The organism is Paenibacillus sp. FSL H7-0716 (assembly GCF_038002705.1).
Lineage (GTDB): Bacteria > Bacillota > Bacilli > Paenibacillales > Paenibacillaceae > Paenibacillus_AQ > Paenibacillus_AQ odorifer.
Genome location: NZ_JBBODA010000028.1, coordinates 1 through 57,671 on the forward strand (window position 1 = coordinate 1; position 57,671 = coordinate 57,671).

Annotated in this window: 48 protein-coding genes, 1 tRNA gene, 1 other RNA gene and 2 pseudogenes (1 of these 52 running past the window's edge); 37 read left to right on the forward strand and 15 right to left on the reverse strand. The window is 44.3% G+C overall.

Features of this window, described 5'->3' with window-relative positions:
• The 9 genes and pseudogenes from MHH60_RS25585 to MHH60_RS25625 form a co-directional block, all read left to right on the forward strand.
• Window positions 1-325, forward strand: a pseudogene (locus tag MHH60_RS25585) (hypothetical protein); the annotation flags it as partial.
• Window positions 326-1,083: 758 nt separating this feature from the next.
• Window positions 1,084-1,563 carry an SsrA-binding protein SmpB gene (gene smpB / locus MHH60_RS25590; RefSeq protein ID WP_036687155.1) on the forward strand — a complete coding sequence of 160 codons (480 nt, stop codon included), beginning with the start codon at window positions 1,084-1,086 and terminating at the stop codon, window positions 1,561-1,563.
• A 201-nt stretch (window positions 1,564-1,764) separates the two neighbouring features.
• Window positions 1,765-2,129: a transfer-messenger RNA gene (ssrA, locus tag MHH60_RS25595) on the forward strand.
• Window positions 2,130-2,705: 576 nt separating this feature from the next.
• A complete protein-coding gene (locus tag MHH60_RS25600) occupies window positions 2,706-3,107 on the forward strand; it encodes a hypothetical protein (protein WP_076135288.1) in 402 nt (133 codons plus the stop codon).
• 56 nt (window positions 3,108-3,163) lie between these two features.
• Complete coding sequence (locus tag MHH60_RS25605; RefSeq protein ID WP_076135290.1) at window positions 3,164-3,421, forward strand: hypothetical protein; 258 nt, start codon at window positions 3,164-3,166, stop codon at window positions 3,419-3,421.
• On the forward strand, window positions 3,418-3,804 hold the full coding sequence (locus MHH60_RS25610; RefSeq protein WP_076135292.1) for a retropepsin-like aspartic protease: 387 nt from the start codon (window positions 3,418-3,420) through the stop codon (window positions 3,802-3,804). The genes MHH60_RS25605 and MHH60_RS25610 overlap by 4 nt, the downstream gene beginning before the upstream one ends.
• Before the next feature lie 199 nt (window positions 3,805-4,003).
• Window positions 4,004-4,489 carry a hypothetical protein gene (locus MHH60_RS25615; protein WP_341161174.1) on the forward strand — a complete coding sequence of 162 codons (486 nt, stop codon included), beginning with the start codon at window positions 4,004-4,006 and terminating at the stop codon, window positions 4,487-4,489.
• A gap of 544 nt (window positions 4,490-5,033) precedes the next feature.
• The gene (locus tag MHH60_RS25620) at window positions 5,034-6,341 is read left to right on the forward strand and encodes an aminoacetone oxidase family FAD-binding enzyme (protein ID WP_081388988.1); all 1,308 of its coding nucleotides are present in this window, start codon (window positions 5,034-5,036) and stop codon (window positions 6,339-6,341) included.
• A 31-nt stretch (window positions 6,342-6,372) separates the two neighbouring features.
• A complete protein-coding gene (locus MHH60_RS25625) occupies window positions 6,373-7,689 on the forward strand; it encodes a BaiN/RdsA family NAD(P)/FAD-dependent oxidoreductase (protein WP_036687159.1) in 1,317 nt (438 codons plus the stop codon).
• A gap of 235 nt (window positions 7,690-7,924) precedes the next feature.
• Here the strand turns inward: MHH60_RS25625 and MHH60_RS25630 are convergent, their stop codons facing one another.
• A complete protein-coding gene (locus MHH60_RS25630; protein WP_076135294.1) occupies window positions 7,925-8,371 on the reverse strand; it encodes a YdeI/OmpD-associated family protein in 447 nt (148 codons plus the stop codon).
• Between the two features lie 51 nt (window positions 8,372-8,422).
• Entirely contained in the window at window positions 8,423-8,893 is a 471-nt protein-coding gene (locus MHH60_RS25635) for a DinB family protein (RefSeq protein WP_162164288.1), read from the reverse strand.
• A 172-nt stretch (window positions 8,894-9,065) separates the two neighbouring features.
• Between MHH60_RS25635 and MHH60_RS25640 the strand changes: the two genes are divergently transcribed.
• Complete coding sequence (locus MHH60_RS25640) at window positions 9,066-9,233, forward strand: helix-turn-helix domain-containing protein (protein WP_081388989.1); 168 nt, start codon at window positions 9,066-9,068, stop codon at window positions 9,231-9,233.
• An 82-nt stretch (window positions 9,234-9,315) separates the two neighbouring features.
• On the opposite strand, the gene MHH60_RS25645 is transcribed toward MHH60_RS25640, so the two are convergent.
• Window positions 9,316-9,492 (reverse strand): hypothetical protein, encoded by a 177-nt coding sequence (locus MHH60_RS25645; RefSeq protein ID WP_169744731.1) that lies wholly within the window; start codon window positions 9,490-9,492, stop codon window positions 9,316-9,318.
• Window positions 9,493-9,835: 343 nt separating this feature from the next.
• On the opposite strand from MHH60_RS25645, the gene MHH60_RS25650 reads away from it, so the two are divergent.
• On the forward strand, window positions 9,836-11,971 hold the full coding sequence (locus tag MHH60_RS25650) for a pectate lyase family protein (protein ID WP_076135295.1): 2,136 nt from the start codon (window positions 9,836-9,838) through the stop codon (window positions 11,969-11,971).
• A gap of 141 nt (window positions 11,972-12,112) precedes the next feature.
• On the opposite strand, the gene MHH60_RS25655 is transcribed toward MHH60_RS25650, so the two are convergent.
• From MHH60_RS25655 to MHH60_RS25665, 3 genes are all read right to left on the reverse strand, one after another.
• Complete coding sequence (locus tag MHH60_RS25655; protein ID WP_076135297.1) at window positions 12,113-12,334, reverse strand: helix-turn-helix domain-containing protein; 222 nt, start codon at window positions 12,332-12,334, stop codon at window positions 12,113-12,115.
• Window positions 12,335-12,534: 200 nt separating this feature from the next.
• The gene (locus MHH60_RS25660) at window positions 12,535-13,332 is read right to left on the reverse strand and encodes a WYL domain-containing protein (RefSeq protein WP_076135298.1); all 798 of its coding nucleotides are present in this window, start codon (window positions 13,330-13,332) and stop codon (window positions 12,535-12,537) included.
• Window positions 13,319-14,632 carry a helix-turn-helix transcriptional regulator gene (locus tag MHH60_RS25665; protein WP_076135299.1) on the reverse strand — a complete coding sequence of 438 codons (1,314 nt, stop codon included), beginning with the start codon at window positions 14,630-14,632 and terminating at the stop codon, window positions 13,319-13,321. Before MHH60_RS25665 ends, MHH60_RS25660 begins: the two co-directional genes overlap by 14 nt.
• 228 nt (window positions 14,633-14,860) lie before the next feature.
• Between MHH60_RS25665 and MHH60_RS25670 the strand changes: the two genes are divergently transcribed.
• The 5 genes from MHH60_RS25670 to MHH60_RS25690 all read left to right on the forward strand — a co-directional run bounded on the left by MHH60_RS25670 (window position 14,861) and on the right by MHH60_RS25690 (window position 20,592).
• Entirely contained in the window at window positions 14,861-15,652 is a 792-nt protein-coding gene (locus tag MHH60_RS25670) for a nucleotidyltransferase domain-containing protein (protein ID WP_076135300.1), read from the forward strand.
• A 25-nt stretch (window positions 15,653-15,677) separates the two neighbouring features.
• Complete coding sequence (locus tag MHH60_RS25675; RefSeq protein WP_076135302.1) at window positions 15,678-16,943, forward strand: class I SAM-dependent methyltransferase; 1,266 nt, start codon at window positions 15,678-15,680, stop codon at window positions 16,941-16,943.
• Between the two features lie 3 nt (window positions 16,944-16,946).
• Window positions 16,947-19,532 carry a metallophosphoesterase gene (locus MHH60_RS25680; protein ID WP_076135304.1) on the forward strand — a complete coding sequence of 862 codons (2,586 nt, stop codon included), beginning with the start codon at window positions 16,947-16,949 and terminating at the stop codon, window positions 19,530-19,532.
• A gap of 207 nt (window positions 19,533-19,739) precedes the next feature.
• Window positions 19,740-20,189, forward strand: coding sequence for a LytTR family DNA-binding domain-containing protein (locus MHH60_RS25685; RefSeq protein WP_076135306.1), 450 nt, complete (start codon window positions 19,740-19,742; stop codon window positions 20,187-20,189).
• Window positions 20,182-20,592, forward strand: coding sequence for a hypothetical protein (locus MHH60_RS25690; protein ID WP_036687183.1), 411 nt, complete (start codon window positions 20,182-20,184; stop codon window positions 20,590-20,592). Before MHH60_RS25685 ends, MHH60_RS25690 begins: the two co-directional genes overlap by 8 nt.
• 74 nt (window positions 20,593-20,666) lie before the next feature.
• Here the strand turns inward: MHH60_RS25690 and MHH60_RS25695 are convergent, their stop codons facing one another.
• The 3 genes from MHH60_RS25695 to MHH60_RS25705 form a co-directional block, all read right to left on the reverse strand.
• The gene (locus tag MHH60_RS25695; protein ID WP_076135307.1) at window positions 20,667-23,048 is read right to left on the reverse strand and encodes a GH36-type glycosyl hydrolase domain-containing protein; all 2,382 of its coding nucleotides are present in this window, start codon (window positions 23,046-23,048) and stop codon (window positions 20,667-20,669) included.
• 215 nt (window positions 23,049-23,263) lie between these two features.
• Window positions 23,264-23,872 carry a zf-HC2 domain-containing protein gene (locus MHH60_RS25700; RefSeq protein WP_076135309.1) on the reverse strand — a complete coding sequence of 203 codons (609 nt, stop codon included), beginning with the start codon at window positions 23,870-23,872 and terminating at the stop codon, window positions 23,264-23,266.
• Window positions 23,869-24,351: an RNA polymerase sigma factor gene (locus MHH60_RS25705; protein ID WP_036687188.1), complete on the reverse strand. Its 483-nt coding sequence runs from the start codon at window positions 24,349-24,351 to the stop codon at window positions 23,869-23,871. The genes MHH60_RS25700 and MHH60_RS25705 overlap by 4 nt, the downstream gene beginning before the upstream one ends.
• 203 nt (window positions 24,352-24,554) lie before the next feature.
• Between MHH60_RS25705 and MHH60_RS25710 the strand changes: the two genes are divergently transcribed.
• Window positions 24,555-24,896: a nitrous oxide-stimulated promoter family protein gene (locus tag MHH60_RS25710; RefSeq protein ID WP_076135311.1), complete on the forward strand. Its 342-nt coding sequence runs from the start codon at window positions 24,555-24,557 to the stop codon at window positions 24,894-24,896.
• A 48-nt stretch (window positions 24,897-24,944) separates the two neighbouring features.
• Here MHH60_RS25710 and MHH60_RS25715 read toward each other — a convergent pair.
• The 3 genes and pseudogenes from MHH60_RS25715 to guaD form a co-directional block, all read right to left on the reverse strand.
• Window positions 24,945-26,096 (reverse strand): annotated as a pseudogene (locus MHH60_RS25715) (glycosyltransferase).
• Window positions 26,097-26,300: 204 nt separating this feature from the next.
• Entirely contained in the window at window positions 26,301-27,653 is a 1,353-nt protein-coding gene (locus MHH60_RS25720) for a uracil-xanthine permease family protein (RefSeq protein ID WP_076135313.1), read from the reverse strand.
• A 38-nt stretch (window positions 27,654-27,691) separates the two neighbouring features.
• A complete protein-coding gene (gene guaD / locus MHH60_RS25725; protein ID WP_076135315.1) occupies window positions 27,692-29,056 on the reverse strand; it encodes a guanine deaminase in 1,365 nt (454 codons plus the stop codon).
• 309 nt (window positions 29,057-29,365) lie between these two features.
• Here guaD and MHH60_RS25730 point away from each other — a divergent pair, with 309 nt between their 5' ends.
• From MHH60_RS25730 to MHH60_RS25760, 7 genes are all read left to right on the forward strand, one after another.
• Window positions 29,366-29,554 carry a hypothetical protein gene (locus MHH60_RS25730; RefSeq protein ID WP_036687195.1) on the forward strand — a complete coding sequence of 63 codons (189 nt, stop codon included), beginning with the start codon at window positions 29,366-29,368 and terminating at the stop codon, window positions 29,552-29,554.
• 87 nt (window positions 29,555-29,641) lie between these two features.
• A complete protein-coding gene (locus tag MHH60_RS25735; RefSeq protein ID WP_076135317.1) occupies window positions 29,642-30,364 on the forward strand; it encodes a GntR family transcriptional regulator in 723 nt (240 codons plus the stop codon).
• Between the two features lie 293 nt (window positions 30,365-30,657).
• On the forward strand, window positions 30,658-33,039 hold the full coding sequence (locus MHH60_RS25740) for a phosphoketolase family protein (protein WP_179088900.1): 2,382 nt from the start codon (window positions 30,658-30,660) through the stop codon (window positions 33,037-33,039).
• Window positions 33,040-33,199: 160 nt separating this feature from the next.
• The gene (locus MHH60_RS25745) at window positions 33,200-35,395 is read left to right on the forward strand and encodes an ABC transporter ATP-binding protein (RefSeq protein ID WP_076135319.1); all 2,196 of its coding nucleotides are present in this window, start codon (window positions 33,200-33,202) and stop codon (window positions 35,393-35,395) included.
• Window positions 35,388-35,921: a DUF1854 domain-containing protein gene (locus tag MHH60_RS25750; protein WP_051491493.1), complete on the forward strand. Its 534-nt coding sequence runs from the start codon at window positions 35,388-35,390 to the stop codon at window positions 35,919-35,921. Before MHH60_RS25745 ends, MHH60_RS25750 begins: the two co-directional genes overlap by 8 nt.
• 153 nt (window positions 35,922-36,074) lie before the next feature.
• Window positions 36,075-37,397, forward strand: a complete 1,323-nt coding sequence (locus MHH60_RS25755) for an MFS transporter (RefSeq protein WP_076135321.1) — start codon at window positions 36,075-36,077, stop codon at window positions 37,395-37,397.
• On the forward strand, window positions 37,369-38,283 hold the full coding sequence (locus MHH60_RS25760; RefSeq protein ID WP_076135323.1) for a polysaccharide deacetylase family protein: 915 nt from the start codon (window positions 37,369-37,371) through the stop codon (window positions 38,281-38,283). The genes MHH60_RS25755 and MHH60_RS25760 overlap by 29 nt, the downstream gene beginning before the upstream one ends.
• Before the next feature lie 36 nt (window positions 38,284-38,319).
• Here the strand turns inward: MHH60_RS25760 and MHH60_RS25765 are convergent, their stop codons facing one another.
• Window positions 38,320-38,757 carry a hypothetical protein gene (locus tag MHH60_RS25765; protein WP_076126935.1) on the reverse strand — a complete coding sequence of 146 codons (438 nt, stop codon included), beginning with the start codon at window positions 38,755-38,757 and terminating at the stop codon, window positions 38,320-38,322.
• 815 nt (window positions 38,758-39,572) lie between these two features.
• Here MHH60_RS25765 and MHH60_RS25770 point away from each other — a divergent pair.
• Complete coding sequence (locus tag MHH60_RS25770; protein WP_076135325.1) at window positions 39,573-43,880, forward strand: bifunctional 2',3'-cyclic-nucleotide 2'-phosphodiesterase/3'-nucleotidase; 4,308 nt, start codon at window positions 39,573-39,575, stop codon at window positions 43,878-43,880.
• 401 nt (window positions 43,881-44,281) lie between these two features.
• Window positions 44,282-44,368, forward strand: a tRNA-Leu gene (locus tag MHH60_RS25775).
• Window positions 44,369-44,370: 2 nt separating this feature from the next.
• Here the strand turns inward: MHH60_RS25775 and MHH60_RS25780 are convergent.
• On the reverse strand, window positions 44,371-45,639 hold the full coding sequence (locus tag MHH60_RS25780) for a tyrosine-type recombinase/integrase (protein ID WP_076135327.1): 1,269 nt from the start codon (window positions 45,637-45,639) through the stop codon (window positions 44,371-44,373).
• Window positions 45,640-45,716: 77 nt separating this feature from the next.
• Window positions 45,717-45,986, reverse strand: coding sequence for a helix-turn-helix domain-containing protein (locus tag MHH60_RS25785; protein WP_076135329.1), 270 nt, complete (start codon window positions 45,984-45,986; stop codon window positions 45,717-45,719).
• Between the two features lie 974 nt (window positions 45,987-46,960).
• Between MHH60_RS25785 and MHH60_RS25790 the strand changes: the two genes are divergently transcribed.
• The 11 genes from MHH60_RS25790 to MHH60_RS25840 all read left to right on the forward strand — a co-directional run.
• Window positions 46,961-48,023 (forward strand): IS630 family transposase gene (locus MHH60_RS25790; protein ID WP_143766695.1). Its coding sequence is split into 2 segments (ribosomal slippage): window positions 46,961-47,464 and window positions 47,466-48,023, totalling 1,062 coding nucleotides; the frame shifts between segments, so codons are not numbered across the junction.
• Between the two features lie 751 nt (window positions 48,024-48,774).
• On the forward strand, window positions 48,775-49,206 hold the full coding sequence (locus tag MHH60_RS25795) for a potassium channel family protein (RefSeq protein ID WP_179088901.1): 432 nt from the start codon (window positions 48,775-48,777) through the stop codon (window positions 49,204-49,206).
• Between the two features lie 179 nt (window positions 49,207-49,385).
• On the forward strand, window positions 49,386-50,213 hold the full coding sequence (locus MHH60_RS25800; protein WP_076135336.1) for a ParA family protein: 828 nt from the start codon (window positions 49,386-49,388) through the stop codon (window positions 50,211-50,213).
• A gap of 1 nt (window position 50,214) precedes the next feature.
• Window positions 50,215-51,096 carry a ParB/RepB/Spo0J family partition protein gene (locus tag MHH60_RS25805; RefSeq protein ID WP_440941440.1) on the forward strand — a complete coding sequence of 294 codons (882 nt, stop codon included), beginning with the start codon at window positions 50,215-50,217 and terminating at the stop codon, window positions 51,094-51,096.
• Between the two features lie 80 nt (window positions 51,097-51,176).
• Window positions 51,177-51,347 carry a hypothetical protein gene (locus tag MHH60_RS25810; protein ID WP_179088902.1) on the forward strand — a complete coding sequence of 57 codons (171 nt, stop codon included), beginning with the start codon at window positions 51,177-51,179 and terminating at the stop codon, window positions 51,345-51,347.
• Between the two features lie 2 nt (window positions 51,348-51,349).
• Entirely contained in the window at window positions 51,350-51,970 is a 621-nt protein-coding gene (locus MHH60_RS25815; protein ID WP_081388992.1) for a hypothetical protein, read from the forward strand.
• A gap of 49 nt (window positions 51,971-52,019) precedes the next feature.
• Entirely contained in the window at window positions 52,020-53,132 is a 1,113-nt protein-coding gene (locus MHH60_RS25820) for an SAF domain-containing protein (RefSeq protein ID WP_076135341.1), read from the forward strand.
• A gap of 16 nt (window positions 53,133-53,148) precedes the next feature.
• On the forward strand, window positions 53,149-53,856 hold the full coding sequence (locus MHH60_RS25825; RefSeq protein ID WP_076135343.1) for a hypothetical protein: 708 nt from the start codon (window positions 53,149-53,151) through the stop codon (window positions 53,854-53,856).
• Window positions 53,857-53,870: 14 nt separating this feature from the next.
• Window positions 53,871-54,710 (forward strand): hypothetical protein, encoded by an 840-nt coding sequence (locus tag MHH60_RS25830; protein ID WP_076135345.1) that lies wholly within the window; start codon window positions 53,871-53,873, stop codon window positions 54,708-54,710.
• Complete coding sequence (locus MHH60_RS25835; RefSeq protein ID WP_076135347.1) at window positions 54,707-56,569, forward strand: Flp pilus assembly complex ATPase component TadA; 1,863 nt, start codon at window positions 54,707-54,709, stop codon at window positions 56,567-56,569. The genes MHH60_RS25830 and MHH60_RS25835 overlap by 4 nt, the downstream gene beginning before the upstream one ends.
• On the forward strand, window positions 56,566-57,671 hold the 5' portion of the coding sequence (locus MHH60_RS25840) for a hypothetical protein (protein WP_076135349.1). The gene runs 964 nt beyond the window's last position; 1,106 of the gene's 2,070 nt are visible here — the first part of the coding sequence; its start codon is at window positions 56,566-56,568; the stop codon falls past the right edge of the window. The genes MHH60_RS25835 and MHH60_RS25840 overlap by 4 nt, the downstream gene beginning before the upstream one ends.

Sequence of the window (57,671 nt, forward strand, 5' to 3'; positions counted from 1 at the left end):
CGGCATCAGCTTCGGCTTTGGCTCCGGCAAAGGCGGATACGGCGCTCCTGCGTCCGACTCCTCCGGCGGCGAAGCGCGGGGCGTGGACGGCAGCACGAAGTTCCGCAGCCGCGAGGATCGCGGGGGTAACTTTGGCGGTGGAGAAGGTCGTAACGGCGCTCCTACAGGCAAAGGCCGCCGCAAAAGGAAAACCAAAGGCGGCGTGTTCATCGGCCAGTCCGTGACACCAGGCAACGTAGAGACGTCTGAGCAAGTCACTTCTAAACGAAGTGACAATATTGGAGGCGCTCCAGAAGGAGCACCACGTAAGCGTAAAAAGAAATAAATGACGGTTACGCGTTGCGTAACTCTATAACGATACTTAGCACCGTCCCTCTTGGGGCGGTGCTTTTTAACTAATCATCAACTTGGTTAATTGCACTATGTGCAGTTAAATTTGGGTTATGTAGTAAAAGTGGTAGTTAGTTGCATTTTGTACATCTAAATCTGATGAGTTACCTCTAATTGGTCTGATTTCACTTTTTTAGCTGCAGAAACTGCAACTAATTAGTTTTTTGGCGGTGATAAGGCTTAAATAGTTGCACGAAATACATTTATATATAGAAAAACGTAGGTGATAGCAAGTGAATAGGTAGAGGATAGGATAGGTAGAGGATAGGCACAGTATAGGTAAAAGTGGCACTATTTGAATAGGCGTCGAATAGATGTATATCCAAGTAGGGGGAAGCGGATAATTGAGAACAAATAGGTAATAAGTAATTAGGGTAGATGGATATAGATATGTGGAGATTAGTGGATAACTATCTGTTAATTAAGGCGCACAAGTAAAAGGGTAACATCGCTATTTGCTGAAAAACTCCAGATCAACTCAGCTTAATGCTTTTTTGTAACAAATGCTAGATATTGGGTAATGTTACTGACAACTATATGACAAATTAGGTGAGGTATATTTGGTGGAAGGTTCCTTGCGCTCACTAGATTCCATTTGTTACAATATAGATCAGACGTTCGATGGCTGTGTCGTTTAAGATTAGACAGACATGGTTACTTTAACTTATGAATATGATTCAAGGAGTGATTCTCATGGGTAAAAAAGCAGACGGGAAAGTACTCGCCCAGAACAAGAAAGCTTCCCATGATTATTTTATCGAGGATACTTATGAAGCTGGCTTGGTGCTGACGGGTACAGAGATCAAGTCGCTGCGTAATGGCCGCGCTAATATTGGAGATGCTTTTGCTACGATCCGCAATGGTGAGATTCAGATTCACAACATGCATATCAGCCCTTTTGAACAAGGTAACCGTGCCAATCCTACTGATCCCACACGCACACGTAAATTGTTAATGCATAAGGAGCAAATTCATAAACTGCTGGGCTTGTCCAAGCGAGATGGGTTTACGATTGTGCCACTTAAGATTTATGTGCGGAATGGCTATGCGAAGCTGCTGATTGGTCTTGGTAAAGGTAAAAAAGAGTATGACAAACGTGACTCGGCTGCCAAGCGAGATGCTCAACGTGATATCCAGCGTGTACTGCGTGATAAGCAAAAGATCGCCAGATAATCTGGGAGAACTAGACGATTCAAATGAGTTCCAGTTTCAACCTTCAATTCCTTTAACCCACGTGTTAAAGTGTTGATAAATGTGCTATACTGAGTAAGTAAGTTAGTTATTGCTTCGTTACAGTTTTCTTGAATAAGAAGCTGTAGATTGGATCTCTCTTGCTTGGAAGATCCGCTTGATCCGAAGCGCCCTTTTTAATGAGGGGCCGTTCTTGGATTCGACGGGGGTAGTTCGAGCATGAGTAGCGAGTAGTGGGGACGCGTCCGCTTCATCAACGCTAAAGCCTATTAAACGGCAAACAACAAAACAACTACGCTTTCGCAGCCTAAGAAACTGTGTGCGTGCTTCTACTCTGCATCGCCCATGTGACAGGGATAGGGGCTAACAAATAGTGGGATACGCTGTCTCATCTCCGCCTGCGGTGAGCTGAAGAAGACAATCAGGCTGACCCAACGTATAGCCGGTTACGGGGCGATACTCGGGTGACATCAAAACTGTGACTACACTCGTAGAAGCTTATGTGCCGTTATCTTCGGACAGGGGTTCGACTCCCCTCGGCTCCATATGGAGTTTTAGAAAAAGCGACCTTAATTGGTCGCTTTTTTGTGTAGAGTAAAAAGGAGAATTTGCGGTTGGTTACATTTTCTATCTCTCATGAAATTGAAAAGCATACTAGCGTTGGTTAGCTTGTGTGACAATCCTTACAGCAGAAGTAGCAACCATCATAATTTAATTTGTTTGTATCTTTTTTGACTCGTTGAATAGCAGATTGACAATTATTTTCGTAACCAATTAAAATTCGATTTGTTGAGTTGGGAATATAGGAACAGTCTTCTGTATGAACCTCATGATTACCCTTGTTATCAGTATATTTGTTGTAGTAATAAAATTTGGACACTTGTAGTTCCCTCCTAATATACATAAAGGTTTTTAGGCTTAGATCGTATTAAAAGTTACCTACTTCTGATGTTATCTTGATGTATACCTCTATTTGGTAAGTTCTATTAATATATTAGCAAAATTATCAATGAAAAACAAGAACATTTGTTCTATTTTTTATAGAGGTTTCTATGTTGTTCCTGCTGTTTTAAATCTAGCAAATAGGAAAGACTAGTATTGTAGATTTGAAAGGGGGATAGGGAATGGGAGCTTGTCGTATATCAATGGTAAGAATGGACACAGTGGGAAAGCATTTTTCGAAGAAAAGAGAAACGTTGTCTGAATTTGCAGCACTAGAAAATGCCTATCTTGATGGAATGAGAGAAATACTGAGCGAGGTAGCTGCCAGAAGACATCTTGAGATATGGGGAACGCGTTCTAACAATCCGCATATCAGAAAAGCTAACGATGATTCATCTTATCCAATCGATCGCCTACACGGTAGTTTAAACGAGACTCAACGTGAATTGTACGGATTCATGGAGGAGGCTATGAGCAAAGAACAGGGTCTTGAAGAAGAGGAAGCATTTGTGGTTGGATTTCTCGAGGGATACCGCTTTATAAAAGAGCTCCAAAGATCAGGCGGAGGTATGATTCTGGTTTAGAAGATACCACCCGATATGCTATAATAATAGTAATTATTTAACCGGAGGTGTCCAAGATGCGATGGGATGAAGTTCAGGAGCGTTTTCCTAATGAATGGGTCGTTCTTGAGGCGACTAAGGCCTATTCTAAGGAAGGCCAGCGTTTTATTGAAGAGATGTCCGTGATCGACTCCTATGAGGACTCTACCAAAGCATTGAAGCGGTATAGTGAACTGCACCAGGATGACCCTCACAGAGAGTATTGTTTCTTTCACACCTCCCGTCCTGAGGTTGTAGCGCGAGAACGATATGTCGGGATTAGAGGGCCCAGATGAATATAACAGAAAGCTATGGGCTTCCCTTTGTAAGCATGACAGTTGTGTTTAGAGGGAGAGAATTAAAGTTGGAGAAGGTATTGCTTGACACAGGTTCAGCCAGCACACTTTTGAATGCGGATATTGTACAAGAAATAGGTATGGTCCCTGAAGGGAATGATATCGTTGATATTATACGGGGTGTAGGTGGTGTGGAGTATGTGTACACCAAATACCTGGACTCGATTATAGTCGATGAAGCAATACTTAAGGATTTTCAAGTTGAAATCGGGAACATGGATTATGGCATGGAAATCGACGGAATCCTCGGCTTTAACTTTTTGAAACAAGCAGGGGCTGTGATTGACACTGGAGAAATGCAGCTAAAAACTGACGTTTGCTAAACGGCTATCTCATACAACTCCAGCAGCACCCCTCGTCGAATTGTGGCTCTGTACGTCCACGCCTCGGCTCCATCGTGTAAACCCGCTGAATTGGCGGGTTTTTTGCTGTTTAGAACTTGAATTGTAGACCGAAGGCAGACAAGGAATTATGAGGAACTAATATATTCATTTTTGTAGACATGTTGTCTACATATTCACTTTGAAGTTAATAATTAGTGGCATATTTTCCGAAACTACATCTATAAGAGCTCTAACTGATATAAGATTAAATTATGGCATTAAGCATCCAAAAGCAAAAATATTCGGAGGAATTACTATTATGAGTTTTACTATTGATTATGTTAAAAACAAAAACAGAATTATTGTTACATCGGACGGTATGGAAGTTGAGGATGCCTTTGCGTACGCAGAACAATTTCCGAAAGTACTGAAGAAAACTAAGCGAGGGTTTACAGGTATGACTGTAATCACTGGTGGCCTGGTATTTAAGCAAGAGGTGATGGCGATTCTTGCTCCAACTGGTGAAGATGCTGTGAAAGCTGGAATCTCTACAAAACACAAATGGGTGTATGTTGCGCCTACAGCTTTCTACAAAACGCAAATGAATCGTATGTTTAAAGATATTGCAAACTTGTACGAATCGATAGAAGAAGCTGAAGCGTATCTTGATTCTGCAGGGAATTAGCAATTATAAAAGAACTTTAGTAAACCTTCTGGTAGTATACATAAGGTTCATCGTTCTTCATTCAACGTTGTGGTTGGTGGTCATAATTGTTGCTTGGATCCAGCCATCATCTGTAGCGCCAAAGGTACTTTCTGCATATTGAAGAAGCGCTGTTAAGAACCGATATATTCAGGATTAACTTATATAATTGCATCACTATACTAAGGAGATATTCCTATGATCAGTCTCCTTAATCAGAATGACTTATCAAATATTGGTTAGAATGCTTCTAGGGGAATTCAAAACTGTAACTACACTCGTAGAAGCTTATGTGCCGTTATCTTCGGAGAGGGGTTCGACTCTCCTAGGCTCTATTCGAAAGACCCGCTGACAAAGCGGTTTTTTTCTTGTTTATGGACTAAATTGCAGTCAAGGGATAAAAGGCTAACCTAAGATGTGATGAGTAAATAAGGAGATAAATGAAAACCAGTACACTTATGCTATAATTTAATAAAGTGCTTCTGTGCTTTTAGAAAAATTGGAATAAAGGATGCATTGATCAACCATGTATGAGAATCAGACTTCTATGCACCACAAGCTGTTTATTATCGGCGCAGGTGCTGCCGGACTAATGGCCGCTGTTACTGCGTGTGATATGGGTATCGATACTGCCATTCTGGAGAGTAACGACCGGATTGGAAAGAAGATATTAATGACAGGTGATGGCCGCTGTAACATTACAAATGAATCCACTGCAACGGGTACAGATGAAGCAATTGCTTTATCGCGCAAGTATCACAGTAATCAGGCCGGATTTCCACTTGCGGTATTGCAGCAATTTGGCATCCGTCAGACCATAGATTTTTTCTCTTTTCTCGGGCTTCCGCTTACAAGATTGAAGGAGGGCTTGATGTATCCAATGTCGCTGCAGGCAGCAGCGGTGCTGGATATTTTCCAGCTTGCGCTGGAGGATCGGAATGTTCCGGTGTACCTCAATAACAAAGTGTTGGATGTTACTGTTTCGAAGAATCATCCGCGCTTCACGATAACATGCCAAACGGAGACAGAGGAGCAGGTTGTTTATACTAGCGACTATCTACTTCTATCTGCGGGTGGCCTTGCCGGTCCAAATGCGGGAAAAGAACCTCCTGGGTATACACTTGCCGAACGTCTGGGACACACCCTGATTAAGCCTTTGCCGGCGATTGTGCAATTGAAGCTGCAATATCCGAATATGAGGGCACTGTCCACTATCAAATCTCAGGGACAAGCTCATATTATTGTGAACGGTAAAGTCATCTGCAGTGAACAGGGTGAAATTGCCTTCACGGATTATGGTATTACCGGCCCACCAATTCTTCAGCTAAGCAGGAAGGCTGCGTATCATCTTGCAAGAGGAGAACAGGTAACATTGTCGGTTGATCTGATGCCGGGCCGCACGGAGGAAGAGTTGGTTGAGTTTTTAGAAAGGCTCTGGGAGACCTTTGGACACCGGACTGTAGCGGATTGCCTTGTTGGCATCTTCAATAAGAAGCTTGTTTCTGTCCTATTAAAAGAGACTGGCTTAGATCAACAGCCCGAGCTGCTTTGCCAGGATCTATCGATGAAAACCAAGGGGAAATTTTATCGAATCTTGAAGCGTTGGGAATTTAAAGTGACGGATACCAATGGCTTTACGAATGCGCAAGTGACAGCAGGCGGCATTGATACGTCGGAACTTATCGAAGGAACGCTGGAATCCAAGCTGGTGCCTGGGCTGTATTTGGCTGGCGAAGTGATGGATGTGGACGGAGATTTCGGCGGCTATAACCTGCAATGGGCCTGGAGTTCCGGATATGTGGCCGCCATGGCGCTAGCTAAGTCAATTCAATAAATTTATTAGGAAAAGGGATGCATCAATTAACATGTATAAGGATCAGACTTCTAAGCACCACGAGCTGTTCATTATCGGTGGGGGTGCTGCAGGTCTAATGGCTGCAGTTACAGCGAGGGATCAAGGTATTGATACAGCAATTATTGAAAGCAATGACCGGCTTGGGAAGAAAATAATAACGACGGGTAACGGGCGTTGCAACATTACGAACCAATCCACCGCCACCGGTACGGATGAAGCGGCCGCTTTATCACGCAAGTATCACAGTAATCAGGAAGGATTCCCAATACATGTATTGCGGCAATTCGGTGTCCGCCAAACGATCGAATTTTTCTCCTCGCTCGGGCTTCCTTTTGTAAGCTTGGAGAATGGCCGGATGTATCCGATGTCGCTGCAGGCGGCTTCGGTGCCGGGTGTATTTAAGCTGGCGCTGGAGGATCGGAATGTTCCCGTATATTATAAACATAAAGTGTTGGATGTTACCGTTTCGGCGGGACATCCGCGGTTCGCGATAACCTGCCAGACGGAGACAGAGGAACAGGTTGTGTATACCAGCGACTATCTTTTTCTATGTGCAGGCGGCCTTACCGCTCCCAAAACGGGAACGGACGGCTCCGGTTATACGCTTGTCCAACGTCTGGGGCACACCTTGATCAACCCGGTGCCAGGCATTGTACAATTGAAGCTGGATTATCCGTATTTGAAGGAACTATCGGGCATCAAATTTGAGGGAGAGGCCCATGTTATCGTAAATAATGAAGTCATCCGCACTGAGTCTGGTGAGATTCTTTTTACGGACTATGGTATCTCGGGCCCGCCCATACTTCAGCTCAGCAGAAAGGCTGCGTATAATCTCGGAATAGGAGAATCGGTGACCTTGTCGGTTGATTTAATGCCGGAGCGCACGGAGGAAGAGTTAATTGATTTTCTGGAGATCCACTGGGGGATCTTCGGACACCGGACGGTTGCCGATTCCCTTATAGGTATCGTCAGCAAGAAACTGATTCCAGTTCTGCTGAAGGAGGCTGGAATTGATCAACAGTTGCACCTGCTTTGTCAGGATCTTTCGTGGAAAACAAAAAAAATATTTTATAAAATCTTGAAGCGTTGGGAATTTAAAGTGACCGATACCAATAGCTTTACTAATGCACAAACAACAGCCGGTGGCATCGATACGACGGAGCTAACCGAAGGAACGTTGGAATCTAAGTTAGTCCCTGGACTGTATTTGGCAGGTGAGGTGATGGATGTCGATGGAGATTGCGGCGGCTATAACCTGCAATGGGCCTGGAGCTCCGGCTATGCCGCCGCGATGGCGCTTGCTGATCGACGTGCTAGCACCACGTAAGGGGGCAGATGGTTGCTGACTCTTAAACGATCACCTATTACTATGGCAGAGGTTTGCTGTAACAAGTCTGGTTTTATTAAGTGAAAGCGATGAGGATTGTTTCTCATCGCTTTTTTGTGATTTTTTAAAGTTTGGTGCTCATTTAAAAATGATTGTTGGGGTTTAGCGAATTATCAATATTCGTTGCTTAACTCTGCTGTCTTCATTTTACCTCAACTTTATTGTAGTCCCTTTATTAATCCTTAAGTTTATCAATTAGAGCTAGTATTCGTCTATTTTTTGTATCTTCCTTTTTAGCAAGCTCAATATAATTAATCTGCTCTCGTTTAATGTAATCAGGCTGGTTTAGAAATGTATTCAGCATGTGGTACTCTTCAAGGTTTGTAGTAATGTAATCTGGCACAATCAGTTTACGATTTTCCTCGCATTTCTTAAGTATTATATGTAATGTATCACCGAGCTCTTTTTGTAATGCTCTTCGAATAAATTCGTTATAAACAAAATAATGCCCATTCTTTGACGGCAATAAAGTATGGTCAAATTCGTGCCCGTCAACAGAGATTTGAACAGGTACTTTACCATTAGTATTGAATATCTCCCTTACTGAATAGGGGAAATAGACTACTTTCCATTTCATTTTACCTTCCAGCAGCTTTATCTCACTATCAAATTCATAAACCATAATAAATAACACTCCTCGTGGTAAAGAAGCTGATTTCGGTCACTCATTTTATCATAGCCACTTTGCTGTTTCTAGGTGATTCGAATTCAATATGCTGTTGCAATAACCTATATGATGTTGAACATGCCTTATCTGCATGAGGATAACATCAGTTTTAGTTATTTCTTCGTATAGTACACATGGTTCCAATAATCTGCAGTCAGTAAGTTCATCAAAAAAATTACGAGCCACACTCAATATCTCCTCTAGGTACGTCGTCATTTCCTCCTTAGTAGGGTAGTCAGAGCACTCCTTATCTAAGTCTTCTGTTATATCTTTACCGAAGTCAGGTATTTTGAATTCTTCATCCTTCTGCTGCCTAAACCAAAATTTCATGCTGGTTGTAGCGTGGAATATATGCTTCCAGTATTTATGCTTGGCATTCTTCCAAAAATGATCAGGACATACTTCGATAAGATTCTTCAGCATTTCTACGGTTGGATCAAACTGTCTTCTTAAAACAGCCACCATCTTATCACTCATGTTCATCAACTCACTTCTTGAATTTTAGAATCTTAACTTTATTCTTGTTCTCAGCAACAAAACCTTCCATTTTACGATGGTGCATTTGGAAAAATTGTGAAATATGCTCAATCATAAACCCATAAAATGTAAAAATGTCACATCATAATTTAATGACACAGAACAGCACGGAGTGCCCTCTGATGAAGGTGTTCTAATCGATTTGAAATTAACGCATCAACACCTGGCGGATATGACAGGAACGGCGCGTGAGACCGTGACAAAATCATTGCTTGGATTACAGGATGAGCAGTTGATACGTATTGATCAGAGGAAAATACATTATGATGCGGCTCCATAGGTAGTAAAAGAAAAGACACCTTGAAAGGTGTCTTTTTACGTTATTGCGGCTTGAAAAGAAGATGCCAACATTATCCCCGACTTTAATGAAAGTTCCCGGTTTCATTTTCCGTGAATTTGCCGTCGCTGTCATGCTGAGACTGCTTGCGGCGATCATTACGGGCTTGTTGCTGCTGTTGGGCTTCCAGGCTGTTTACGGGCGTAGCTTCCAAATCTTTTACAGTGTTGATCAGATTCTTGTCTGGTTTATTTGCGCTCAATTGAAAATTCCTCCTTGTTTACCTAATGGTTGTGAATTTTATTATGTGCTGGCTACTGTGTGGCTATTCGTGTTGTATGATCACAATCCATTCGCTGTCCTATAATCATTAGCTCAGAACACGGTTAGATATGGGAGATATGAGTAAATGATTGTTTCGGAACCTTTTTTAGTTTTGATATGTTGAACGTGTTCTGGTTCCAGAATTTGTATTATTTTCGAAGGGATACAGGGGCTAGATGCAGGATCTCTTTCTAAATATTTAGGAGGTGAAAAGAGAAACTTCATTTTTTGCAAGCGGTTACAATAATATCTGCAACAAATTAAAATCGGGAGGAAATAAAATGAAAAAAAGAGTTGCAAAGGTAACCAGTATTGTTGTGTTGTTTTCTCTTGCTCTTTCTTTAATAGTAGGTGGATGGACAAATACGGTGGTGCATGCTGCTGGTCTTGCGGTAACAGGCAGTGGAGGCTGGAATGAAACGGCATATGTGGAATGGTCACCTGTAAGCAATGCGACAGGGTATAACGTTTATGTTAAATTGGCAAGTGCAGCGGATTCTGGGTATCAACAAATTAATAATGAGTTAATCCGCAAATATTCTTCCTACTGGAGAGCAGATGCTGTTGGGCTTGCAGCCGGTAATTATGTGATGAAAGTTGAAGCTACCTTGTCAGGGGGTGGGATGGTAAGTGCGGTTTCAAATCCACTATCCGTAACGTCATATGACCGCTCAGGATTTGCTTTTTCGACTAGTTCGCAATATGGTACAGGATCAGGGGCTTATAATGAGAATGGAACCCTCAAGAATGGTGCTCAAGTGCTGTATATAACCTCTCAGAATGCGCAAACCGTAACCCTTGGTGTGAAAATCAACAGCTCCGGCGCTGTACAAACAGGGGTTGGCCTGGGTGGTATTCTGACACTGAGACAAAAAGGTTATGATACAACTCCACTTGCGATCCGAATTATCGGAAAAGTTACAGCTGCTGATCTGAGTGGACAGCTTAACAGCAGTGGGTATCTTGAAGTCAAAGGTAAAAACAATTATTCGGAAATGAATATTACTATTGAAGGTATCGGAAATGATGCTTACGCATACGGTTGGGGAATGCTTCTAAGATATGTAGGTAATGTGGAAGTAAGAAACCTGGGTGTAATGTTATTCCCCGACGATGGCATTTCAATGGATTCCGGCAATATGAATGTCTGGGTGCATAATAATGATATTTTTTATGGAGCTGCTGGAGGCGATGCAGACCAAGCCAAGGGCGACGGTTCCACAGACCTTAAAAATGGATCCAACTATATTACAATCTCTTACAACCATTACTGGGATTCCGGAAAATCTTCGTTAGTTGGTTTGAGTGAGCCGGCTGAATTTTTTGTTACCTTCCACCACAACTGGTTTGACCATTCGGACTCCCGTCATCCGCGGATTAGAGTGGCATCCGTCCATATCTATAACAACTTTTTCGATGGTATCTCCAAATACGGTGTGGGTGTTACTACAGGTGCTTCAGCTTTTGTAGAATCTAATTATTTTAGACATGCTAAGTTTCCAATGATGATCTCCTTACAAGGTACAGATGCTTTAGGGGAGGGCACGTTCTCAGGCGAAAATGGAGGTTTAATTAAAGCCTATAACAATCTTATTGTAGAGGCTTCAAGTCTCATCTATGCGAATTCAAACACAGGGACAGCTCCTGCGAATGTTACCTCATTTGATGCTTACTTAGCTTCGTCAAGAAATGAAACCGTCCCAAGCTCATACAAAGCATTAAAAGGCGGAACAGCCTATAACAACTTCGACACGAGCGTAAATACAGGAGTGAACGTATCTAATATTGATAACGTAAGTAATGTTGAACAGATTGTTATGGCAAAAGCCGGACGTCTGAATGGCGGAGACTTCACATGGGAATTTAATGATTCAGTGGATGACGTTTCGTATGCGCTGAATACAGCGCTGATGTCTGCAATCAGAAGCTACACAACGGGACTTGTCTCTGTAGGGGGCAATTCAAACCCAACGAACCCGACTCCGACTCCATCAGTAACACCTACGCCAACAGTAACTCCTGTGCCAACAGCGACCCCAGCTCCAACAGCGACTCCAGCACCGACGACAACGCCAGTGCCGACAGCGGGAGCGACCGTTCACAACTTTACTACGGATGGAACAACAAGCAATTTCTTCAATATCCAAGGCAATCTCTCAACAAGTAAGGGAACTGTGGCATATCAGGGTTTATCTCTAACCCAATGTCTAAAAATCGAGAGTGCAACCAGCATTCAATTCACTGCTGCTAAAGCTTCAACGCTAACCCTAGTGTTCAACACAGAGGGAACGAAAATCAAAGTAGATGGAACAAGTTATCCTATAACCAATGGCATTGCTACTGTCTCTCTAGCCGCAGGTGCACATACCATTACAAAAGATAGTACGGCGAATCTGTATTATATGAAGCTGGAATAGGGAATTGACTGCCTCGACTATAATATGGAGTATCAGAAAAGCAGAAAAGCGACCTGTAGGGGTCGCTTTTCTGCTTTTTCTTATGATTTTATTACTTGAGTTGTTGTCGATTGAAAAACTATCAATTTTGTGTTGATTTGATTAATCTTTATCATCAACCAAATCAATAATCTCACGAATATCCTCAATATTTAAAGCTTCTGCAATTTTTCCTATATGACTAAAGTTAGTATTCTCCCTTTTTCCATTAGCTAACTCACTTAATGCGGCATGTCGGACATCGGATATTCTGGACAATTCTCGTAGGGAAATCTTATGTTTTTTGGTCAATTCTGATATTTTTACTATAACTCTCTTTCCCACTTCTAATCCCCTCACTAACTCTGAGTTTTCATCTTGACTATACGCATAAGACGGATTTTCTTTTCATGAGAATAAACCTCTCAGTTTTTAAGAAAGCTGCTGTAAGTAAAGTAAAAGACATCTTAACCGTGTCTATTACTTTACTATATAAGCAAGTTCCAGCACTTCAGGATAGTTGACCAGCCTATACTAATTCTCGGTTATTCCCCATACCGGTCAATCGCCATAGCTGCCGACTTCAGCATGCGCCGCTTAAGATGCTCACCCTCGACGATTTTTACGCGGAGGCCAAGAAAACGGATTTTGGACAATAGGAATTCGCTATCGTCTCTCATGTAGATGACTTTGATTCGATAGATGCCCGAATTTTCATCAAAGGACACGGATTTATCAAAACAGGAAAAGGCGTACAGAATTCGGGACAGCTCAGCATTAAAGGTGGGAATGACTTGAATCCATGCACATTCTTTCTGATCCTCTAATAATCGCGTTATTCTTGCTTTTAAGTCATCAATCCGTTTGGCAGGGAAGGGAGCTACTTCAACAGAAACAATGTTTTTTAGTTTAGTGGACATAAGAGAACGTTGCCGGGTGCTGTACCATTGCAAATACCACTCCCGCTTATACATGTTGTATTCCAGCTTATGAGGGAACCCGGTTCGGTCAGTTCGTTGGCCTCCATGCTTAATATGGAAAGTAATAAGGATCGCTTGATTCTGCATGATTATACGGCGGAGTGTACGAAGCATTGGATGATAGACCTGCCGCTCTTTGCTTTTAGCTTTCTCCATAATAATTCCCTGCACTTCTGTGGACGCTTCTGCCTCCAATATGGAGTTCAATTTACTTAAGGTATCCAGTGTAAAAGCTGCTTCTGAGGCCGGGTGCATTAACATGGTTTTCAGCCAGGAACGTTCCTGGGAGGTCAGCGCTAATGAACCCACTTCGTCGAGGCGTGAGATGATTTGGAAGTTAAATATTTTCTCAAATGGATTCATAATAGCTGTGAATCTCCTTCCACTCCGCGATAAATTGCTTACGCAGCCAAGGGGGTTCTAATACCTCGCAGCTCGAACCAAAGCTTCGTAACCACGGCTTAATTTCATAAATACCATTCACTGTGATCTCATAAAGGAATGTAGAATCGGACTCTTCCGTAATTACTCCCCACTGTCCCTGCGCTTCAACCCGCTCCCGAATAAAATTAACACCCGGGCGATTGGGGTTATAAAATCTCGCCACCACTTTAATCGCACGGGTGGTATCTATAACCCAGCTGTTTGTCATCTGCTCTTCCAGATTGCTGAGTTTCTGAGCAAACTCTGCTTCTTCCACAGTGTCGCCCTCCTCAATTTGAGTAAGGCCCTCCATTCGGAATTTCATGATGCCCATACTTGAATTATGTCCGATTAAATACCAGCGCCCATATTGATGGTCATAGATGACGCGGAGCGGAAGAACGGTTTCTGTGATGCCCCTTGTTTCCCGCTCAAAGAGAGGATTGGTATTCTGAGAGGCGTAGTTTTTGCCCTTTTTAGGGGATAGATATAGAAACTTGATTTTTTTTCGTTGCTGAATCGCTGCAAATATCGTATATAGGTGTGCCTCATCAAGAATACGTGAATGATAATTATATTTGTATCTATGGGTTTCCGTAGCTTCGAGGTTATAACCCCGCTTCCGCAGAACCTTTTTTAAAGTGTCGCGCAGCAGGTAACCTTGCACAGAAGGAGTCTGCGTGTTGGCGATGACATCAACATAGTCGTAAAGATCCAAGAGCTGATCGCCGGATAATTGATCAATCAGATCGTTAGCAGCCTTGTATCGATAAGGGCGGCCTTCGTTTACACGAAGAATAACGCCAACTTCCTCAAGGTATTTCAGATCTCCACGGATGGTCTTCTCATCAGGCATTGGATAATGGGTTGGCATTTGCTCACTGCAGACATCCTGTAAATCCTTAGCCGTTAGCTCCCGAGTCTGGAGCGCAGTTAATAATAGAGTAAGCCGGATGCTCTCCGTTTCCTTAAGCGACTTCGCCCGGAACAAGAACAGGAGCAGCGGGTCGGCAGATTCATAGTAATTATAGCGGAGCCACTCAGAGAGTTCTGTTCCTTGTTCTGTAGGCAGGTCCTGTTGTAAGACGGTTACCATGCCCTTCAGGTTGCGCAGCGTTTTGTCATAGGTATGTACAGAAATGCCGAGACGATCGGCGAATTGCTGTCTGCTGTAAGCTCCCCCCGCTAAAGAGAGCATGCGAAGAAATTGAATCTCCTTGTCAAAACTTTCCCGGGCCATTTGTATTCCTCCAGCCTGTAGCGAATCCATTAGAAATAGTAGTACTCATTATATTAAGCACCAGAGTTGAATAAAATGGAAGTGTTTTTGGCTGCCGCCATACTTTCGCCCTGTTCGTTACAGGGAAGATGAGCGAAGATAGATCCATGAAGCCGAAGCAATTCTGATGAGGCGTTCGAATAGTACCAAGGGTAGAGAATAGGGAGTAACCGATCTGGAGGGGTGAAGATGGATCCTATAAACAAGCTTATCCGTGAGCAGCTGGAACAGATTGAACAGGAGGAGCAAGTTACAATATTGTATGCCTGTGAATCAGGCAGCCGGGCGTGGGGATTCCCATCGCAGGACAGTGATTATGATGTGAGATTTATTTATCTGCATAAACCGGAATGGTACCTATCTATTTTTGATAAGCGGGATGTGATCGAGCGTCCTATTGACAATATGCTTGATATCAATGGCTGGGATTTGCGGAAAGCACTGAATTTATTCCGGAAGTCTAATCCACCGCTGCTGGAGTGGCTGCAATCACCCATTCAATATGCAGAAAAGTACAGTATAGCAGAGAAGCTTAGAAGCATCTCCCCGTACACATTTTCGCCTAAGTCTTGTATGTACCATTACTTAAACATGGCAAGAGGGAACTACCGTGATTATTTGCAAGGCGAACAGGTCAAGATCAAAAAGTACTTTTATGTACTTCGTCCCGTTCTAGCCTGTGAATGGACTCACCGATATGGAGAGATGCCGCCGATGGAGTTCGATGTACTGGTAGAGCGGCTTATTCCGCAGGATGAAGAGCTGTGGCAGGTGATTCAGCAATTGCTGGCACGAAAAAAATCCGGTGAGGAACTAGACTACGAGCCGCAGCTAACCGCGATTAACGATTATTTAGAAGAACAGTTCCAAGTGTTGGATAAGGTGGCGGCATCCTTGAATGCTAAGGAGAACAACAGAGATCATCAGCTGGATGCTCTATTTCGAGAAGCTTTACAGGAAGTATGGGGACGGGCCCTATAGAAAGATTGATAGGAGGAAGATGGTAGTGGCTATTGTACAACTGAAATCTACGAATCCAAACTTCACTTTTTTAATTAAAAAAAATCCAGTGACAGGTATGCAGCTTCGTCCGGTTCGTCAGGGATTGGCTTATGGATGGTATTCTGATGAGGCAACTTATAACGTTTATTTTAAGGATGCAGATAACGATATATCCTACAAGCAGAACGGAAGCGAGAGCTTTGAGTATTTAAATGTCTCCCGGTTTAATACACCTCTATTTCCGCTTAATGCGGTCAATGAGTTTTTCGCTACACCCTTCAAAGCCCAGGATGAACGGGATGCGGAAGGATATGAGCATTCTTTTTTCATTAATATGGTTCAGGTTGAGCGGATGCACTATATTGAATTTTTCCAAAAGCATTTAAAGGGATATACCTTCTCCTTACAGCATCAGGCACATAAGAGCTATTCGCTGACGATTACCACACATAAAAGCTTGTATCACCTCTTACATGTTGTTGGTGTGCTGTCCTTGTTCTTATCCATATTTGGGGATGAGTACATAGATATTTCGGATGCTATTTTGGATAAATATATCCGTAGCCTTAACGTCATTGATGCACCTTTTTATATAAGAAGTCTATTTGCAAGGAATTTCCTTACCTCTAAGGAACGGTTCAAGCGATATAAAGCCTCTATCGAACAAACGGACCAGTATTCTATTGGGCTGGAGTATGGCGGTACTGCGATGCAGCGGCGTGCTTTTATTTCGAGTGTGCTTCCATTCAATAAGCCGATTCTGGACATCGGTTGCGGAGAAGGTTTCTATGCGATACCGTTTGCCGGGAAAATAGAAAGTACCTATTATGCGGTAGATATAGCCGAGGAGCTGCTGGAGGTTGTGAACCGGAAAGCGAAAGCAAAGGACATTGATAACATTGCAACCTTTGGCTCACTGGACCATTTTCTGGAGTCGTACAACGGGGAGCAGGTTGATGTGATTCTAACAGAAGTTGTAGAGCACATGAGTGAGGGTGAAGCGGTAGAGCTTATTCAACAGATAATCGGTAATGTGAATTTTCAACAGCTTATTGTGACCACACCGAATGCTGATTTCAATCGTTATTATGAGCTGGAAGGATTCCGGCATGAGGATCACAAGTGGGAAATGGGACAGGAAGCGTTCGGGCAATGGGTTTTGGATACGATTCCAGGTTTAGCAGTCGAGGTCGAATATTTGATGGTTGGTGACCGGGTTGGCGAGATCCGTACGACGCAATGCGCTATTGTGCGAAGAAAGGAGGAATAGACAGTGGAAATTCAAACGCGTGTACATACCATATTTCTGCTTGTAGGAGCAACGGAATGCGGGAAATCAACTTTTGCTAAAGAAGTTCTGATCCCGCAGTTAAAACTAGAGGATGCCTCCAAAGGTTTACGTACGAATGTGCAGTACTTATCCTCGGATAGTATCCGTCAGGAGATATTGGGCTACGACTATGATAAGTATGATCAGGTTATGCTGGAGGCCAGTTCGCATACCTTTCAATTATTGTTTGAGAAATTAAAGTTAGTCACTTCTTTTCCGATTAATGCGGAGTTTGTGGTGATGGATACCATTGGGCTATCCGAAGATTATCGTAGTAAAGTCCGTGAGATCGCCGGGCAAAATAATTACAATCTGGAGGTTATTCTGTTTGATTACCGTAAACGGGAGGATTACTACGTCTCGGAGCGCTCGAAGAAGCTGATCTCCAATCATTTAAACCGGCTCAGAAAAGAAGTCCTGCCTGTTCTGTCACGGGAAGGTTACAACAAGATTCATAAAGTGCGTGCTAAAGATTTTATTCTCGAGGGTGAAGGGATACCTAACCCGGACTACCGGGTGATTATACAGGATTGGGATACTTACGCATCTACGATACTTCAACAAGCACAAGAATATATTGTGGTTGGGGATGTTCATGAGTGTGTCGAAGAGCTTCAGGGACTATTACGTAATTACGGCTACCGGGAGCACGAAGGTAAGTTAAGTGCAACAGATAAGCTTAGTAACACACGAGTCATTCTTGCTGGTGACTGGATTGATAAGGGTAAAAAAACGCGGGAGACGATTGAGTTCTTATTTGATAACCGCGAGTATTTCCTATTTGTTATGGGCAATCACGAGAACTTTGTATACAAGTACGTAAAGGGGGAGATTCAAGGAACCGATCCGGAACTGCTAAGAACGTACTTTGATTCCACCCAAGTGCTTAAGGAGGACCCCGCGCTTTTTAGTAAATTTTCGGATTTAGTGGAGCAATCCCAGCCCTTTTACCGCTATATCGGTATGCAAGGTCCTTCTTTTTATGTTACTCATGCTCCTTGCCGTAATAAGTACATTGGTAAGCTGGATACGAATTCACTACGCCATCAGCGTAACTTTCGGCTGGATCGTGAGGTTTCCTTTGAGGAACAGCTTGATTTCCTAAAGCAAGAGGCTGTTAGTAATCACCCCTTTCATCTCTTCGGACATATTGCAGCCAAGCAGACTTTTCGGATCAAAAACAAACTCCACCTCGACACAGGGAGTGCGCAGGGTAATGAACTAACTTCTGTTCGCATGTCATTTAAACCTTTCTATAAAAGTCAAAAATCGCATGTGACTACGGTGCACGAAGAGCTACCTATCCTGTTCCGGGAAAAGCCAACCGTATCCTTGTTGGAGCTTGATTACGAGTCTGTGCGCAGACTGCAGTATTCCTCGCAGAACCGGGTCAACTTCATCTCCGGGACGATGTCACCTGCGGATAAGGATGTGGCTGCCGGTGAGCTTGAGTCTCTGCGAAAAGGGTTGGATTATTTTGCCGAGCGTCGTATATCTGAAGTCGTCCTGCAGCCTAAATATATGGGATCACGCTGTAGTGTGTACCTTTATCGGGATATAGAGCAGTGTTACGCAATTAGCCGGAACGGCTATAAGGTTCAGGCGGTCGATCTGACGCCTATCTACGAACAGCTGCTTCATAAATTCGGAACCTATATGGCTGAGCAGGGGGTCCGTGTGCTTTTACTGGATGGCGAGCTTCTGCCATGGAAAGCGCTTGGGGATGGGTTAATTGAGCGTCAGTTCCGGCCGATTGGCAAGTCGCTGGAGACAGAGCTGGATTTCTTAAGACAATATGGATTTGAGGAGTCACTGGGTAAACTGATACAGGATTTTGAAGCAAGCGGCTTTGAACAAGACCAGCACCATTTGTCGAAAGAGGCGCTTAACAACAACTATGGGTCTCATGTTTACCAGACTTTTAAGCATGTCCGTGACATAAGAGAATCGTATGTAGATCTTGACCAGCGTGAGGAAGCCTACCGAGTATACAAACAGCAACTGGAGTTGTATGCAGGTGATGCGGAATTAGCGTACAAACCTTTTGCAATCCTGAAGGAAGTGCTGGAGAATGGCGATGAACGGTTACCTGACGGCAAAACCTCGGAACTATACAGGTTCTTAAATGATGATGAATTTCTGGTTCTGGACTTGAAAGAGCCTGATGCTTACATCAGAGCAGAGGAATATTTCGCAAAGATAACGGTAGAGAAACATATGGAGGGAATTGTAATCAAACCGGAGCAAGAACAGCAGGGGGTAGTCCCTTATATGAAGGTCCGCAATCCGGGCTACCTGTCGATCATCTACGGGTACGACTACAAGTTTCCACATAAGTATGCCAAGCTGATGAAGCAGAAGAATATCGCTCCTAAGCTTCGGACGTCCTTAATCGAACACCGGCTAGGCAGACAAATGCTAGAAGTGAAGCTGGATGAGATCTCGTCTGACAACGAGGACTACAAGCAAATTGCAGCAAACTTGTTATTCGAGGTAACGAAGGAGAAAGGGATCGACCCGAGGTTGTAGAGAATTGTTACAGGCGAAGAAACTTGGTTTGCCAATTATGAGAATGAGTTCAGGCTGTCGGGAAGGTCCCGGCAGTTTTTTTCGTTCGGGGAGGTAGTGGAAACAGCTATCTTGCAACAAACAGACAAATTAATGCAAGAAAACGTAAGATAGTGGTCATAGGCCTTTTTTGATAATAATATGAGATCTGAGAGGAGGCAGCACAACTTGGAAATCATTTTTGAAGAGGACATAGAAATGGATCGAGGTACTACGAAAGTAACAACCCACCCGGCTGAAAAGGAACATTGGGCAAATATCGAAGTAGCTATACAAACATCGGAAAAACGGATCGTGGTCATCAACGCCAAAAATGATCGCAATGTCTCGATTATATCCAGCTCAATCGCGGTCATAGAGCCGGAAGGCCGTATGTGCAGTGTACGTGTAATTACGGGAGAAATGTTTCTTCTTAATACACGATTGAAATTTGTTGAAGAAGTTCTGAATTCACCTCAGTTTATAAAAATTAATAATCAGACCATAATCAACACCAGCTACATAAAAGAGTTCTCAGCAACGGATAATGCAAGAATAAAAGTGATTCTGACGAATGGTTCTTGTTATTTTGTCAGCCGCTATTATATTAAAAATTTCAGGAGGAATTATCATGGTTAATCAATTAAAAAATTCATTTTTTCAGGTGTTTACTTTAACTTCTTTATGGATAACGCTACTGTTAACTGTGTTTTTCAAGGATCAATCTATTGATATGTTATATCTATGGCGTATTGCAGGTATCGCTATTATTTCCGCGGGGATATTCGGAGTGATGTACAATGTGTTGTGGAACTATTTCACGTTAAGACCGCTTTGGAATATTCTGATTTCTTCGACCTTCAGTATATTTGGCGGAATGGGAATGGTGTGGTTATTCTCAAAAGAAATGTTCAACTTCATAAGCCCCTGGTTGCCTGGAATGTTGTTGTTATCGGTTATACTGCACACTATAGCTTTCTATTTCTATGCCAGAATTAATAGCAGGAAACAAGCTGAGGAGTTAAATAAAATTCTGAAATAGCCTCGTTCTAATTGTAAAAACAGGAGGACGCACCTTATCGGTCCGTCCTCCTATCTATTCCTCATAAATACGCTTTAACCCATAATAACGAGCACGTTGTTTTCTGGCGCCATTTTGGCGACGGGGATCAGGTTGCCTTGAATTTGTTCACCGTTAATAACGATAAGGGTAACCCCTTTTTGTACACCTTTCTTGTTCTCCACCTGGATGTGCAGCTTCTTCCCACGGAATTCCCGGACCATGGAAAAGTCTGTCCAGTCGGAAGGAACACACGGGTTGAGGCGAAGACCATCAAATTGCGGTTGAACCCCCATAATGCCTTCCACCAAGGAGACCATCACGGTTGAAGCGGTGCCGGTCAGCCAGTGGACATGCGCCCGGCCTTGATATGGGCTGTCCTTGGACTCGACAAACTGGCCATGGACATAAGGCTCGAGTTTGCGGATTTCAGCCTTATCGTTCATGCTGGCCGGACTGCAATTCAGGAAGTATTCGAACGCGCGCCCACCGTTGCCGATCATAGTTTCCGCCAGAATGAGCCATCCCTGCGGCTGGCTGAAGATGCCGCCGTTTTCCTTAGTTGAGGCGTTGAAAAGAGCCATCAATGCTACTGGCAAACCGTATTCACGGAACGGAGGGTAGAATAACATAGTGCCGTAATCGGTCCGCAGATTCTCATACACTTTGTCCATGGAGAGCTTAGCCTGATCCGGGCGGGCTGCACCGCTTAATACGGCCCAGCTTTGCGGATTGAGCCAGATCTTGGCTTCATCATTCTCCCAGGAGCCGATGGTATAGTTGTCTTCGGTAAATCCGCGGACGAATTGATCTTTCTCCCAAGCATGTTTTTGAATGTTATCGTCCAGCTCATCAAGCAGGCCCTGCGCCCATTGAATATCTTCAGGCTTGTTCTTATTTTGTGCAATTTCCATGAACACCTTGAATGCCATATACAGCTGGAATGCGACGAACAACGACTCACCCTTGGCTCCAAGCCGTAGACAATCGTTCCAGTCGGCATGAAGCCCAACCGGCATGCCGTGTGCGCCCATGCGATCCAGACTGAACTGAAGCGCCTGGCGCAAATGCTCGTACACAGTGCCTTCGCCTTTATCCGAATAAGGGATTATTTCATCTGTGAAATCCCAGTTGCCACTTTCATTCAAGTATTTAATGACGGTTGGGAACAGCCATAAAGCGTCGTCGGCCCGATAATGGGGGTGACCGGTTTCCCGCACGTATTCTGGATCATCCGGTGTGCCCTCATGCCCAGGATTGTGGTCAAATTTCACCAACGGAAGTCCACCGCCGTTGGAAACCTGGGCGGATATCATCAGTCTTAGACGCTCAAGGGCCATCTCATGATCCAGATGAATGATGCCTTGAATATCCTGCACGGTATCCCGATAGCCGAGTCCATTACGAAGACCGGAGTATTGGAAGGAGGCTGCACGTGACCAGATGAAAGTGATAAAGCATTGATATGCATTCCAAGTGTTGATCATGTTGTTCAGATTATCGCTTGGTGTCTGGACTTGGAAGCGGTTAAGTTTGCTGTGCCAGAATGCTTTTAACTCTTCAAGTTCTTTATCTACCACGGACAAGTCCTTATAATGGCTGAGAATCTCGGAAGCGCCTTTCTCATCATACTGTCCCAGTAGAAATGCGATTTCTTTCTCTTCTCCCGGCTGCAAATCTACGTTAATCTGCAGGGCCCCGCAGGCGTTAGTATTGTAATTTAATGAATTGGAGCATTGGCCGTTCTCAACAGAGGCCGGATTGCCATAACTGCGGTAATCGCCTAGGAACGTATCCCGGTCACCGTCATAAGCGGTAACTTCTGCACCTGCAGCGCCGAAGAATCTCCAGGTTTGTTCTTCGGGGGTGTTTTCATTGATGACTTGAAGGATCATATTATTTTTATAGTAGGTCCGTGAAATAAACAGAGTGTACTGAAGGTTGACGGTATCCTGCTCATAGTTGTTATTGTTGGTTAATTCAACAAATCCGAAGAGAGCCAGCTTGCGCGCTTTCGAGTCATTATTGCGCACCTTCATGCGCCACACCTCGTAGGTTTTGTTCAGCGGTACATAATATAATGATTCTGTATGGATGTTATCGTAATCCGAGACGATGTTCGTGTATCCGGTTCCATGATGGCATACCGACTTATATTGCTCCAGATCTTTACCCACTGGCTGCCAAGAGCCGGACCAATAATCCCCGTTCTCCAAATCTCTCACGTAAATATAGCGTCCGGGCTCGTCCTTAGAGTTGAAGTGGTAGCGGATATGCCGCCCATTTGCGCCAGACTTTACAAAGCTATAGCCGCCTGCGTTACCTGAGATGATCGCACCGTATTCCGGCGAGCCAAGGTAATTCGCCCAAGGGGCAGGCGTATTCGGCTTGGTAATGAGGTATTCCTTGTTTTTTTCATCAAAATAACCATATTGCATGACCATTCCTCCTATTAAGTGGTTAATGGGCCGATCTATAAACGCGCGTTCACAAAGGGGTGAAATATCCATGTGTAATTTTATTATAAGATACTTTTAGTAAATCGATAACCCTATATTTTAGCGAAAAAACGAACAAAAATGCTAACTTTTTTAGTAGGGTGTAAAGCGAAAGACACCTTTTAAGGTGTCTTTTTTTATTTTAGCAGCAATGTCTACTCCACTAAAACACCATTAACAAACGTCATAGTTTTATCTTTGAATTCAAGAATAAACTTGTTTGGAAAATCTAGATCGGTATGAATCTCCGTCCCCAACATAACTTTTTTGCCTACATCATCAAAGGGATTATGAAGTAAACCTCTAGGCGTATACCTGGATTCAGAACCGATTACATTATTATTCTCATCGCGGATAAATTTGGTTTTTCCTGAGAACACGAGGTCCTTGCCATTTTCCAAAGTTAGATGAACTTCCAAACGGTCCTTTGTCTTCTGATAATCTATGACTACATCTTTAGAGGATACAGGGAAACCGATAACAAAAAGTCCAATAAGGGCTGTAGCCAGTATGAGTACCGATAAGACGGAAAAAATGAGAGTTTTTATATTCTTTTTTTTCACTTTTTTAAAATAATTGAGTTTGTTAACTTCCTCTTTATCAATCATAGGCGCGCTTAGATTTGCTGTGGCGGTCATTTCATTATAGGATTGAAGGCAGCTTTCACAGGATTGCAGGTGTTTTTCGATTTCTTCGTTACTATGTACAGAGGTTAGCTTTTCAATATAGGAAGGTAATAAATCCTGAATGATCTCGCATTTCATGAAGATCTTCCTTTCATTAATTTTTGTTTTCCACGGTAAAAGGTAACTCTTGCCCAGGTCTCATCTCTGCCAAGAATTTCGCCAATTTCCCGAAAACTGAATTCTCCGGTCAAACGCAGATATAATACTTCTTTGGTATTTGGATCAAGTAAATGAAGTTGTTTAAATAAATCCATTTTGTCCTGAGCAAAAATGAACTGGGATTCTGTTGAATTTGCGTTAGCCAAAGGAGCGTCTTCTAATTCCTCAGACTTCCGCTTGCGCTGCTTGTCCAGCTCCTGATACCACACATGTTTAGCAATTTGACAAAGCCAAACGTATACTTTGCAGGTCCCATCGTATTTATCTATCGATTTTATAGCTCTATAAAAAGTTTCTTGGGTGATTTCTTCTGCCAGCAAGTGATTATGACAAAAGCTAAATACGAATTTATATACTTGGGTTGAATATTCCCTGTATAATTGCTCGTTGTCCTGCATCCATTCACCTCCTCAAGTTATATATCCGTAAAAAGCTATAAACGTTACAAGTTTTTTAAAAAAATTTGATTTATACAAGTATCGCGTTCAACCCCGGTATGTGAGGGAATTAAGGAGGTTCAGTGTTAAGGCTGGTTTCACAGTTGGTTTACCCTTTATAATTACATGAGATCTTATTGTACAAGTTACAAGGGGGTTCATATATGATAACAAAGGTAAACCGGCAGTTAAATGAGGGTCCTAAAATTCAAAAAGAACAAGAGCTTGTTACCAAAATGATTCGTATATATTGTAAGAAAAAACATCATCATAAAGGCTTTTGTGAGGAATGTCAGGAATTAAATGAGTATGCGCGGAAGAGGTTAGCCTATTGTAAGTTTGGTGAAGAGAAAACAGCTTGTGCCAAATGTCCTGTTCATTGTTACAAACCGGATTATCGCCAAAGAATTAAAGGGGTTATGCGTTTTTCGGGTCCGTGGATGCTGCTCTATCATCCCATTGAGTCGATTAGGCATATTCCGCTACCCAATAAATTGAGAAAATAAGTGAAAACCGGACATCATTTGATGCCCGGTTTAATGTATTTTTAGTTATTACTCTCCCAGCTTTTCAGCCTTCACCAAAATCTCTCGCAAAACACGGGCAACCCGGCTTTTTCTTCTCTTTACTTTTACACTTATCCGTCTTAACGATTCTTGGTATACGGCGGTATCATTGGGTTCATAGAGTTGTTTGGCGGCAATCCGTAACGTCCTTCTCATTAATATTGCTGATGAACGTGTTGACTTCGTTCGGTATCCTCTGCGCAAGACCCGTATAGTATGTTTGTATTTCTCCAGGTCTTCGTTTGGAGGAACAAGGGCGAACAGATTTAGGGAGGAGTCATTGAACCCGTAGCTTTTGAACATGATTTTTAGATTCTCAATATTTAATAGATTTCCTCTGAAGTGGGTTGGATGTTCTTGGTGAACTCCGACAACTTCTTTGATGCTGTGAAAGGGGATTTTTAATCGATGCAGTCGATACCCAAGATCCCAATCTTCGAGTCCATAGAGAATAAACTGTTCATTAAAACCTCCAGCACGAGTTAATTGGCTGCGTCTTATGGATACACAACGTGTGACGAGTAACATCCAAGGAGCTACATCTGTGCTGGCAAATTGCTTTTTGGTATTTGGAGGAACTCTTGAGGGAAAGGTGACTTTTGATAATGTCTCCGTCTGCTGTAGGATATCATTGGGTGTGATTAATGGGATGATTTCAGTCGCTGATTCGAAGTCAGGATTCCATAAGTTAGAAGGCGAAAGTGTATTGCGGCAATGTTCTTTTTCTTCAGGAGAAAAGTCTGGGTAGTAGTGGGTATAGGCGTCATCCCAAGAGTGTGGAATACCTGAAATTATGGACTTAGGATATTTACGGTGATACTGGTTTACGATCCTAATGAATTCAGGGAATACCAGAAAATCAGCATCGCAGAAGATGACGTATTTCCCTTTTGCCTGACTCAGCCCCAGATTTCTTACGGCAGAACGGCCGCGTTGTTCCTGTTGAGCGACATAAATAAGCGGATAAGAAGTTTGAAAGCTTTCGACCATTTCTTTAGTACCATCTGTAGAACCGTCATCTGCAACGATTACCTCGAACCGATCCTTCGGATAGGTCTATGTCTCGAATGAAGTGAGTGTAAGTAGCAGCTGCTGAAGTCGGTTATAGGTTGGAATTATGATGCTGTAACGGATAGCCAGAATGATCACCCCCACCAATTAATAAAAGCCCTTAAATAGGATAAATAATAACAATATATTCAGGGACTTTAGCCTGGTCTAGTCAAACGCCTTTAAGGGTGGAAATAGGCAGGGGACAGGGGCCAATATGGGATGTTATTTTAAAAAAAGACAGCCCCCAAAGGAGATCTATCGATTCCTTTAGGGGCTGCTCTTTTTTATGTTCTATTTTCCACTAGGCAATAATTTATTCAATAAGATCGCTGCCAATGAAGCAGCTAGGATAGGTGAGCCTAATAAATACTGCACGAATGTAGGTAAAGAGTTCAAGTAGTCACCAGGAATGAGTACCAACGCCAAGGTGATGATCATAGGTAAGGCAATAATGTACATTTCTTTTTCGCCGATGGTTACATTCTTCATTACTTGCACACCATTAATTGCGATGATGCCGCAGATGATGGCGAAGACGCCGCCGATTACAGCGGATGGAATGGAAGAGATCAAAGCAGCGAGTTTACCAGAACAACCAAAGAGGACAAACCATCCTCCTACAGCGAGGAAGACCCGGCGGCTGGCAACACCTGTGATGGAGATGATCCCTGCATTAGTTGAATAACCTGTAACAGGCGTCGAACCGAGCACAGAAGCAATAAGACAGCCAATCCCTTCTCCAATTACCCCGCGGTTAATATTTTTGTCTGTCAAAGGTTGATTGATTACATTGCTGACCGCAAACCATGTGCCTGTTGTTTCAGCAAGCAGCACGATATAAATAATAACCATGGTGATAATAGCTGAAAAGTTGAAGGAAAAGCCGAAATCAACAAAAGCGATCCGCGGCATGCTAAACCACTTGGCGTTGCTTATCGCTGAGAAATCTAAAACGCCCATAATATTAGCGGAAATACATCCGACTACTAACGCCATCATTACGGAAAGAATTCGGAAGATAGATCCTTTATTACGGAACAAAGTACCGAGAACCACAAAAACAAGCAGTGTAGCGCCTGAAATAAGAGCTAATAATACATTTTGATTAATTGAAGCGCCGGAGGCTCCGTAGATATTATCTCTGATCGCAACAGGCAATAAAGAAAGACCTACAATGAAAATGATTGTGCCGCCTACGATAGGCGGGATAAAGTTTTTGACGATTTTATTAAATATCCCCGCATAGCCCAAAATAATAACCAGGATAGCCCCGATTAAGCTGGCCCCTAACACGGAGCTCCAACCGAGCCCCCCGCCACCACTAGCTGCATAAATACTGACGATCGCACCCAGCGGAACATAAGAAGGACCTTGAGCGATAGGCAGCTTCATACAGAAATAGGTTTGTACAATCGTTGCAAGTCCTGCGGCAATAAAGGTGGATTGGATTAACGCGCTGGACTGATTGGGCTGTAAGCCGATTAACATCGCAATAAGGAATGGCACTACATAGACATCCATAGCCAATACATGTTGAAAGCCGAGAATGACGGATTTACTAAATGAAACTTTTTCATCGGGTAGAACAGTTAGTAGCTGTGATTCTAAATGTGCTTGCTCTTGTACGTTTGCTTGTGTTTTCACTCCGATGCCCACCTTAAGTTTTCTAGTTTAATTAATCTTTAACGCGAATGAACTTTTTCACCTTGTACCCAGACTTCACGGATATTTTCAGGTCTAGCCAGGTACATTATCTTTTGAAAAATATCTTGCAAATCCTCGTTCTCATCAAAGACTGGCAATTTCGCCGAGGGTACCTTCGTATCGATTATTTGAACATCCCATGCATAACCTTCTAGTAACCGGCCGATAGGTAAGCTTAAGCTTTCTCCGCCGCCAGCGGTAGCAAGATAAAAGGATTCATGGATCGTAATTCGTGATCCGGGTACTCCGCGGTTTTGTGCAGAAAGTGAGGGATTCACACCATCCTCCAGCATTCTTGAAGACATTACGGCTTGTCTAATGTTATCGAAGAGACTAGGTGAAAAACCTCCGGAAATATCAGAGCCTAAACCAATCTCCACGCCTTTGGCATGGAAGTCAGCGATCGGAATGACACTATTGGCAAAATACGCGTTGGATATCGGACAATGAGCAATAGCTGTTCCTGTCTCTGCAAACAAATTCACATCATCTTCATCTAAAAAATTACAATGAGCCATGACAGATTTATCACTGAGCAGACCAAAATCATGCAAGGCAAAAGCATCGTTCTTCTGGAACCGTTCTTGCACATAACCGTGCGCCCAATCACTTTCACTACAGTGCGATTGAACATACGTATCATATTTAGCGGCTAGTTCTCCCAAGCCTTGTAAAGCCTCATTAGTGCAGCTTGGAATGAATCTTGGTGTCACTACTGGATAAACGCCTTGTTTAGTAGATTTAGCAAGTTCTTGTACAGCTAGTATAAATTCTTCCGTATCCACTAGTGCGGTGTGGGTGTCGGAGTCGCGGTAATTCTCAGGATTTCCCTGCGGATCGTCCATAACCACTTTTCCAACGAGTCCACGTTGCCCTTTTTCCGCACATATTTTAGCTAATAATAAACTGGCCTCTTTATGCACCGTTGCAAAATAAAGTGCTGTAGTTGTTCCGTTTGCGAGCAAAGTACCAACCACGTCATCGTAGACTTTTTTTGCAAAAGCCAGGTCTGAGAATTTAGACTCCAGTGGGAAGGTATAAGTATTTAGCCAATCATAGAGCGGGATATCTAATGCAGTTCCAGATTGAGCCCATTGTGGCGCGTGTACATGCAGGTCGATAAAGCCGGGCAAAAAATACTGGCCTTCAGCTAATACATGAAAATTGTCCTGACCTTGATAAGCATCAAGCAAGGGTTGATAGTCGGGGTGCTCCGGTGCAACAATCATTTCTATCATCCCATCCGAATTGATACAGAAGAGATGGTCCTTTAAAATTTGAATTTCTTTTGGGGATAGGCTAGAAAATGAAGTGCCTAGGAATATTTGCATATAATTTCTCATGATTTCCGCCTTAATGTTCGTCTTTTGGTGTGCATTCGTTATTATAATCCGTGAAAATGGATAAGTCCAGACCAAAAGTCGAATAAAGGCGTAATTGACGGATAGGAAGAGCTGAGGAGTTGAAACCGAATATGACGCATAGACGTCGCTTCGCTAGGCTAGAATACAGAAAAAGATAGGGGGAAGTAAAAATGCTCGTCGGCTTCGAATCCTTTACGGTTATAGAAAATGAATGCGGTTACTATCTTGTGATATAATAGATGAAATCGATCAATAGTTTGAGAAAATTGGATTAGGAGTGTTGCCTGGATGAGAAGATACAACATTTGGCGCCCGTTGATGTTAATTATTGTTGCTGTACTTACAAAAAGCTTGGTCACTAACCTGTGTATTTTGTTTGGTATGCAGGCTGAATCAGCAAGTAGTATGGGGACGCTGGGCATGGTCATTGCCGGTTTAGTGATGTACAATCGCATGACAAATCGCCGACGTAAATAAGCTGGCCGGATAGATTATAAACGTCTGGTTATTATGTTATAGTAAAGGTTGAAATAAAACTTGTATCGACCTGAAAAGGAGTACTTCATGACACAGTTTGTCTACAAGCAAATTATTGATGACTTAAAAATGAAAATTTTTGCTGGGAAGTTTCCCGACATGAAATTACCGGATGAACGAACGCTTAGTGAAACTTATCAAGTGAGTCGTAGTTCTATTAAAAGTGCTCTGACTAAAATGGCAAATGCCGGCATTATTTTTAAAAAGCGTGGCTCAGGGACATTTATAAATCCTTTATACATAAAAAATGAATCTATTTTTAACTACGAAGGTTCTAATTTAGGTGTCACCGACAATTTTCAAATGAATGGGAAGAAGCCAAAGATTAAAGTTTTGAAATTCGAGGTCATTCCACCAACGGATGATTTGCAACGGGATCTGTTTTTAGGACCACATGATTTTGTATACAAAATCGTTCGCTTGCGTCTTTTTGATGATGAACCCTTTATGATTGAAACAGGTTATATCCCAATCAAAATTGTACAGAATTTAAATCAGACCATTATTGAAGGATCTATCTTTAATTATTTGGAGGATTCACGAAATCTGGCGGTAACCAAATCCTTTTTATCGATATCCGCAGAACCCTCTGAGGCTACGGATCAAGAGTTGCTGCATTTGCAGGCGAATGAGCCAGTAAGCATTATGGAAGGGATTTTCTTTTTAGATAATGGCACGCCATTTGAATTCTCCCATATGCGCTTCCACTATAAATACTTAAAATTTAATACCTTTGTGTCCGTTCATTAAAAGTAAGACTGGGGAATTTTTCTCGGTCTTATTTTTTTTATTTTGTGCAAAATAGATGAAGGACAAGTAGCAAATATCCCCGAAAACTACAGCCCATATTTTTACATATATATTAATATTGACGTATTTTTACAGACAATTGACACCGTTTTTCATACTATGTTCATATTTTCACAAAATTGGACCGTATCATTTGTTGAAAAGGTTGAATTAATTTTTCGCGGCGGTATGATGTACTTGTGGAAGAAATTACGGCAATGTAGACACAGAAAAAATTTTGGGGAGTGGAAGAAATGGTATTATCCATGGATGTTGATTACTCATCAAAAACTTATTTAGAGAAGCTTGATGCATACTGGCGCGCAACTAACTACATCTCTGTAGGTCAACTGTATTTGAAAGATAATCCGTTGTTAAGAGAACCGCTGAAAGAAGCAGACGTAAAGATTAAGCCAATTGGACACTGGGGAACTATTCCTGGCCAGAACTTTATTTATGCCCATTTGAATCGGGTCATTACTAAATATGATTTGAATATGTTCTATATTGAGGGTCCTGGTCATGGCGGTCAGGTCATGGTTTCGAACTCCTATCTCGATGGTAGCTATACTGAAATTTATCCGGAAATCACACAAGATATCCCAGGACTGAAGAAATTGTTCAAACAATTCTCTTTCCCGGGTGGAGTTGCTTCCCATGCTGCCCCTGAAACACCTGGATCGATTCACGAAGGTGGCGAATTAGGTTATTCTCTATCCCACGGTGTAGGTGCAATTCTGGATAATCCAGATTTAATCTCCGCTGTTGTTATTGGTGATGGAGAGGCTGAAACTGGCCCATTAGCAGCTTCATGGTTCTCCAACCGGTTCATCAATCCAGTTACTGATGGTGCAGTTCTGCCGATCTTGCACTTAAATGGTTTCAAAATCAGTAACCCAACGATTCTGTCTCGTCAATCCAAAGAAGAAATTACTTCATACTTTAAAGGTATGGGTTGGGAACCGTTCTTCGTTGAAGGCGAAAATCCTGATCTAATGCATCCAGAAATGGCTAAGGTGCTTGATACCATCGTTGAAAGAATTGAAGCGATTCAAAAGAATGCACGTGACAACAATGACCTTACGCGTCCGGTTTGGCCAATGTTGGTCTTCCGTTCTCCTAAGGGCTGGACGGGTCCAAAGCAATGGGATGGTGTTCCGAATGAGAACTCGTTCCGTGCCCATCAGGTGCCGATTCCAGTGGATCAAAAGAATATGAAGCATGCTCCAGCGTTATTGGCGTGGATGAACAGCTATAGACCAGAAGAATTATTTGATGACAATGGTCGTCTGAACGCTGAACTTGCTGAGATTCTGCCAACTGGCGACAGACGTATGGGAATGAACCCAGTTACTAATGCTGGCAACCAAATTAAAGATCTAAACTTACCGAATTTCCGTAAGTTCGCACTTGATAATTCCAAACCAGGTGAAGTAATAGCACAAGATATGGCCGTTCTGGGTAAATACATGAAAGATGTTATCTCTCTGAACGAAGAGAACCGCAATTTCAGAATTTTCGGACCGGATGAAACAATGTCCAACCGTCTGGGACCTGTCTTTGAAGTAACGAAACGTCAATGGTTGGATCAAGTGATTGAACCGAATGATGAATTCCTAGCTTCTTATGGCCGTGTTATCGATTCCCAGTTGTCTGAACATCAGGCGGAAGGTTTGCTTGAAGGTTACGTATTGACAGGTCGCCATGGTTTCTTTGCAAGCTATGAAGCTTTCTTACGTGTCGTGGATTCGATGATTACTCAGCATTTCAAATGGCTGCGTAAAGCAACAGATCAAAGCTGGCGTGCGGATATTCCATCATTGAATGTGGTAGCAACTTCAACTGTATTCCAACAAGACCACAATGGTTACACTCACCAAGATCCAGGTTTGCTAGGTCACTTGGCTGATAAAAAACCAGAATTTATCCGTGAGTATTTGCCGGCTGATGCCAACTCCTTGCTGGCTGTCTTTGACACCGTCTTAAATGACCGTCAAAAAATTAACTTGATTGTTTCTTCCAAACATCCTCGCCCACAATGGTTCAGTGCGGATGAAGCACAAGAGCTGGTGGATAAAGGACTGAAGATTATTGACTGGGCAAGCACCGATCAAGGTGGAGAGCCTGATGTTGTCTTTGCTTCTGCAGGTACAGAACCCACTATCGAAAGCTTGGCTGCCATCTCTATCCTGCATGAAAAACTGCCGAACCTTAAAATTAGATATATTAACGTGGTAGACTTGTTGAAACTGAGAAGTCAAAAATTAGATCCGCGTGGCTTATCTGACGAAGAGTTTGATCAATTTTTCACAAAAGATAAACCAGTTATCTTCGCTTTCCATGGATATGAAGGCCTGATTAAAGACTTGTTCTTTGATCGCCATAACCATAACCTGCACGTACACGGATATCGCGAGAATGGCGATATCACAACACCATTCGATATGCGCGTATTGAATCAAATGGACCGCTTTGACTTGGCGAAGGAAGCTGTTCTGAGCTTGCCTAATGCTAACGACTATAAAGCGATCGCAGATGAAATGGATGCTATCGTTAAGAAACATCACCAATTCATTCGTGAAGAGGGTATTGATTTGCCAGAAGTAGAGAACTGGGTATGGAAAGCTTTGAAATAAGCGCATAGCCAGTACCATAGGAAGTAATACAAAAAGACACCTTTTGAGGTGTCTTTTTATTTGTTTAAATAACCATACAAAACAATTATAATCATTTTTTCATCTTTACCACTGTAAATATATGTGAGTAAATAGGTGGGTAAAGAAAGGGGAGAAATGTATGACATCTATTGATAAACTTCCCAAGTCTATAGAAATACAGCTTACAGAACAACCTTTATTTCACTCTGTATCTGATTTAATGAAGGATGGGCAATTCGGTGAGCAGTGGCTTGTATTGACTGAGAAGGAGGTTTCCGTTTGGGGGACGGACGGGAAACTGGTCTCAAAGCTTCTAGTCTCGAATATTACCGATGCCCGGGTAGTAGGCGGGGTAGGCGGCGGCTCGTTGCTTGTGGATACCCAAGAGGGGCCTATTATACTTATACGTTATACAGCATCACTTACCTCTATATTCGGTTTTGCTGCTAAATTAATTGGCGCTGTAGCTAAAGGAGAGGAACGGCCAACCGCTTCTGAAAAAGAGTTTCCAAGGAATTGTCCAAAATGCCGCAATCCACTGCCGGAAGATTCGCAAGCTTGTCCGGTGTGCAAGAGTAACGGCAAGGTTCTATTTCGGATGCTGAGCTACGCCAAGCCTTATAAGATCCAAATGATCGCTGCGGCGATTATGTTGATTTTTACTACATTGGTAGAGCTTGTTCCACCTTTTTTGACGAAGATGATCGTTGATAATGTGTTGACAGAAAAGGATATGGGCTCAACGCTTCTATGGATTGTGATCGGGCTAGCAGCCACGTCCTTAGTAATTACTTTAATGCAGACTGTACGTGGACTTATAGGGGTATGGATTGGTTCCAAAATCATGGGTGATCTTCGTCATGATGTGTATCATTCCTTGATGAAATTATCGTTATCTTTTTTCGACCGAAGACAATCTTCGCAATTTATTGGACGGGTGAATAATGATTCAGAGGCGATGCGGCAATTTATGACTGACGGTGTAATCTGGGTCTCGGGTGAATCGCTGCGGGTAATCGCTATTTTCACTATTATGTTCAGTATGGATTGGAAGCTGACGCTGCTTGCTATGCTGCCTATGCCGCTTATGGTGGTGCTGTCGACTGTGTTATGGCCGATGATTGGCAGACGTTGGTACCAGCAGTGGAGATCTATTTTTAGATTAAACGCTTTGGTTGGCGATTCTTTGCAGGGGATTCGTGTAGTCAAAGCATTCGGCCAGGAAACAACAGAGATGTCACGTTATACGGTCGCCAATAAGGAGCTGGTGCGGCATAATATTCGGATCGAAGGTTTATGGCAGGGGATGTTTCCTGCTTTTGCGTTGGTTGCTGGTGTGGGTACGTTATTAATTTGGTTTTATGGCGGAAAAACGGTGCTAGAGGGTCAATTATCCATCGGTACGCTAATCGCTTTGGTGACCTACCTTGGGATGCTTCTCGGACCTTTGCAGTGGGTGAGCCAAATGATCAACTGGGCCAGCCATGCGATTTCAGCAGCAGATCGGGTCTTTGAGATTATGGATACACCGTCAGATGTGCCTGATACAGTAAATCCAGCAGCCATCGGCCGCGTAAATGGTGAGGTTGAGTTTAAGCGGGTTACTTATGGATACGAAAAACATCATCCTGTGCTCAAGAACGTGAATTTAAAAGTGGGTGCGGGCGAGATGATTGGTCTGGTCGGACATTCAGGTGCCGGTAAGTCGACGTTCATTAATATGATCTGCCGCTTCTATGACACAGATGAGGGAACCATTACCATCGATGGTGTGGACATCCGAAATATCAGCCAGTCAGATCTGCGTAGTCAGATCGGTGTAGTGCTGCAGGAGACCTTTCTATTTGACGGAACGATTGCTGAGAATATTGCCTATTCTAAACCGGACGCTACGGAATTAGAAATCATGCGTGCAGCAAAAATCGCCAATGCCCATGATTTTATCGTTCAATTGCCGGATGGCTATGATACCAGAGTCGGAGAACGTGGCCATAAATTGTCCGGTGGAGAGAAGCAGCGAGTGTCTATTGCCCGAGCAATAATTCACGATCCACGAATTCTAATCCTAGATGAAGCAACGGCTTCTGTAGATACAGTGACCGAGCGGCAAATTCAAGAAGCGATCTCGCGACTGGTAAAAGGCAGAACGACATTCGCGATTGCCCATCGATTATCCACGCTAAGAAATGCGAACCGGCTTGTAGTGCTTGAACGCGGGAAGATCATTGAAGTGGGTACACATGAGGAATTGCTTGCAGCAGAAGGTGCTTACTTCAAGCTAGTTGAGGCACAGAAGGAAATGTCGCAGATTAAGGGGGTTGAGATGCATGAGTGATCCGAATCTTGTTAACGGGGAATTGAATCCTAAAGATCCCTATGAGATTAACATTCTTGAACCGGGTGCAATCTCTTTTAGCCGCAGTCAAGGTGGCGTGTTTCAAGGAGTAGTGGAGGGTCAAGTCTATGAGGAATTAATTCTTTTTCGTATATTTCCATTCCAATATACCACGGAGTATATTTCAGTTCGTAACTCCAAGAGTGAAGAGATCGGAGTCATTCGTGACATTGATCAGCTCGATGAAGAAAGTCGGGTGGAAGTGGACACAGAGCTCCGGCTGCGGTATTTTCTCCCGGTTGTAACCCGCATTGATTCTATTAAGCAAAAAGCGGATATGTGGATTTGGGAGCTGCAAACAAATCTGGGCCAGACCCGGATCGTTATGCGGAACCTGCACGAGCATATGCAGTATCCAAGTCATAAACGAATCATTCTTACGGATATCAATGGAAAAAGATGCGAAATCCGAGATTATCTAGCCCTGGATGTTCAGAGCCGGAGCAAGCTGAAGGATGTTTTATAGTCTAGTTGTGAAAAAGCTCCGCAGCCACTTGTTGATGGTCTGCGGAGCCTCTTTTTTTATCCATAGATTCTATGAAGGAAAAATTTGATGGCGTTCTCTCAATGGTATGGTAATATATTACAACCGGATCTTTACCATATGGGAGGTATGTGAGTGAAGCATAAATGGATCAATTCGCCGTACACCTTTGCTTTAGGCATGTTTGCGATGATGGTTCCCAGTCAGGCATTTAGTTCATTTTACAGTTACTTTTATGTAGAAAAATTAGGGCTGGGCATTGGACTTGCTACATTAGCCAGAACAATCTTCCTGATCTGGGATGCGGTAAACAATCCGTTATTCGGCTATTGGTCAGATCGCACAGATACTCGTTTGGGTCGACGCAGACCATGGGTGTTTGGCTCAATTCCGTTATTCATGCTGGCATTTGTACTGGTTTTCTCCCCTCCCGGCGGATTATCTGAGAATGGATTGTTCACTTGGTTTCTAGTCACACTTATTTTCTATGAGGCTGTCGCCACTGTGTTATGGGTGAATTATGGAGCGTTACTCCCGGAGCTCTTCCGTGGAGATCGTATTCGGGCAAAAGCCTCCGCGATTCAGCAAGGCTATCAAGTTGTAGCTTTGTTAATCGGTACTGCCTTAACTCCAATTATTTTTGCAGCTATTGGTTTCTCTAATATGGCTATAGTGTATGCCTGTCTCTTTGGAGTGTTTATGTTTTTATGTATGATGAATGTCCAAGAAAAGAAGGAGTTCACAGAGCAGGAACCCTTGAAGTTGATTCCGGCTTTTCGGGAGACCATTCGGAATAAAAAGTTTTGGGTGTTTAATATTTCGAACTCTTTTGCTCAAACGGTGAATGGACTTGTAAGCTCGATGATCCCTTTTTATGCAAAATATGTACTTCATATCTCAGAGGCTCAGGTATCGATTTTACTCGCAGCTGTTTTTGTTTCGGTCATTCCATTAGTATTCGTGTGGTACTGGATGATTCGTAAGATGGACGGGGTCAAGGCGTGGCGGTTATCGCTGATTTTATATGCATTATCGGTAATTCCGTTATGGTTTGGTTATGACCTCTTAAGTGGTGTGGCTGCTGGCGTAGTTGTCGGTTTCGGATTAGCCGGATTTCTAGTGACCCCAGCAATAGTAGGTGGCAAGATTATTGATGAGGATGCGGAAAAAACAGGTCTGAGAAGAGAAGGAATCTACACGGCTGTAAGCGGATTTATTACTCGTTCAAGCGGGTTAATCTCAGCGTTGGCTTTTTTCATTGTAGGTATGATTTTTGGCTATCAAGGCGGCGATGACCCAGGGTCCAATCCTGAAGCGACATTTAGGTATTTAATAAGTGTGGTGCCATTATGTCTGTTGGCCATAGCTGTTGTCATATCCTTCACAATGAAATTTACATTTATGGACTCTTTGAGAGGTGAAGCTGACTATGAACAAAAAATTAATCATCAATTGTGATGATTTTGGACAAAGTCCCCCCATGAATCAGGCGATTAAACATCTGCTGGAAGAGGAAAAAGTATCCTCAGCAACGATTATGGCGGTGGCCCCTGGCTTTGAGGAGGCAGCTGCATGGTGTAGTCGCAGGCAACAACGGAATGTGGGACTTCACTTGACGATGACTAGTGAATTTGAGGCTTTGCGCTGGGCGAGCCTGACGGGAGAGACTTCTCTTCACGACGAGAGCGGATATCAATATAGGACGGTAAAAGAGTTCGAACAGGGGGCGCAGACAAAAGCCGTACTAAAGGAGATAGATGCGCAGTACGAGCGAGTAAAACAGTCGGGAATAGTGATTAGCCATGTAGACAACCACATGGGTAGTTTATACGGAATGGAAACAGGACGCAGTTTGCTTCCGCAGACGTTGTGGAAAATTTCGCGCTGGGGATTGCCCTCACGATTCTTCAGATACATCCATGCTGAGGATCCGCTTTTGGCATCGCTGAAAAATATAGAACGACCAGTTGCCCTTGGAGCAGGGCTGGCGGATACGTTTGGGGTGCCGATTCCCGACTATTTGCTATCGCATCCTTTTGGTGAAGAGGAAGGCGAGACGTATGAAAGTTTTAAAAGATCTATTATTGCTAAGCTGTATTCGTTGCCAGATGGCGTTAGTGAGACCTATATTCATCCCGGGATAGACGATCCATGGATGCAAGCAAATATTCCGCACTGGAGTAAGCGAGTTTGGGAGTATAAGTTGCCCTTTGATGATGATTTTACCTATGCCCTCAGTGATGCTAAGGTTGAATTGACGAATTATCGTTATGTACAGGAGCATTTAAAACGTCCACGGTTAAGATCTGCAGGCAGATTGTTAAAGAACCTGATAAGATTATGAGCAAAAATAAAAGACACCTTGAGGGGTGTCTTTTGATTATCCCATTAATCCTTTTAGCCCGTTAAGGAAGGGGGAAATAGATTTAATCATATTGTAGCCCATCTTCATAACCGGCATAGTTTTTTGTACCATTCCAATAAAGTTGCCGATTCCTCCGAACCCCCCAAATCCGCCAAATCCACCGCCTCCGGAACTGGCAGCCCCTGCTCCTGCGGAGCCTAGAGCGCCTCCACCCATTCCGAAAAGTGAGCCGAATAAGGGCATTAATCCTGATACGTTTGCTTTCCGGGAGCGGGAAGAAGAGTGTTTTTTTGATTTTCTGTGTTTATTTTTACGCGGTTTGGAAAGGGTCAGTCCATTCTTATCGAGGCCGGTTATCCATCCTATATACGTACGCCCATCATGTAACGTAATGCATACGGGTCTACCTTTCAGCTGTTCAGCACGTTTGCGAATCTTCGTTGTATTTGCCATTTGTGGATCACCTCATTGGTCTATTTACTTCTATATTACTCAGATATTTTTGTGTTGCTTGTGCTGGTTCATCATAAAAAAATATTTGGGAGAATGAACTACTACTTGTGTTGATCACCATAATAATTCATTACACTCATATAATTTAATGTGCGATAAAAAACTATGGAGAGGTGAAAATTTGATATCAGCATGGATTGGAAGTATTACTTTTTTGGGAGCAGTGATTCTTTATGTACTGCTGTCTCTGGGACTGCCTTATGGGGAATTTGCAATGGGAGGAAGGCATAGAATTATGCCTCCACAAATGAGAGTCGCGTGTGGAGTTTCAGTAGTGATACAGCTAATTGCCATCCTGTACTTATTGCAGGCAGGTAATGTGATCTCAATTGGATTGCCTTTTGATAGAAGGGTATGTTATTTTTTTACCGTCTATTTAATGCTTAATACTATAATGAACTTATTGTCGAGGAGCATGAAAGAAAAACTTGTGATGACACCCTTATCTTTAATAACTGCAATTTGTTTTGGGATTACTGCTATAAATGGGTAAAAAGTAGTGCCGGATATAGATTCGACTTTTCTAGACTTTATATAGGATTGTTTTTAGGACACATCTGGTGAAGATGTGTTCTTTTTGCATCTATTGACTCTTGACCTATAAAAACGGATTCATAAGTCTAGGTCTTTCTTCTTATGTTATTATATTTAACATTGTTTTATATTATTTTTACAATTATATGATAATTGGTTATGTTTGTGTGATATAATATCACAGAAATTATGTGAAAATGATAGGGAGGACTAATATTATTATGGGATGGAAGACACGATGGAATAAGCCGATTGCTTCTGTATTAGCAACTGCAGTGCTTTCTTTGCAGGTGTTTGGAGGTATTGGTTTGGGTGCAGCTTGGGGTACAGATAAAGCTGAAGCAGCATCCGCAGCCACAGCCAAACTCCGGCTGATGAGCACGACGGACGTGCACACCAATGTCTACGGCTGGGACTATTTTAAGAATGCGGCTTCTACAACTGTAGGACTCGATCGGACAGCTACGTTGGTTACTTATGCTAGGAGTGAATATCCTGATAATAATCTTCTGCTCGACAATGGGGACTTGATTCAAGGTACGCCATTGGGTACTTACATCGCGAATGAAAGTAATTTAGTAGAATCAGAGACTAAGCTACACCCTATGATTGCTGCTATGAACATTATGGAATATGATGTTGCGACTTTTGGTAATCATGAATTCAATTATGGGCTGGAATTCTTAAATCGGACTATTAAGGGCAGTGCTAATAACCCATTGAGTGGTGCGGACTTCCCCTATGTAAATGCCAATATATATATTGATGATAAAGATGGTAATCCAGATAATGACGTAAATGCTTTTGAACCTTATGTCATTCTTGATAAAAAAATAGTGGATAGCGATAACCAGCTCCGGGATATTAAAGTCGGTGTGCTTGGTCTTGTGACCCCTCAGATTATGGAATGGGACAAGGTTAATCTGGAAGGCAAAGTCATTGCTAAGGACATTGCTGAAACAGCAGAAAAATATGTTCCTATCATGAAGAGTGAGGGTGTCGATGTAATCGTAGCAATGGCACATACCGGCTTCGATGCAACTGCAGTTGCAGGTACTGGTGCAGAGAATGCTATCAATCTTTTAAGTAAGGTTGACGGCATTGATGCGATTACTTTCTCACACACTCACAAGGTGTTCCCAACAGTTGATAATAAATCCCTTGACGCTTCTTTCAAGGATCCATTAACAGGGCAGGCGTATAATAACGCTCAATCTGTTGTTGATAATGTTTACGGCCACATTAACGGGACTCCAGCCGTGCAAGCGGGTTATGGTGGGGGTTACTTGGGCCTGATTGATCTCAAATTGGTGGAAGTAGGCGGAAAATGGGAAGTGGATAAAGATAAATCCATTGCCTCAACCCGCTCCATAGCCAATGCTATACCGGATGCTGCTGTTGATGCTGCTGTTGCAGCAGATCACCAAGCTACTATTGACTATACAGGTCAAGAGCTAGGTGTTACTACCGCTCCGATGAATAGTTATTTTGCAATGGTTCAGGACGATCCTACCGTGCAAATTGTTACGAATGCTCAGAAGTGGTATGTAGAGAAATATATTGACACTAACCTTCCACAGTATAAGAATCTTCCGATTCTCAGCGTAGGTGCTCCTTTTAAGGCTGGACGTAACGGTCCTTCTGAGTACACGAGTATTGAGGAAGGTCCGCTGACTATCCGCAGTGCAAGTGACTTGTACCTATATGACAACACGCTGAAAGCTATTAAAGTTAAAGGTTCTGTTGTTAAGGAATGGGTTGAGATGAGTGCGGGTGCGTTTAATACCATCAAAGAAGACATCACAGCTCCACAAAGCTTGCTGAATGGGGAGTTTGCTGTTTATAACTTCGATGTTATTGATGGCATTAAGTACACAATTGATGTAACCAAACCTGCAAAATATAGTCCTACCGGTGTGATTAACGATGCTTCATCGAGTCGTGTGAAGCAAATTACGTATAAAGGAAAAACGTTGGATCCTAACCAAGACTTTATTGTTGTAACTAACAACTACCGTGCAAGTGGCGGAGGAAATTTCCCAGGTGTGAAGGGTTCGGAGATTCTAGTCGATTCCCAAGATGAGAATCGCCAGATCCTTATGGACTACATCAAAGAAGTAGGTACAATAGATCCTTCTGCGGATGGCAACTGGTCTTTGGCTCCACTTTCGGATGACGTAAATCTCACCTTTACTTCGTCACCAGAAGCAGCGAAAGTTATGCCGGCCAACATTAAGGACACTGGTGAAAAAGATATTAAGGGATTTAGTATTTATAAATTGGCTCTACCAGCTAAGGACGTAGAAGTTCACCTTATCGGAATTAATGATTTCCACGGTCAACTGGATACGGTTTCTGTCGTAGACAATAAGAACGTGGGAACAGCCGCTATTCTTGCGACTTATCTGAAGGAAACACAGGCTAAATACGATAATTCTCTACTCTTCCATAACGGAGATTCCGTAGGTGCATCTGCTCCAGTATCTTCGCTTGAGCGCGATGAGCCGACGATTGAGTGGATGAACTTGATGAGATTTGATGTGGGCTCCCTAGGAAACCATGAATTTGACCAAGGCGTCAAAGCGCTGATGACACAATTGAACGGCGGCGTGGATCCTAAGGATAGCAACGTTACCCACAAGGGTACAAACTTTGATTATGTTAATGCGAATGCGGTGAATGCCGAAACTGGCGAACCGATTATTAAACCTTATGTAATCAAAGAAGTAGGCGGTGTGAAGATCGGCTTTATTGGTCTTGTAACGAAATCCACACCAAGCAAGGTAGCGCCTTCTGGAACGGCTGGCGTGTATTTCCTCACGCCTGAGGAAGAAGTGGCAGCTGTGGAGAAATACGCTAAGGAGCTTCAATCTAAAGGTGTTGAGACGATTATCGTGCTTGCACATGATCCGGCAACAACTAAAGATGGTGTGACTACAGGTGAAGCTGCTGATCTGGCCAAAGCGCTTCCGGCGGATTCCCCGATTGATGTTATCGTTGCTGGTGATAACCATGCACTCGCAAACGGGACGGTAAACGGTAAGCTGATTGTACAAGCGTACTCTTATGGTATGGCATTTGAAGATATCAAGTTGATCATTGATCCTAAAACAGGTGATGTGAAGGATAAGTCTGCTGTGGTACCAAATACCTTCCACAACGGTGTAACACCAGATCCGGAAAGTGTGGCACTGGTTAATGCTTACCTTGAGAAGCATCCTGAGCTCACTCAACCAGTGGGTACAACGGACGGAACTATCACTCGTACCGATGCTTACAATAATGAGTCTGCGCTTGGCAACCTGATTGCGGACGCTATGCGAACTGCTAACTTTAATGATGGTGCGAAGGCGGCTGATTTCGCCTTCATGAATCCAGGCGGTATCCGTGCGGACCTTCCGAAAGGTGATGTAACCTTCGGTGATCTGGCAAAAATTCAGCCATTCGGCAACACGCTTGTGAAGCTGACACTAACCGGAGCACAGATCAAAACATTGCTGCAACAGCAATGGAATGTGAAAGCTGATGGAAAGCCAGATATCAAAACGCTGCAAATTTCCGGACTGAAATATACAGCGAATATGTATCTGCCAGTAGCTGATCGTATTGCGAGCCTCACACTAACTGATGGAACACCAATTAATCCTACGCAGAAATATACAGCAGTAGTAAATAACTTTATGGCTGCGGGTGGAGATAACTACAAGGTTCTGACTCAAGCTAGTGATTCATTGGCTGGACCTATTGATTTGGACGTGTTCTACGACTACATTGTAAAAACGTTTAACGGCAAAGAGATTAAAGCAGCCATTGAAGGACGTATCATTAATAAATCGGAGGCTGATTCGGGATCTGGCAGTGGCAGTGGAGGCGGTTCTACCGGTGTAACTCCAACGCCTACTCCAACCGTGAAACCAACAGCAACACCAGCACCATCAACAGCACCAACGGCAACACCTGCACCAACTACTGCGCCAGCTGCAAACTTCAAGGATCTGGGCAAGGTAGCTTGGGCGCAAGAAGCTATTGAAGCATTGGCTGCTAAGGGCATTCTGAAAGGTCTGGATGCAAATACTTTTGCACCAACCAAAACAGTGACTAGAGCAGAGTTTGTTACGATGCTGGTACGCGCACTGAATCTTACGGGTTCAGCAACAACCAGTTCGTTCAACGATGTTAAACAAGGAGTTTGGTACACGGATTCTATCGCCCTTGCGGTGAAGGCTGGACTTGTACAAGGCTCTGGAAATGGCAAATTTGAACCGGGTCGTGAAGTGACTCGTGAAGAGATGGCTATTATGGTTGCTAACGCACTGAAAGACAAACTACAGCCGATTGATAAAAATGCAGCATTGGGTAAGTTTGCAGACAAATCCAGTATTGCTCCTTATGCACAAGAGGCTATCGCACAGCTAACTCAATTGGGAATCGTCAACGGTGTTGATGGTGGGAAATTTGCACCTAAGGGTATAGCTAATCGCGCTCAAGCAGCGGTTATCATCTATCGCATGCTTGGACAAGCATCATAATTCTATTGTTCTAACTAAAAGTGTATCGATGATCCTCGTGAGGGCATCGATACACTTTTTTTAAATATAAGAAAGTAAAGGTGGTACTAATAACTAATACTCTTATAGTCTTCGCTAAAACACTTACTGCCCTTACAAGGACGCCGAGGGCGCTTGTACTTGTTAAATTTGTTATTGCTCTTTCTGTGAAATCATGTTAACTTATATTCTGCACTGTATTTTTTTTATATCTTGTGCGGTCGTGGCGGAATTGGCAGACGCGCACGGTTCAGGTACTTGCGCGAAAGTCGGTTGTAAATCCCCGAAACCCGTGTCGTTATGCGGTTTTATCGGTCTTCCTGTTTCAAGTTCTCTCCTGTAGTTCTCTCCTTTATCCGAGGCACAGGTTGAGGGCAAAATGTGCGGTCATGGCGGAATTGGCAGACGCGCTGGCTTCAGGTGCCAGTGGTAGCAATACCGTGGAGGTTCGAGTCCTCTTGACCGCACCACCCTATGAATGAACCAGCTCTTGAATCGGTCCTTGTGACGGTTCAGGGGCTTTTTGTTTGATCGGGATCTGCAACGTGTTGCTCATGACCTGTGCTGACGAAACCTTAGAGCTATAATCCAGGTGAGCATAGATGTTAGCCGTCGTGGAGTAATGGCTATGCCCGAGCCATTCCTGAATTTCTTTCAGGCTTACACCATTTGCAAGCAACAAGCTCGCGCAACTGTGGCGAAGATCGTGGAAACGAATATGTCTAAGCCCATGCTTTTCAAGAACAATCGGAAAATGTTGCGTGATATATCCCGGCTTGATTCGATCTCCCAGCTTATTCACGTAGATGTAATCCTCATATTTGTAGCAGTAGGAGTCTTTGAACAAGGCACGATTTTTTTGTTGTTCTTCCCACAGTCGAAGCAGTAATTCAAAGAACACAGGTACGAGCGGCAAAGTACGATAACTGGATTTGTTTTTTGCACGGTCTTTCTCTACAGTAATCTGTTTCCCTTCATAGGATACGGGAATGACGGTATGACGTATGGAAATCGTTTGATGCTGAAAGTCGATAGCGCTCCACTTCAATCCGACAATTTCGCTTCGTCTGATGCCGTAAAATGCGGCTAAATACACGCCCAATTCCACAGGATCATCTTTTACGACTTCAAATAGCTGATTAAGTTCCTCGATATTGTAATAACTTCCGACAAACTGTTGCTTCTTAGGCCGCTCAACTTTATCAGCCGGGTTGTTAGGAATCATGTCCATCCGAAAGGCGTGCTGCAATGCCTGACGAATGTTGGCGTGATACTTCTGAGCGGTGTGGGTAGTGATCTTGTACTTGTTCAGGACAAACCGATAGAAGTCTTGCAAATGCTTCGCTTGAAGTTCTTCCAGTAAGATCCCCTTTTCTTTGAAATAAGGAACAATTTTGCCCTTCACATTAAAACAATAAGCCGCATGAGTGGTCACTTCAACCTGATACTTCATCATCTCAAGCCACTCCAACATGAAATCGGCGAACAGAATGCCGGCTGGACTTTCTTCGTCAGGTGTTGCTTCTTCCTCGACTGGTGGCGTGACTTCCTCCTCAGCAGATTCAGCAGGAATTTCAAAATTCTTTCGTGCTTCTTGCAGCATACCCTCTGCTCTTTTCTTGTTGCCCTTTGTAGGCAATCCTGTTGCAATCCACTTGGTTTTTCGCTTACCCTCTTCATCCTTGTAATTTAGAACGATATAGTAATTTCCTTTCTTTTCTTGCAGGTGGCCTGCTACCATTTCATATCCCTCCCAGGATAGCAGCCCTGGCTTCCTACCATCGACACTTTCATTATAACAATGGAATCAAAAAGGATTCAAAGCTGTAAAGTGTCGTGATCGCGCGGTGTGCCAAGGGCCATGATTTCCCGTAAATACTCGATGATGCTCAGCTTCGGAATTTTATAGAAGCGACCGATGCGAAAATGGGCAATGCGTCCTGATTGGAGTAATTTGCGACCCGTTTTGGTGCTGATGCCACCTAACATAGTACACATTTGTTCGACTGTTACGACATCGGGCATTGCTTGAAATAGAAGTTGATAAGAATCATTTTCAACAATGGGTTGATGTTTATCATAAGACATGGGCGATCTCCTTAGTAAATTTCAAGGTGCATAGGGGGATAAAGCATCCCTCTACTATCCGTTTCATTTTTTTGATGAAATCGGACATATCCGAGAAAAGTTTTTCTTTATACCGAGCTTGGAGAGTGGGAAAAGAAGAGATAAACGCCTATGTAGGATAATTCGAGGAAAGAGGGACAGCCCTGTATGAAAGGAATGCGACTGCAGTTAAAAGGATTGCAATGAGTTAATTTCTTAAATACTTGAGTATATCGTCTATATAACGAGCTGTTCAAGCTTGTAAAATGGAAGCAGTCACCCCACAAAAATACGACAGCATTCAGCTCTATTAAGAGTTGGGTGCTGTCGTATTTTTGTATTTACAAATTTTTTCGAAAGAAGGGTCCGGTTTGACCAAAAAAATGAAACGGATGGTAGAGGGACACGCCCTCAACTGTTCTTTGACAATAACATAACTACTCATCCGGTACATTCCCCGTATGTCCGAAAGGGAAAGCCATTTTGCAGGTACGCCATGACCATTCTTTCATTAAAGAATGTTAGCGATCATTACCGATGCAAAAATAAATGACGGTATCATTTAGGCGATCACCCATGCGGAGGGATAATGATACTTCCGTCCAGCCACAGTTATCGCAATGGGGGCGGCTTGCAGTGATCCTGGAAGGGGCGACAGCCTATGAGGACGGCTAACCACCGTTCGCTGGATGAGTTTATTATCATTGAAAATCATACCTGTGAAGCGTGATTTTTATTTTCGGAGCAGTTCATACATATGGAGGTTAGTCATATTGATAAGACTTAACTAAACGAGAGGTATATTTGTGGTGAAATTGAAATTAATTTTGGATTTTCCAAATAGAAAGGATATTATAACTATATAAAATGAATCATTGAATTACCGAATCAGAAAGGGATTTCTCCGTCATCGTCGAACCGATTAAAGTAAGAATCGGGATGAGGCGGTGGACGGAATGAAAAACAAGGACGCCCTGACTGAAGTGGAGAAACGACTGAGATCGACGAAGGATCGCCGGATGTACGAGCGGTTTCAGGCGGTTCGGTTGCACATTATGGAAAAGCCCGTTAAAGAAATCGCCGTGATTCTCTGCCGTTCTGAGAAAACTATTCGAAGCTACATTCACACCTATGAAAGCGAAGGGTTAGCCGCTCTCTCCATGAGTTTCTCTCCCGGACGATCGACGCGATTGACTCCGGAACAACGAGAGGAATTAAAGCAAGTCATCGTCAATCAGGTGCCGGCAGACGTAGGTTTCACGGCCAAGTTCAATTGGACATTGCAAATCATCGCCGACTATATTAAACGTGTCTATGGGTATTCGTACTCCCTGCGCGGGGTGTCGAAGGTAATGGAGCGCATGAATATGAGCTTTACAAAACCGACTTATACGCTAGCCGCAGCGGACCCAGTCAAACAACAACAGTTTGTCGACGAAACGTTTCCCGCGCTAAAAAAGGGCTGAAACGGGCGAAATTGCTCATCTATTGTTTGAAGATGAGAGCATGATTCGGGACTATCAGGCGCTTCAGCGAACCTGGTTCGAGAAAGGAAAACAACGGATCATTCGAACCACTGGCAAACATCGTGGTGTAAAATTACTGTCAACAGTCGATTATGAAAGCGGTAGGATCGTTTGGCACGAAGACGTTGCGTACAACGCTGAAACGTTTTTGACGTTCCTAAGTAAGGTGCTCGAAGCGTATCCTTCAGGCACCATTACGATGGTGCTCGACAATGCCCGTATCCATCATGCGAAGTTGCTGGAACCGTTTCTGAATGATAATAAGCGACTCACCCTTGTCTTTCTTCCGCCGTACAGCCCGCAGCTCAATATTGTAGAAGGGCTCTGGAAGTGGCTGAAAGCCGATGTGGTGAATAATGTCTTCTACCACACGGTAGCCGAGATCCGAAAAAACGTCTCTTCTTTCATGAATGCGATCATGCAACAACCTCAGATCGTTATTGACCGGCTCTGTATCCGAATGGAGTCAGCTCACGTTGTGGAAATTCTTTAATTCAACTTATATATATAGCATTTTTAAGATAAAGAAGCGAATTTCAGTTTTCGGTATTGTATATATTTTTTTATATATTTAATTTAAGAGACAAGACAGTATTAGAACTATGTATTTCTCATACTACTCTATAATTGGAGAATTCTTTTTTATGAATGTGCATAACAGCCTTATGCCGCGAGCGGAAAGACATAAACGCGAGAAGCAGAAAAGTGTTGTTTACTATATTCTGATAGAACAGGGTTTAATAATCTTCCTACCCTTTGTGATACTCCCTATTAACGAAGTTATAGCAATTATTTTATTGATTATTTCTGTTTTGACTCTACCATTTGTGACAAAAAGCAAAGTTGCGCTTTTATTTTCGAATTTAACATTATTAGTGTGGATACTGATATTTTTATACTCGGTAAATTTGAAGAATATGAATAGTGACTTAAACATTCTTCTTATTTTGTTTATAATTCTCGTGGCCATGCTAATATTTTGGGTTCAGGCTTTTGTTATTGTTATTAAGATGTACAGTTTGGAAAGTGAAAAATATCCGAATGTCGACAAAGAAAAATGGTATTTCAAACTTACGGTAAAGATAATCTACTGCATTAATTTAACAATGGATAAATTGAGTCTGCTCCTACCTTTAATCTATTATGCTTTTATTACTTGTTTGATTATTTACATATATGCAATTTTGTACAATGGCTTAAATTATTTTTATGAACTACGTGATAATGAACAAGCTGGATACTATATGAGTTCAGAATTAATTATGAATGATGCTGATGAACTTGGTGACAATATTTATTTAAACTTCGGATATTCATTAGAGCAGAATACCTCTACACGAATACCAATCGTTGATATTAGGTACAGTAAGAACATTCAAAGTAGCGCTCACTATACCAGTAAACAAAAGCAAGATATAGCGCTTCAGGAGTTTGGACAGAACACATTAAAGATTTCGTTAAGTGAGTATATGTATTTTAGTACAACCACGTTCTTTACTGTGGGGTATGGAGATGTCCAACTAAAAGGAAGGGTGCCCAAACTGCTTGCTCAATCCGAGATGTTCGTAGCAGGATTTTTCAATATAATATTCGTACCTTTGATTTTATATGTAATTACGGAGTACATCTCTAAACGAAGAAATAGGGACAAAAATGAAGTTCATAATCGCAAATAGTAAATTCATATGTGTACCAACTTACATTCTGCTGCTTTTGTATCGAGGAATACCCAAGAGAACGTCCCTTTAACTTCGTGGGCGTTCTCTTTTTATATAGATACATTTTGAGAAAGCCGATTGTCTGAACTTGAATGTTCAGTGCAGTCGGCTTTTTTGCATGAAGGGAGCATTGTTGAATGAGTAAAGTAATCGCTCTCGCCAACCAGAAAGGCGGTGTGGGCAAAACGACAACAGCGGTCAATCTCGGCATTGGCTTGGCGGCGGAAGGTAAGAGAGTTTTGCTGCTGGATGCAGATGCGCAAGGGAATTTGACGGATTCGCTTGGCTTCCATGAACCGGACAGTCTTCATGTATCACTGGCTACGATGCTAGTGAGAAGCATGACAGAAGAGCCACATGAACCGAAGGAGGGCATTCTTCATCATCACGAAGGTATCGACCTGATGCCGGGAAACATCGAATTGTCGGCAGTCGAAGTGGCGCTTGTCAATACGATGAGCAGGGAAACGATTATGCGTTCGTACATTGACGCTGTAAAAGCAGATTACGATTATATCCTGATCGATTGCATGCCTAGCTTGGGCATGATGACGATCAACGCATTGGCAGCGGCGGATAGCGTCATTATTCCGGTACAGGCACACTATCTGCCGGCCAAAGGTATGACGCAGCTTTTGCAGACGGTTGCCCGCGTCCGGCGTCAAATTAATCCGAAGCTGGCTGTAGACGGTGTATTGCTTACGATGGTAGACGGTCGAACCAACTTTGCCAAAGATATTGCTTTTGTTCTCCGTCGAGATTACGGGGATAAGCTGCGTGTGTTTAATACCGAAATCCCCCTGTCTATTCGCGCGGCGGAAACAAGTGCTAAGGGCAAAAGCATTTATGCCCATGATCCGAAGGGACAGGTTGCTGAAGCCTATGCATCATTTACGAAGGAGGTGCAAGGCATTGGCTTCGAAAGACGATCGAATCGCCAGCATAAGGCTGACCAAAGTCGATGATTTGTTTTCAACGGAGGAAAGCCGCGCCGATTCGCAACGGGAAAAGGTAATGGACATTCCGCTTGCCGAAATTAGCGATTTTCCCGGTCACCCCTTCAAGGTTAGGGCAGATGAAGCAATGATAGAAATGGCGGATAGTGTCAAACAGTACGGTGTTCTTGTTCCCGGTCTGGTTCGCCCGAAGCCAGACGGTGGATATGAAATGGTATCCGGCCACCGTCGCAAAAAAGCAAGTGAATTAGCTGGTATGGAGACAATTCCTTGTCTCGTTCGCGAGTTGGATGACGACCAAGCTACGATCATTATGGTGGATAGCAACCTGCAACGGGAATATATCTCACCGAGCGAAAAGGCATTTGCGTATCGGATGAAGATGGCAGCGGTAAATCGACAGGGTCAGCGAACAGACCTAACTTCCCGACAAGTTGTCGGGAAGTTAGAAAGTGCAGAAGTTGTAGGCCGGGACGCTGGCGAGAGCGGCCGACAGGTCCAACGTTATATTCGCCTAACCGAGCTTGCTCCTCCTATACTCGAAATGGTGGACGACAAACGAATTGCCTTCAATCCTGCCGTTGAACTATCTTACTTGGCCGAGAAAGAACAACAAGCCCTGTTAGACACCATGCAAGCCGAAGATTGCACGCCTTCGCTCGCGCAGGCACAGCGCATGAAAAAGCTGAGTCAGGAAGGCAGGCTGAATACGGATGTCATTTACACGATACTGACGGAGGAAAAGCCGAATCAGAAAGAACAAATGAAAATCCAGCGGGAGCGAATCGACCGCTTTTTTCCGCGGGATTTTTCTGAAAAGCAAAAAGAAGATCTGATTGTGCAATTGCTGGAGGGCTGGTACAAAAGGCGACAGCGGGAGCACGAGCGGTAATCCATACGATGTTGCCTCCATGACCTCTCCCCAGACGGAGAGCTATTTTTATGTTCATTTTCTCGGGAAGGAGATCATCGATGGATTTTACGAGAGGAAAACGGCGTCAGTATGAGCGCATGATGAAAGAGAAACCGGGATTTGCGCGCAGCAGGCCATCCGAGGAAGAGGAACGTGAGCTTCGCAGACAGACTCAAGAAGCTGAACAGGAACACCGGAAGCGTGGCCGCCAAAAGAACCGGGAGGGCTGATGATGGAGCAGGAGAAACGAATGGCTGACAACTATGAGGTTTATCACGCTCTGCCTATAGGTAGGGTCGAAGTTATTTTGGGCATCGATATGACGAATACCGATAAGCCCTATCTAGTGTGCTACTGCGATCAGAACAATTTGTTTGGTCTTGATCAATATTACGGTGCGGAAGGATACGCGGATTACCTGGTTGCTATGCAGGAATTCACCAAGCTACTGCAGTGGGAAGTAGAAAAGCTACAGACCGAGCGTTCTGCAGTTGTGGAGCCGATGCCATACATTCAACCAGCTCAGTGTCTGCCTATCAAAAGTGAGGATGATCTCATAGGCAGGATTGTCGTCGTGCGCCCTGACCGGCTGCGGCCAGAGTTTCGCACGGCAGACAACCAGCTCGTCTGGGTAACGGGAGGTTTCGGGGCCTCGGGGAATTCGCGTGGGCGGGCAGTCTATGCGGAAACGCTCTATACCGGTGACGAATATCGCTATAACCGGGAAGGTCTGATGGGCTTTTTGAAGCCGGAGCATACACCCGCATGGGCGGTCGAAAAGTTGGCGCAACGACAAGTAGAGCAAGCTCAAACGAAGCCGCGTCCGCGAGGTGAACGAGGCGAATCGCGTTAAGAGAAGCGCAGACTTTCTTCTATATATATGAAAGGAGAGATATTGAACAATGTCATGGACGTATCGACACCGTAAGGCTCTGGTCATGGGAACCATCGCGCTCAGTTTGGCGTTGCTGATTGCAGCAGCCCTGTACATGCTGATGCAGCATACCGATCAGCAACAAAAGCAACAACATATGAAAGAGGATTACGAGCGCCAGATTCAGCAGTTGAAAAGTGAGGAGCAGCAAAACAGCCGTAATGTCTGGATGACTACAAAGACGATACCGGCGGGAGTTGTGCTCAAAGTGGATGATCTCAAAGCTGTTCCGATGCCGGTCAGCCTAGTTCCGCCAGGCGTCATCACCGACCGGGAAAGCATCATCGGCAAAAATGCCAAAATCGAGCTTGCGCCGGGAATGCCGCTGCTATCCTCGCTGTTGTACGAGGGACAGCCGATTCCGAGAGATTTGCGCATCCAAGAATTTCAGGTCATTCAACTTCCTTCTAACCTCAAGCCGCACCAATATATCGACGTTCGCATCGGCTTTCCAACTGGCGAGGACTTTGTTCTCTTATCCAAAAAGCAAGTAAAAGAGTTTTCCGGCATTACTGTTGTATGGCTGGAAGTGAACGAGATGGACATTCTCCGAACGTCAAGCGCGATTATCGATGCTTACTTGCAGGGAGCACGATTGTACGCTCTCCCGTATGTCGAACCAGGTTTGCAGGATGCGGCTGTGGTTAATTATCCGGCCAATCAGAAGGTATTTGACCTTATGGCGGCTGATCCCAATCTGCTCGAAACGGCTAAAACCGAGCTTGCCCGCGCGCTGCGTCAAACGCTGGATGGCAATTTGAAGGCAGTCAGCGAATCGGACAAGCTTCGTGTCACTAGCGGTAGCGTAACCGTCCAGCAGCAATTGCAAAACGAACGGACGACGATGCAGCAGGGGAATGCCGCGAACGGAACGCAGCCGGTCAGCACACCGCAGCCCGGAGAATCAGCGGTTTCGACGAATGGTTTACAGTCTGGCACGGATCGCTCTACGGGAACGACCGTTTCGCCATCCACCCAAAGCCCGTCTGCCGATCTGCCGTCATCTCCATCAAGTACGTCTCCAGTAACTGAAGTGCCTCCGGCAAGCGGCGAGAAGTGGCAAGACATTTTCAATCAATGAGGAGTGCGAGTGTGGTATGAAAAAAATCATTTTTATTGGCGTAGCGGATAAGACGCACGTCTTATTGGTGCTGGGCCGCTTGCTCACGGCGCTGGGGAACAACGTGCTGGTGGTGGATGCTACAGTCACGCAGTTGATTCGGGGTTATTTGCCACATACGGTGGCCCACAGCGCCATTCAGGAATTTGAAGGCATGGATGTGGCCTACGGCTATCTCACGCCCGAGCAACTTGATCGAGGCTTGGCACAGGAAGGGACAACACTGGCCTACGACATTATGCTGCTCGACACCGATCATTCGGAATTTGTGTTCCGTCATCACCTGCCCCTGTTTGACAAGCGGGTGTGGTGTTGGGACGGCAAGCGGTTATCGCTGACGAAAAACGAGGAACTGATGCTTCGTCTTGGTTTGCAGAACACGGAAGCGCCTATCTCGTTCTTTGAGTTGCTTTCTCCTGCTATACCGGGAAAGTTGGCAGCATGGAGAGCCGAAATGCGGCTTCGTCACATCCAATGGGAGGAAACCGTGTTTCGTTTCCCTCTGGACGAGCGCGATACTGCCGTCGATTTGAACAACCAGCACCACAGTCGCATTGATCTGCGAGGGCTGAGCGGGGCGTTTCGCGAGATGCTACTGACAATGCTTGTGCAGCTTACCGATTGCGACCGTAAGACCGCGCGGCGGGCATGGTCAATCGCTCGGAAGAAAGTGTGCGTGTGGTAGAAAGGAGAACCTCTATGGGAGCTACTGTTGTATTTTGGAGTCCTGTATCCGGTCAGGCCGGGACAACGACCAATCTGCTTGCCGCGGCAACGTGCATGGGACTGGAGTATTCGGCGCGCCTGCTGATGCTCGGGCATTCGCAGAGCAGCTATGCGGCTGTTGAACGCGCCTATTACCGACCTGCCGAAAGAGAGAACAGGCATACCCCGGATGCAGGCATTGATGCGCTCTTGCGTCTGCTGAAAAACCGCAAGCTGGAGTCTGTGATGCTTAGGGACTATGCCCTTCCGTTACTGCGGGATCGGCTGGACATTTTACCCGGCTCCATCAAGCCAGAGGACGTATTTATCGAAACGGCAAAGGAATGGCTCACCTCGCTTCTGGCGGTTGCCCGTCGTGCTTATGATGTAGTGCTGCTCGATGGCGGTAGCGGCAGCGGAGTGGCTTGGAACGAATTATTGCGTCAGCAAGCTGACGTATGGGTGGTTTGCCTGCCGCAAAACCATCTGTTATTAGAGAGATTTTTTCAATCAGCAGAGGCAGCGATGCTGCAGAGCCGAAAAGCGTTGCTCGTATTCGGACAATACGACCCGTATTCGACGCTTACCGTGAAGAATCTCATGCGCCAATTCCGTATCGGAACGCCTGCATATCCTATTCTGCATCATACAGGCTGGATGGATGCGGTGCAGCACGGCGAAGCGATCCCTTTTTGGTTTCGTAACCGAAAGGCGGCAAGCGGTCATGCGAATCATCTATTTGTGCAACAGACGCGTCGATTGGCGCAGGCTGTGATCGACAGCGCAGGCGCAAACCCGTTTCTGTTTGGCGAAGCGGAGGGTGAAACGCCATGATGTCGATGCTCAATGCTTTGATCCTGATCGTAATCGTGTTGCTTGCGATCTTCTTCCTTTATTTTCGTCTGAGCCGAAGATTGCCGGAACGTAAAGATGACCTAGCAGTATATACGCTGGAAGCGATGACGGCTTTCGTAAAGACGGCGCTTCACGAGCTAACCAGCAGCAATCTGGCTGACTTTGGTCTGTCGGAAGAAGAGTATCGCCGCCGAAAAAGTAAACGGGCGGAGCTTAAAAAAGCGCTGCGAGGCTGCGCCTCCGGAGACTTGCGGGACAAGGCATACGTCAAGGAGATGATTGCCGACCTGCTCACGCAGCGCTATGAACTGGATGATGCGCATTTGAATCTCCTGCTGCCTTTTCATCAGCCGGAGTCTCTCTCCCCGCAAGATCAGTTTGATATTCTGCTGCACATGTATAAAAAGGAAGTCGGACTTCATGCACTCGACCGGCTCATTCAAAGCTATGAATGGGATCGAGAAAGGCTTAACGAAGACGACCAGCTTGAAACGTATCGGATTACAGCGGAGAACATTCGTTTCGTCTATGCCCGTGAAGCGCCGCGTTTGACGACGGATGATAAACTCCAGCTTGTTGTTCAGCGGATTTACCAGTATTACAAAGGTTTTGGTGTGGTGGACGAGCTGCGTGACATGCGCGTGGATGGCGTATCCGGGGGCGTATCTGGTTTGCCGCCGCTGATGTGGGAGGGCGAATGGTTGCTGGAGGTGGATGCACAGCTTCAATCGTTGCCCCGAACCCATGACAGCGTATGGCTGTTTTACAAGGGCAAGTCCATCCACCTGAGCTTCTCGTCCTTTGGTTCCGAACAAGAACTGCGGCGCGTCTGCCAGATCATCTACAAGCATAATTTTCCCGGCCAGTTGTCTGAAGCCAACGGGTTTAAGGTCAATGAAATGGCAGATGGCTCCCGCGTCGTTGTGCTGCGCCCCCGGTTCAGTGAATCGTGGGCTTTTTTTGTGCGTAAATTCGACGTACAAAACGCCACGCTGGAGCAGTTGATTCAGGACGAAGAAGCCGAATTGCCGATTGGCCTCATTCGTTACTTGGTGTCGGGGGCGCGGATCACCGCAATTACCGGCGCGCAAGGCAGCGGCAAAACAACGCTGCTGATGGCGATGGTGCGTCATATTTCGGCAGTACTGCCGATTCGCGTACAAGAAATGAGCTTTGAGCTTCAATTACGCAAAATCTACCCGGAACGCAATATCGTCAGCCTGCGTGAAACCGAGACAATCTCCGGTCAACAGGGACTCGACATCCAGAAGAAGACCGATGGCTCGGTCAATATTTTGGGCGAGGTGGCGACCGATCCGGTTGCGGCCTGGATGGTACAGATGGCACAGGTGGCGTCATTGTTCACGTTGTTCACGCATCACGCCAAAACCTTTCGTGATCTTGTGCTGTCCTTGCGAAATTCCTTGCTGAAAACAAAGGTATTTACGAACGAGCGTGTGGCAGAGCAGCAAGTTGTCAGCGTCGTCAATTTTGACATTCATCTTCGACGTGATTTGGACGGACGGCGCTATATTGAGCGTATCACCGAATGCGTTCCGGTGCCACAGGAGACGCCGTATCCCGAAGCCTTTCGCGGAAAGATGACCAAGGACGAGCGGATGGCCGCCTTTATGGAAACGGCGCTCGAATACTTCCGCCGCTCGACGGATCGCCCATTGTACACGGCTCGGAATCTCGTTGAATACCGCGATGGTCGTTACGTTACCGTTCATCCATTGTCCGAACAAAGCCGCCGCGAAATTGCGGCATACCTGAGTGGCCCCGATCAGGCCGTCTTTGATGCGTTTCTATCCTCCTACTGGGGGGATGAAACATGATGCGTGAATGGCTTTCTCCGCTGCTCGGTATCGCGACCGTACTCTTTCTTGCCGCTGTTGCAGCGTTTCTCTGGCTGTCTCGTCGCGATTCGGAGGTGGCGGCAGTTCGGCGCTACGAAGCGCTGCGTAAGCCGGGACAAGCGCCGCGCAAGCAGGCGATTTACAGCTTGATGCAGCAACTATATCGCGTTTGCGAACAAATTCCCGTTTTACGGGCGTACTTGCAGCATCTTCGCAGACGGTTAGTCATTCTGCGGCTCGGAGACGAATGGAAGTTACGTTTGGAAACGATGAAATCGGCGCTGCTGATGTGGCTTGTTCTGTTTGTGGCCGCGATTCCGCTTGTCTTGGCAGTACGCGATCCCTTCACTTTAGCCATGCTCGGCATGGGTCTATGGGTCGGCCACGGAATCCTTTTGGATATGGGTGTTCATCGGCTCGAAATGCGGCTCTTACGCCAGCTTCGTCTGTTTCTTGGCGATGTGCGTCACCACTACCATCGTCACGGCATGGTGGAAGAAGCCATCTACGATGCGGCGGACGGTGCGCCGTATGAGATGGCGCTGCATGGACAGGAGCTATACGATATGCTGACGGACAGCGACGCCGAAGACAAACTGGCGCAATACGTGGAACATGCCCCGAACCGCTATTTGCAGGGCTTTGCCGGGTTGTCGTATCTCATTAAAGAACATGGCGATCAACAAACGGAAAACGGATCGGTCTACCTCAAGGGGCTGGAAAAGCTGTCCGTTGAACTCAATCTGGAATTGCTGCGCCGCGAGCGTCTGAGTTTCCTGCTGCAAGGGCTGATCGTAATCGCGCTGTTGCCGCTGCTCTTTACCCGTCCGATTGAATCCTGGGCCAGTCATTTTTTTCCGGCAATGGACACATTCTACGCTAGTGCTTTCGGTTGGGCGACGAAACTTGGCTTGCTTGTTGTCGTGTGGCTATGCTACGTGCTGCTGCGCAACCTGTCGGAACTGGATGCGACCGTAAGACCTACCAGCCGAAAAAGATGGGAACAGCGCGTCTATGGCTGGCCGTGGATGCGCGGGTTGCTGCATCGGATGGGGCCGATTCCCGATTCGCGAGAGGCGCA

What these genes read in the sequence shown, in the direction of transcription:
- MHH60_RS25670 (WP_076135300.1), top strand. Translation starts at nt 14,861, where the DNA reads ATGGATCCTATAAACAAGCTTATCCGTGAGCAGCTGGAACAGATTGAA.
- MHH60_RS25780 (WP_076135327.1), bottom strand. Translation starts at nt 45,639, where the DNA reads ATGGTAGCAGGCCACCTGCAAGAAAAGAAAGGAAATTACTATATCGTT.
- MHH60_RS25835 (WP_076135347.1), top strand. Translation starts at nt 54,707, where the DNA reads ATGATGTCGATGCTCAATGCTTTGATCCTGATCGTAATCGTGTTGCTT.
- MHH60_RS25735 (WP_076135317.1), top strand. Translation starts at nt 29,642, where the DNA reads ATGACACAGTTTGTCTACAAGCAAATTATTGATGACTTAAAAATGAAA.
- MHH60_RS25820 (WP_076135341.1), top strand. Translation starts at nt 52,020, where the DNA reads ATGTCATGGACGTATCGACACCGTAAGGCTCTGGTCATGGGAACCATC.
- MHH60_RS25750 (WP_051491493.1), top strand. Translation starts at nt 35,388, where the DNA reads ATGAGTGATCCGAATCTTGTTAACGGGGAATTGAATCCTAAAGATCCC.
- MHH60_RS25625 (WP_036687159.1), top strand. Translation starts at nt 6,373, where the DNA reads ATGTATAAGGATCAGACTTCTAAGCACCACGAGCTGTTCATTATCGGT.
- MHH60_RS25705 (WP_036687188.1), bottom strand. Translation starts at nt 24,351, where the DNA reads ATGCAGGACAACGAGCAATTATACAGGGAATATTCAACCCAAGTATAT.
- MHH60_RS25770 (WP_076135325.1), top strand. Translation starts at nt 39,573, where the DNA reads ATGGGATGGAAGACACGATGGAATAAGCCGATTGCTTCTGTATTAGCA.
- MHH60_RS25730 (WP_036687195.1), top strand. Translation starts at nt 29,366, where the DNA reads ATGAGAAGATACAACATTTGGCGCCCGTTGATGTTAATTATTGTTGCT.
- smpB (WP_036687155.1), top strand. Translation starts at nt 1,084, where the DNA reads ATGGGTAAAAAAGCAGACGGGAAAGTACTCGCCCAGAACAAGAAAGCT.
- MHH60_RS25610 (WP_076135292.1), top strand. Translation starts at nt 3,418, where the DNA reads ATGAATATAACAGAAAGCTATGGGCTTCCCTTTGTAAGCATGACAGTT.
- MHH60_RS25815 (WP_081388992.1), top strand. Translation starts at nt 51,350, where the DNA reads ATGGAGCAGGAGAAACGAATGGCTGACAACTATGAGGTTTATCACGCT.
- MHH60_RS25740 (WP_179088900.1), top strand. Translation starts at nt 30,658, where the DNA reads ATGGTATTATCCATGGATGTTGATTACTCATCAAAAACTTATTTAGAG.
- MHH60_RS25695 (WP_076135307.1), bottom strand. Translation starts at nt 23,048, where the DNA reads ATGCAATATGGTTATTTTGATGAAAAAAACAAGGAATACCTCATTACC.
- MHH60_RS25760 (WP_076135323.1), top strand. Translation starts at nt 37,369, where the DNA reads ATGAACAAAAAATTAATCATCAATTGTGATGATTTTGGACAAAGTCCC.
- MHH60_RS25620 (WP_081388988.1), top strand. Translation starts at nt 5,034, where the DNA reads ATGTATGAGAATCAGACTTCTATGCACCACAAGCTGTTTATTATCGGC.
- MHH60_RS25690 (WP_036687183.1), top strand. Translation starts at nt 20,182, where the DNA reads ATGGTTAATCAATTAAAAAATTCATTTTTTCAGGTGTTTACTTTAACT.
- MHH60_RS25710 (WP_076135311.1), top strand. Translation starts at nt 24,555, where the DNA reads ATGATAACAAAGGTAAACCGGCAGTTAAATGAGGGTCCTAAAATTCAA.
- MHH60_RS25800 (WP_076135336.1), top strand. Translation starts at nt 49,386, where the DNA reads ATGAGTAAAGTAATCGCTCTCGCCAACCAGAAAGGCGGTGTGGGCAAA.
- MHH60_RS25605 (WP_076135290.1), top strand. Translation starts at nt 3,164, where the DNA reads ATGCGATGGGATGAAGTTCAGGAGCGTTTTCCTAATGAATGGGTCGTT.
- guaD (WP_076135315.1), bottom strand. Translation starts at nt 29,056, where the DNA reads ATGAGAAATTATATGCAAATATTCCTAGGCACTTCATTTTCTAGCCTA.
- MHH60_RS25830 (WP_076135345.1), top strand. Translation starts at nt 53,871, where the DNA reads ATGGGAGCTACTGTTGTATTTTGGAGTCCTGTATCCGGTCAGGCCGGG.
- MHH60_RS25785 (WP_076135329.1), bottom strand. Translation starts at nt 45,986, where the DNA reads ATGTCTTATGATAAACATCAACCCATTGTTGAAAATGATTCTTATCAA.
- MHH60_RS25630 (WP_076135294.1), bottom strand. Translation starts at nt 8,371, where the DNA reads ATGGTTTATGAATTTGATAGTGAGATAAAGCTGCTGGAAGGTAAAATG.
- MHH60_RS25635 (WP_162164288.1), bottom strand. Translation starts at nt 8,893, where the DNA reads ATGAGTGATAAGATGGTGGCTGTTTTAAGAAGACAGTTTGATCCAACC.
- MHH60_RS25650 (WP_076135295.1), top strand. Translation starts at nt 9,836, where the DNA reads ATGAAAAAAAGAGTTGCAAAGGTAACCAGTATTGTTGTGTTGTTTTCT.
- MHH60_RS25700 (WP_076135309.1), bottom strand. Translation starts at nt 23,872, where the DNA reads ATGAAATGCGAGATCATTCAGGATTTATTACCTTCCTATATTGAAAAG.
- MHH60_RS25795 (WP_179088901.1), top strand. Translation starts at nt 48,775, where the DNA reads ATGAGTTCAGAATTAATTATGAATGATGCTGATGAACTTGGTGACAAT.
- MHH60_RS25825 (WP_076135343.1), top strand. Translation starts at nt 53,149, where the DNA reads ATGAAAAAAATCATTTTTATTGGCGTAGCGGATAAGACGCACGTCTTA.
- MHH60_RS25665 (WP_076135299.1), bottom strand. Translation starts at nt 14,632, where the DNA reads ATGGCCCGGGAAAGTTTTGACAAGGAGATTCAATTTCTTCGCATGCTC.
- MHH60_RS25745 (WP_076135319.1), top strand. Translation starts at nt 33,200, where the DNA reads ATGACATCTATTGATAAACTTCCCAAGTCTATAGAAATACAGCTTACA.
- MHH60_RS25765 (WP_076126935.1), bottom strand. Translation starts at nt 38,757, where the DNA reads ATGGCAAATACAACGAAGATTCGCAAACGTGCTGAACAGCTGAAAGGT.
- MHH60_RS25660 (WP_076135298.1), bottom strand. Translation starts at nt 13,332, where the DNA reads ATGAATCCATTTGAGAAAATATTTAACTTCCAAATCATCTCACGCCTC.
- MHH60_RS25600 (WP_076135288.1), top strand. Translation starts at nt 2,706, where the DNA reads ATGGGAGCTTGTCGTATATCAATGGTAAGAATGGACACAGTGGGAAAG.
- MHH60_RS25810 (WP_179088902.1), top strand. Translation starts at nt 51,177, where the DNA reads ATGGATTTTACGAGAGGAAAACGGCGTCAGTATGAGCGCATGATGAAA.